Here is a 43617-nt window from a genome sequence, read left to right as displayed (position 1 = left end):
ATCGCTGCACTCCCTGCTACGCAGGGGGGATGGGTTCCTCGTGGCGCCGCCGGATGGGTTTACCGTGGCGCCTGACAGGTCGGTCGAGCGCTTGAAGGTCCGCACGCGGTGGGGCTGGAGATGGTGCGAGCGCCAGATCCGCTGCACCGTCGTCAGCGAGAGCCCGCACAGGGCCGCCATGGCGCGTCCCGTCCAGTGCGTGGCTTCGCCCGGCGGCTCGTCCGTGAGCGTGCGCTCCAGCACGGCCTGCACCTCGTCCTGCGGCGTGGCGGGTTTGCCTGGCGGGCGTGTCTTGTCGCGCAGCAGGCCGTCGAGGCCCTCTTCGGCAAAGCGCTGCTGCCAGCGCCACACTGTCGGACGGCCGACGCCAGCTTGGCGGGCCACCTCCAGCACAGGCAGGCGCTCGTCCGACAGCAGCACGATCCGGGCGCGGAGAATGTGGGCGAGAGGGCGCCGGCGATCATCGACGATCCGGCGCAGGGCCTCTCGGGTCTGCGCCGTCAGCACAAGGGACACGGTCTGGGACATGCCGACCAGACTCGCACATCCCAGGGACGCAGTGAATTATCCGATTGGTTCAGAGCACTAGGACAGCAGTTATTTGTCGCAAATTTTATTTTTTGTAATTTACAAATACCTTATTATTAGCGAGAACTAAACGCCGGCTCGGCAGTTTCTCTGTTAGCGATGGCAAAACGATGGAGTCTCTCTTCAAAATAGCACTTCTAGGATTTGCGGCGGCATCAATGATGATGGCGGGCGTCGTGCCTTTATGGGCTGCAACGGCCGATACGCCCGACTCTGGTCCCATCATTGAGAACAGCAGGGCGATGAACGCGGACGATCAGGCCGACATGTCGCACATGAACATGCGGCAGCAGATCCAGTCCCAAATGACCAAGGCCGGCTTCACCGACGTGATTGTTACGCCGTCATCGTTCTATGTCCGTGGAAAAAACAAGCAGGGCGAACCTGTCGCGATGGTCATCGGCCCTGATTCATTCACTGAGGTGACCGAAATCCCACAGAAAGCCCCGATGTCCTCGCCTGGGACGACGGCACCAAGCACCGCGGCAGCGCCGTCACCTGTCAAACCCTGACCGACGCGTCCTCGCGCGATCGCTGGCAGCGTCTACATATTCGGCCCGTTATGGCGTGTCCTGACGGGCCTGTCCAACGACACTGGGCGCCACGCGTGCTTGATGGGGACCAGAATGGACAGGGGTCGAGAAGAGGATTTTGCGGCACGCGCCTACCGACTCTAGGAACAGGGAGGGGGCACACATGAGCAGCAGTGGCGCCGAACTGATCAGGATGCGTTGTATTTCCGCACGAAGATGTGACGAGCATGATGAGCGCCATGGGAATGGCCCGATCATCTGGTTTCTCACAAAATGGCGACGGACTCGCCGCGGACCAGCTACACTGTCGCCGGTGCATGACCTGATATCTAAGGCTTGGCGTTCGCTGGATATCATTCAGGACAGGACAACGATCGTCTGTATAGCGGCAACAGTTCCCTTCGCATTCTGATGGTGCCGCCCGCTCAGGAACACATGGGAGGCTGCTCCGACGAATTATCGTCGTACATTTCCTCCAGCGGACACGTCGAGCAAAAAATCGTGAAAGCTTTCGATAATCACCTATCGCCGGATCATGCGATCAGAGAGGACAGCGCTATGAAGTCTCAAGACGGTTTGGTCGTACAGACATCGGATCTTAACCCGTTCCTGTTCGCTGGGATCGGCACGGAGCCGAACGGATCGGCCCTGACCGTCCTGTCGTTGCTAGCTCGCCTTGGTTCCGATCCATGGTCCGAGGCGCGGCGATTGGCGAACCTACCGGAAAAGACTGCAGCCGAGTGGCTGGCTGGGTGTATCGCGAGAACCCCGCTCGCGCCGGAAAGCCCGGGCGATGCACACCGAGTGGCTGCGACCCTCGTCGCGCTGCTTCCCGCCAGGGCCGGGCTCGCGAGGGGCGCCGCCGGTTTGCCGCCCGGCCAGCAGGCGACATCGGGCACGCCCGGCGTGCTGTTGGGCAAGATACCCCTCAAGGGTTGGACACTGATCGCTGTGATCTGGACCGTCCTGGCATTCGGGGCCGCCTCCGGCGCATTCTACGGCAACACGTCCGCTCAGAAATCATCGCCGGCCCTGACCGTCCAAAAGTCACAGTGACATGGAGGATGTCGGTCGACACAGGTCGACGTGTCGCGTCTCGTTCAAACGGGGCGAGAATTCTTCTCCAGCATCGATAGGTCATCGCCATGGCGCTTGAGGTTAAGGTCGGCCCACCGCAGCTCGCCGTCCATCAGGGCTACACCATCATGGTGAGCGATCCAGATGGACAAATTCTGCAGGAGGGCGATAGGGGGTTGTACTTCCTGGATACCCGCCTCATCAGCTCATACGCACTCTTTGCCGATGGCGTTCCGTGGACCTTACTCAATGGTGGGGCGCTGTCCGCCTCTGCGGCTCGGATTTATTGTACGAACCCACTCATCAGAACGGCGGCCGGCATGGTTCCGGAGCGAACCCTGGTTCTCGTCTTCGGCCGCCATATCGACGGCGGGATGCACGAAGACATCGACATCACGAATTACAGCCCCGATCCCATCTGTCTCAACCTCGAACTCGCGATCCGCAGCGATTTTGCCGACCTTTTTGAAATCAAGGACAAGGCGGTCACCCGCAAAGGCGAGATCAGGACGAACTGGTCTGCCGAGCGGCAGGAATTGACCACGACGTACAACCACGCCGATTTCCGTCGCGCGATCAGGGTCGTGGCCGGCGACCAGCACTCACCCATGGTCTATGCCAACGGGCGCCTGAGCTTCGTCGTCGGGCTCGAGCCGGGCGATTCTTGGCATACCAGCCTTCTCTATGCCTTCGCTGACGGCGACGAATGGAGCACTCCCCCTCTGTGCAGTGTGGCCGACTACATGGAGTCCGAGGCAGCCCAGGCCCAGAAGCTGTGGCAGGCGAGCGTCCTCAAAGTCGAGACGTCCAATACCGTCTATGCCGACGCTTTCGCGCAGGCCATCGATGACATGTCGGCACTGCGTCTGCCGATCGAGGGCACCGACCACATGGCCTTCGTGCCGGCCGCAGGCCTGCCTTGGTTCGTCGCCCTGTTCGGCCGCGACAGCCTCATCATCTCGCTGCAGAACGCCATTGTGCATCCAGAATTCGCGCTCGGCGCCCTGCTAGTCTTGGCGCGCTGGCAGGCGACCGAGCGGGACGACTACCGGGATGCGGAACCGGGCAAAATTCACCATGAGTTGCGCCGCGGAGAACTGGCGCATTTCAAGCTCATCCCGCACACACCCTATTATGGCACGGCGGATGCGACGCCGCTCTACCTCATCACCCTCCATTCGGCCTGGATGAGCACCGGGGACCGCTCCTTGCTGACCAGGCACCTGGATACGGCTGAGCGCTGCCTCGCCTGGATCGACGATTTCGGCGATCGTGACGGGGATGGCTTCCAGGAATACGAGACCCGTTCGCCCGTCGGCTACGCGAACCAGGGCTGGAAGGACTCGGGCGATGCTGTGATGACCGTCGATGGCGCGCTGGTGAAAGGTCCGAAGGCGCTTTGTGAGCTGCAGGGCTACGTCTACGATGCTTGGCTTCGCATGGCGCAGATCTATGACGCCTTGGGAAAGGGTAAGCGGGCGATCGAGCTTCGGCACAAGGCGGCGGCCCTCTACACCCGCTTCAACGAGGCTTTCTGGAGTGAGTCCGAAGGTTTCTACGCTTACGCGCTGGATGGCGATAAAAAGCCCGTCCTCTCGATCGCCTCGAACCCCGGACAATGCCTCTGGTCGGGGATCGTGCCGCCGGACCGCGCACGGCGGGTGGCCGATCGCCTGATGAAGCCGGACATGTGGAGTGGCTGGGGCATCCGGACGCTGTCGGCCGACCACAAGAACTTCAACCCATACAATTACCAGACGGGCGCCGTCTGGCCGCATGACAACGGTTTCATCGCGCAAGGCTTCAAGCGCTACGGGTTCCACGACGAGACGTGCCGGGTCGCCGAGGCGATCACCGGGGCGGCAGGTTATTTCGCCCTGGACCAGATGCCCGAACTCTACGCCGGCACACAGCGTGACAGCTCGAACTTCCCGATCCAATATCTCGGTGCCAACGTTCCGCAAGGCTGGGCCGCCGGCTCGATATTCTCGCTCCTGCAGGCGATGCTGGGATTCCAGCCCGATGCCCCGAACAACCGGCTATACGTCGATCCGGCCCTCCCCGATTGGATGCCGGACCTCACCGTCCGAGATCTTCGTGTTGGATCACAGGTTTTCGACATCCGCTTCGCACTGGCCGGCGGGACAACGAACTTCGAGGTCACGCGTGGAAACGGGGATCGTGTCGCCCGGCGGTCGATGACAGCCTGGGCCGAGTCTCTCCGAGGCGGCGCTTGATGTCGTCATGGGAGAGCCCGAGCCTCCAGCCGCGTCTGACCTTGCCGTCCGGACGACTTCGATCCGGGGATGCCCATGACGAACCGACCCGCTTTTGGGCTGACGCGACCTCCGGCATCGGGGCTTTCGGCCGGGCCGAGCACCTGTCGTTCCGAGATCCCGCATCGTCTCTCGAGATAGAACAATGTCGGCTGTTGCGATGCCGCAGCAGGTGAAATCTCCAGATTCATCCTCGATCGGGCAAAGCCACATGCACGTCGTCGTCATCGCACTCACGGCCGCCCTCGGCGGGCTTCTATTCGGCTATGACACCGGCGTGATCTCCGGTGCCCTTCTGTTCCTGCGCGAAGCGTTTCACCTGTCTCCCACGATGCTCGGCGTCGTGACGGGCATCGCTCTCGCAGGCGCCGCCGGCGGAGCGTCAGTGGCGGGTCTGCTGGCAGACCGGTTCGGGCGTCGTCCGACGCTGATTGGGACCGCCGCCGTCTTCGTCGCCGGCGCGGTCGTCTCCGCGCTGGCCGGGGATCTCGCGGTGCTGCTCGCCGGTCGCCTCCTCGTCGGTATTGGTATCGGTGGCGCCTCGATGTTGACGCCGCTCTACCTCGCCGAGATCGCCCCGGCGCGGGAACGCGGAGCACTCGTGTCCTTCAACCAGCTCGCCGTCACCTTCGGCATCCTGGGATCCTACCTCATCGGCTACGCTCTCGCGTCGAGCGCGTCGTGGCGCTGGATGCTGGGCCTCGGCGCCGTCCCGGGCGTCGTCCTGGCAGGCGGCATGCTTCTGCTGCCCGAGACCCCGCGCTGGCTTGCCGAGCACGGGCATGTCGACCGGGCGCGCGCCGCGCTGATCCGGCTGCGTGGCCGCGGCGTCGACATCGAACCGGAGATGAAGGCGTTGCGGGCCGACCTCGGCTCAAAGGCTCAAACACGCCCCGAGAGCCGCCTCGGCCACCGGGCAGCACGGCTGCCGCTGATCGTGGGAATCGGCCTCGCGGTCTTCCAGCAGGTCACGGGAATTAACACGGTTATCTATTTCGCCCCGACGATCTTCCAGGCGTCCGGGCTCTCGTCGGCCTCGGCCGCCATCCTGGCGACGGCCGGGGTCGGCGTCGTCAATGTGGTCATGACCGCGGTGGCGATTTGGTTGGTCGACCGGGTCGGCCGCCGTATGCTGCTTCTCACCGGGCTCGCCGGTATGGGTGTCAGCCTCTGCGCCCTCGCGACGGCCTTCATGATGGGCAGCGGCCCGCTTCTGGGCTGGCTGACGGCCGGCAGCCTAGCCGCCTACGTCGGATTCTTCGCCGTCGGGCTGGGGCCGGTGTTCTGGCTGCTGATCTCGGAGATTTTCCCCCTGGCGATCCGCGGGCGCGGCATGTCGGCCGCCACCATCGCCAACTGGCTGTCGAACCTCGTGGTCGCGCTCACCTTCCTCGACCTAGTCGATCTCGTAGGACGTCCGGCGGTGTTCTTCATCTACGCCGCCCTGACGTTCGGAGCGCTGCTGTTCGCCCGCGCTCTGGTACCCGAAACCCGGGGCCTCACGCTCGAAGCCGTCGAGGCACTATGGGTCGCGCGGGCGAAGGATGAAACTCCGCACGACCCGGAGAGCCGAGAAGCCATCCCCACACCGGCAGCCTGACGGTAGGTCACAGCTGAGCGGGAGAGCGCCTCTGATCCTCCCCCTTTGAAGTGGTCCGCCCTGAGGTATGGGTTTCGAGCCCTGGAGGACGGACGATATGGCGAAGCGGCATAAACCCGAGGAGATCATCACCAAGCTGCGTCAGGTCGACGTGCTGGTGTCACAAGGGTCGAACGTGGCGGACGCGATCCGCAGTATCGGAGTGACGGAGGTCACGTATTATCGTTGGCGCCAGGAGTACGGTGGCCTTAAGTCGGACCAGGTCAAGCGGATGAAGGCCCTGGAAACTGAGAACAGCCGGCTGCGCAAGGCGATCACGGACCTCACGCTCGACAAGCTGATCTTGCAGGAGGCGTCCCGGGGAAACTTCTGAGCCCCGCGCGCCGACGCGTCTGTATCGACCATGTTCGTGACGTGCTGAACATTTCCGAGCGCCGCGCCTGCCGGGCGCTCGGTCAGCACCGGTCGACGCAACGCAAGGCGCCGCGGGGCCGCGATGACGAAGAGAACCTGACGGCCGACCTGATCGAGCTTGCACGTCAGTACGGCCGATACGGATATCGTAAGATCAGCGCACTGCTGCGGGACGCCGGCTGGGTGGTCAACGACAAGCGCGTCGAGCGGATCTGGCGCCAGGAAGGGCTGAAGGTGCCGGCCCGGCAGCCGAAACGCGGGCGGCTGTGGCTCGGGGACGGCTCCTGCATACGGCTTCGGCCCGAGCGCCGGGATCACGTGTGGGCCTACGACTTCGTCGAGGAGCGGACCCACGATGGCCGCAAGTTCCGCACCCTCAACGTCGTCGATGAGTTCACCCACGAGTGCCTGGCCATCCGGGTCAGCCGCAAGCTGAAGTCGATCGACGTGATCGACGTCTTGTCCGACCTGTTCGTCCTGCGCGGCGTGCCGGAGCATGTTCGCTCCGATAATGGCCCGGAGTTCATCGCCAAGGCTGTGCAGGAGTGGATCTTAGCCGTCGGAGCTAGAACTGCCTACATCGCGCCCGGTTCACCTTGGGAGAACGGCTATGTCGAAAGCTTCAACGTCCGCTTTCGAGATGAGCTGCTCAACGGAGAGATCTTCTATTCGCTCCGGGAAGCCGAGATCATCATCGAGAGCTGGCGTCGTCATTACAATGCAATCAGGCCCCATGCATCGCTCGGGTACCGCCCGCCAGCCCCGGAGGTCGTGGTGCCAACCTACGCCGCTTGGCCGGCTGCGTCTCCCTGCGATCGACAACGCCTCCGCGCATAGAAAAGATTCACCATGCCCCGGCCATGCTCATACAGCGCCAGCCCGCGCACCCGTTGAGCCTCGTGACCCTGGGTCGAAGCGATGGTGGCCGTGACGAAGCTTCAGTCCTACCAGAGCATGCGGGACTTCTCCCGGACGAGCGAGCCGTCGGGGAAGGACGCCAAGGTGGTTCCGTCCGAGGCGCTCCGCTTCGTGATCCAGAAGCACGCGGCCAGTCACCTGCACTTCGACCTGCGGCTGGAGTTCGAGGGCACCTTCCGGTCGTGGGCCGTCCCCAAGGCGCCCTCGCTCGATCCCAAGGACCGTCGCATGGCCATGGAGGTCGAGGACCACCCCCTCGACTACGGCGACTTCGAGGGCACGATCCCCAAGGGTCAATATGGCGGCGGCACGGTCATGGTGTGGGATCGTGGCTTTTGGGCGCCCGAGCCGGGCTTCGAGGACGTTGGGACGGCACTCGGGAAGGGGGAGCTGAAGTTCGTCATGGAGGGCGAGCGGATGCATGGCTCATGGGTGCTCGTGCGCATGAAGGGCAAGGGCGGCGACAAGCCCGGAAAAGCCTGGCTCCTCATCAAGCACCGCGACGAGGGCGCGGTGGACGGAAACCTCACCGGCCCGTCGGATGATGACCGGTCGGTCGCGTCCGGCCGCACCATGGCCGAGGTCACTGCGGGTGCCGGTGAGGCCCCCAAGCCCTTCATGACCGCCGGGGGCTCGGCCGCCGATACCGAGTGGCGGAGCGACGATGGGCAAGGGATCGCCCTCGTTGCGTCGACGACCGCGGGGGCCGTGACGAAGAAAGCGGCGACCGCGGACGCTCCGAACGTGGAGAGTCTCCCGGACTTCGTCGAGCCGCAGTTGGCCCAGTCGCTGGCGAAGCCGCCGTCGGGGCCGCGTTGGGCGCACGAGATCAAGTTCGACGGCTACCGCATGCAGTTGCGCGTCCAGCGGGGCAAGGCCGTCCTCCTGACCCGGAAGGGCCTGGACTGGTCCGCCAAGTTCCCGGAAATCGTCGCCTCGGGTGCGGACCTTCCGGACGGCATCATCGACGGCGAGGTCGTGGCCTTGGACGGCATGGGCGCACCGAGCTTCTCGGCCCTGCAGGCGGCCATCTCGGACGGCAGGACGGCAGACCTCACCTATTTCGTGTTCGACCTGCTCTTCGCCGGCAAGACCGATCTGCGCTCCCTCCCGCTCTCGGAGCGGAAGGGCAGGCTGCACACGTTGGTCGAGGGTGCGCGGGCCAACGTCCGCTTCGTCGAGCACTTCGCCACGTCAGGAGAGGAGATGCTCGAGTCGGTCAGCCGCATGGGTCTCGAGGGCATCATCTCGAAGCGGCTCGACGCGCCCTATCGATCCGGGCGGAGCGAGAGCTGGGGCAAGTCGAAGACCCGGGAGGGCCAGGAGGTGGTGATCGGCGGCTGGACCACCACGGGCAAGGAGTTCCGCTCGCTGCTCGCCGGGGTCTACCGCGATGGCGACCTGGTCTACGTCGGCCGCATCGGCACCGGGTTCGGACGCGACGTCGTCGAGGTGATCTTGCCGCGACTGAGTGCGGTCGAGGCCGAGCACAGCCCATTCACGGGCCGGGGCGCGCCGAAGAAGGCGGCCGGCGTGCACTGGGTGCGGCCGGATCTGGTTGCCGAAATCCACCACGCCGGCTTCACCGCCGATGGCATGACGCGTCAGGCCTCCTTCAAGGGCCTGCGGGAGGACAAGCCTGCCCAGGAGTTCGAGGCGGAGCGACCGGCGCCGGACGCGGACCCCGGGCCTCGCGAGCCGGCAGCGACCACGGTGCGTGCCAGGGTCGTGATGCCGCGCGGTTCCGTGCCCGTGATGGGCGTCAACGTCACCCATGCCGACAAGCCGCTCTGGCCGGACGCCGACGACGGCGAGCCCGTCACCAAGCTCGATCTCGCCCGCTACTACGAGGCGGTCGGCGGCTGGTTGATGCGCCACGTCGAGGGCCGGCCCTGCTCCATCGTCCGCATGCCGGACGGCATCGACGGGCACCAGAAGTTCTTCCAGCGCCACACCGGCCAGAACCAATCTTCCCTGATCACCGAGGTGATCATCCCAGGCGAACGCGAGCCGTACATCGAACTCGACAGCGTCGAGGCGCTGATCGCGGTAGCCCAGGTCGGTGCCGTCGAACTGCATCCCTGGAATTGCCAGCCGTTCGAACCCGAGCGGCCAGGTCGACTGGTGTTCGACCTCGACCCCGCGCCGGACGTGGACTTCACCGAGGTGGTCACGGCCGCCAAGGAGCTTCGCGACCTCCTGGATCTCCTGGGGCTCGTCAGCTTCTGCAAGACCACGGGCGGCAAGGGCTTGCACGTCGTCACCCCGGTGTTGGCAGAGGGCGTCGACTGGCCGACGGCCAAGACCTTCGCACGGGACGTTTGCAGGGTCATGGCGGCGGACGCCCCGACGCGCTTCCTGACCACCATGGCCAAGAAGGAGCGCACCGGGCGCATCTTCCTCGACTACCTGCGCAACGACCGCACGGCGACCGCCGTCGCGCCGCTCTCGCCACGGGGACGCCCGGGCGCGCCGGTGTCCATGCCGATCACCTGGAACCAGGTCAACAGGGGCCTCGACCCGGCCCGGTACACGGTCCGGACCGTCCCCTCGCTGGTTCGCAAGCTCAGGGCCTGGACGGACTACAGCGACGGCGAACGGCCCCTCGCCGAGGCGATCGAGAGGCTCGGTCCGGTCAGGGGCCGCCTGCGATGAGGATCGCGACGTTCAACGTCAACGGCGTCAACGCGCGGCTGCCGAACCTACTGCGATGGCTGGAAGCCGAGCGGCCCGACGTCGTCTGCCTGCAGGAGCTGAAGGCCGACCAGTGTATCGTCCCGCTCACGGCGCTGGAGGCTGCCGGCTATGGCGCCGTGTGGCAGGGACAGAGGAGCTGGAACGGCGTCGCCATCCTGGCCCGTGGCGCCACCCCGGTCCTGACCCGCCGCGCGCTGCCCGGCGATCCCGACGACGCGCAGGTGCGCTACATCGAAGCCGCCGTCAATGGCGTCATCATCGCCTCGCTCTACCTGCCCAACGGCAATCCCCGACCCGGGCCCAAGTTCGACTACAAGCTCGCTTGGCTAGAGCGTCTGATCGCCCATGCGGCGGAACTGATGGCGGCCGGCGTGCCCGTCGTCCTCGCAGGCGACTACAACGTCGTCCCGACCGAGGCCAACATCTACCCCGGGCACCACGAGAGGGAGAACGCCCTGCTGCACCCGCGGAGCCGGTCTGCGTTCGTGCGGCTCATGGACCAGGGTTGGACGGACGCCCTCCGGCGGCTTCAGCCCGAAGGCCCCCTCTGGACCTTCTGGGCCTACCTCCACCAGCGATGGCCCAACGACAAGGGCATGCGGCTCGACCACCTCCTCCTCAGCCCCGATCTGGCGACGCGCCTAGTCGACGCCGGGGTGAGCCGCGACGTGAGGCGGGAAGCGGGCGCGAGCGACCACGCGCCCGCCTGGGTGTCGCTCGGAAACGAGGCTCGCCGTCGGGGGCGATCGAGGGCATCGAGAGCGTCGACATCGCCAGCGGTCAACGGCGACCTCGGGCGACGGTGGCCTCCGCGAACCTCGCTGTAGAACGGGAGGGCTCTCGGGACCACCCCATAGCGGTGATCCAATGGAAGGTGACGAGGGGTAGTCACCTTCGCCGGATGCCGGGGAGGTCGGTCAACCCGCCTTCATCTCCGACACGGTCTTGTTCAGGTGCACGTGCCGGTCGACGTGGTCCACCCACGTGAGGGGCACGAAGTGGTGCTCACCATCGGGAGAGGTACTCTTGGCGAGCTTGATGCGGTCGGACCCTTCCATGTGATCCACTGTGCCGACCTTGGTGCCGTCGGAGGCGAACACCTCCATGTGCTCCACGATGCGACCGTTGTCGCTCCCCTCCCTGACCCCAAGCACGCCACCGACGTCCGCTGAGACGCGTCCGTCCTCGATCTCCACCTCGGTATGCCGCACGGTGTCGCGGATCGTCTCCGTCCGGTCGTGGACCTCCTTGCGCAAGTAGATTTCCTCGACGACACGCGCCTGCTTGGACACGACCGCCTCCTCGGTGAACTCCTCAAGCTCGATGGAGCGATCTCGAAACGGGTCTTCGGCCACATCCACGGCACGGTCCACCGGGCGGCGGTCGACCTGGACGGTCTCGCTCCGGAGGCTCACCCGCTCGTCGACTGCAGTTTCGACGACATGGCTCTGCACGCGAAGTTTGCCGTGGCTGACCTCGCGCTTTCCGACTTCGAGCCGCTCTTCGCAGACCGATATGACCTCGTCAGGCTGGGAGGGGACGACCGCTGGCGAGCCGAGGATCCCCGTCGTGTCCAGACGTCCTTCACCGCGATCCGCTGCCCTGTTCTGACGTTCGACGAAGTAGGCCTCCAGATCGCCACCTGCGGCGTCCTTCACTTCGGCGACCGAGATGCCGGCCGCCAAGGCCTCCTCCACGCAGGCCTTGGCCTGGTCGTGCATCTCCGCCTTCGAACCGACGTGGGCATGGTCACCCAGATTCGATTCCACCCACTGCTCCAGCCATTGGGCTACGTCGATGTTCGACATCCTGGTGGCTCCATGATCGATGCCCAGGGCTGCGCCGATGCAGCCGTCTCGCACCTGGGCGAAACCCGTTGGAGGATGAAAGGTCCCACGGTCCCTGTTCCGTCGCCCTCGGGCAAACCGGCCCGGCACGCCCCGCCGGAGATGCAGCACCATGCACGAAGAGGCGGATTGAGGTCCTGCCGTCGGTGTGCCACCTCAAGGGGCCCCGGCCGTCGTCGACGTGCCGCGACCCGCAGCGATGAGACGAGAAGGATGACGCCGATGGCCAGATCCCTGTCCGCCGATTTTGAGACCGACAGGATCTGCGGACCGAACGCCCGCCAGTTCGACACTGAGCCGACGAAGCTGAAATCCCGCAAGCGCGGGGAGGATGCTGCTAAGGTCCCTGCCGTCGCCCGCTGACCGGCGACGCAGCAGAGGCAGGGTCCAATGCCCGACGCGGCCAGGGTTCGAGACACAAAGGATGCGGGCTCGTGGGATCGACTGCGGGCGACGTCGTGGCTCGCCGGAGGCGTGCTCATCGCATCGCTCGCAATCGCGGCCTGGGGATACCTGCGCGACCGACAATTCGATGCGTCCACGCGTCATGACAATAGGCTCATCATCGCTACGGAACGCCTCCTGTCCTCGTTGAAGGACGTCGAGACGGGCCAGCGCGGCTTCATCATCACCGGCAAAGACGAGTACCTGGAACCCTACCGTTCCGGTCTCGCCGCCGTGCCGGCGGACCTCGCGACCGTGTCGGCGCTCGACGGCGTCGGCGCACAGCCGTTGTCTGATCTCGTCCGGAATCGATCGTTCGAGGCTGCGCAGGGCATCGACGCCTACCGAATAGATGGACCGGCGGCCGGCGCCGCCCACATCCAGGCGGGCGTGGGCAAGTCGTTGATGGACCGCGTCCGCCTCCAAGTCGCAGCCCTGCAGAAGGCCGCCGACGAGCGCATCGCGTCCGCGCAGCGTGGCCGAGACACGGACGACCTGCTGCGCGTCGCCTCGGCGGTCGGCCTCCTGCTGGCGTTTGCCGGGCTCGGGTCCGTCGCGGTCCAGCGACGCCGCGAGCACCGCGCCGGCCAGGCGCTGCTCGAAGGCGTGCTGGAGAACGCCCCCATCGGCCTCGGCTTTCTCGACCGTTCGCTGCGCATCCGGCACATCAACGGCGCGCTCGCCAAGATGAGCGAACGCGCACTGAGCGCCACCCCGGGCATGAGCATCTGGGAGGTCATCCCGCAGTTGCGTGACACACTGGAAGCCAAACTCGGCCAAGTGGTGGAAGGCGGCCGGTCCTTGGCCAACGTCGAAGTCGAAGCGGCCAGCAACCTGCGTCAGGACCAGACGCGGCACTTCCAGGCCAGCTTCTACCCCCTTGGCCGCACCGATAGAGGGGAGGCGAACGACGGGGTCGGCATGGTGATCGCCGACGTCACGGGGCGCAAACGCGCCGAGCGCTCGACCAAGGAAGGGGAGGAGCGCTTCCGCACCCTGGTGCAGGCCAGCGCCGCCATCATCTGGACCGCGGACGCCACTGGCGCCTTCGCCAGGGCGCAACCGAACTGGAACCGCTTCACCGGCCAGACCGCGGAGGAGGCCATGGGCTGGGGGCGCCTCGCCTGCGTTCATCCCGACGACGTCGAGGACACCCGCGCCGCATGGCGCGCCGCAGTGGCCACGCTTCAACCCATCGCTCTGGAGCACCGCATCCGCCGCCACGACGGAGAGTGGCGCTACATGGCCCTGAGCGCCGCTCCGGTCATCGAGGACGACGGAACCATCCGGGAATGGGTGGCGTCGCACACCGACATTTCCGACCGCCGGGAAGCCGAGCTGATGCTGTCGGCCGCGAAGGATGCCGCTGAGTCGGCCAACCAGGCGAAGAGTTCCTTCCTGGCCAACATGAGCCACGAGCTGCGCACGCCGCTCTCGGCCGTCATCGGCTACAGCGAGATGATGGAAGAGGAGGTCGAGGACCTGGGCGAGACGGGCCTGCTGACCGACCTTGGCAAGATCAAGTCGAATGCCCGCCACCTTCTCAGCCTCATCAACGACGTGCTCGACCTCAGCAAGATCGAGGCGAACCGCATGGACACCTTCGCCGAGGACGTTCAGGTCGCCACGCTGGTCGAGGAGGCCGCCGGTACCGTGGGCGCCCTCGTCGCCCAGAAAGGCAATGTGCTGGTGGTGGACGTGGCCCCCGGCGCCGGCGCCATGCACACCGACGTAGTGAAGCTCCGGCAGTGCCTCTTCAACCTGCTGAGCAACGCCTCGAAGTTCACAGAGAACGGCCGCGTGACGCTGCAGGTGCGCCGCGAGGGCGAGATGGACGCCACGGTGCTGGTGTTCCGAGTCGTCGACACCGGCATCGGAATGACGGAAGAACAGCTCGGCCGCCTGTTCCAGCGCTTCGCCCAGGCCGACGAAACGACGACCCGCAAGTTCGGCGGCACCGGGCTGGGGCTCGCCATCACCAAAGCCTTCAGCCGGCTGCTCGGCGGCGATATCACGGTCGAGAGCACCTACGGCGAGGGCACGACCTTCACCCTCCGCCTGCCGGCTTACATGCCGGAGCAGCAGACTTACGAGGACGGCTCGGCCGTCCCCGGCCGTGAGCACCAGGAGGACCGCCAGACCGTTCTGGTGATCGACGACGACCCGGCCCAACTGGAGCTGATGGTGAAGTTCCTGGAGCGCCAAGACTTCAACGTGCGCACGGCGTCCAACGGCCAAAGCGGGCTTGAGATCGCCCGCATGGTGAAGCCACGCGCCATCACCCTGGACGTGATGATGCCCCACGTCGACGGATGGGCGGTGTTGACGGCGCTGAAGGCCGATCCGGAACTGGCGAAGATCCCCGTCATCATGGTGACCTTCAACAACGACAATGGCCTCAGCGCCACGCTCGGGGCCGCCGATCACGTCGATAAGCCGGTACGCTGGGACAAGTTGAAGAGCGTGATGGAGCGGTTCCGCGATGCCGAGGGCGACGTCCTGGTCGTCGATGACGACCCGAGCGTGCGGGAGCGGTTGCGCACGACGTTGGAACGGCAGGGCTGGAGCGTGGTGGAGGCCGTCAACGGCCAGGACGCGTTGATCAAGGTCCTGCACGGGCCGCCCCGCGCCATTCTGCTCGACCTCAACATGCCGTTGATGGACGGCTTCGCGTTCCTCCACAGCCTGCGCGAGAAGCCCGGCTGCGCCGACATCCCCGTCATCGTCTTCAGCGCCCGCGACATCTCGGCGGCGGACCGCAGGCGCCTGCACGACGCCGACCGGATCATGGGCAAGACCACGAGTCTCAGGGACGTCACGGCCGAACTGCGCGTCCTCGTTCCGACGGGAGAGGACCCCGAAGGTTGAAGGCGTTCCTGGGTAAGGTTTGGCAACCAGGGAATCGCTGCCTGTCGTCTACTGTCCGTGCCAGCCAGGCCGGAGGGAAGGCTCCCTGATGCCTTCCCTACACCTGACGAACCCCGACATGTGATGACGCGTGAAAGGTCGGACTCGACCCAACCCGGGCGTAGCGGGGCATTTCGCACGCGCCCGAAGGCGGCCATGTGTTGCATCCGTCACTGACGAACCCCGTGTGCCCTTTGACCGGAGTGTCGGATGTCGGGGCGTTGCCTTGGTGGCAGACGCTTAAACGGCAATTCGGATACGTCCGTACCAGCTCCTTCGCACTCACCTCGTAACGAACAGTTCAGTTGTTTTCGGCACGATCGACAAGATAGGCGCTGATCGATTCCTAGCGCCGCTGCTTGGAGCATTCGTGAAAGGCGTCGTATTCAACCTTTTGGAGGAAGCCGTCACACGTTCGTTCGGCCCGGAGGTCTGGGACGACTTGGTGGACGAGGCGGACGTGTCTGGCGCTTATACTTCACTCGGCAACTACTCCGACGACGAGATCGTGCAGCTGGTGGCTGTAGCGGCCACTAAGCTGAGTCTGTCACCATCCGAGGTCTTACGTTGGTTCGGCGAGAAGGCTATGCCGATCCTCAAAGAGAGGTACGGCGCGCTCTTCGTGGGCCACCCATCGGCGAAAAATTTTGTCCTCAGTGTCAACAGTATCATTCATCCGGAAGTCCGCAAGCTGTATGCCGGAGCGGCATGTCCATACTTTCACTTCAAGACGGGAGAGGAAGGGGCGACATTGATGTCGTATCAATCATCGCGCAAGATGTGCGATCTAGCCCACGGATTCATCAAAGGCGCCTCCAAGCTATTTTGCGAAGAGGTCGATATCCACCATCTCAGTTGCATGAACCATGGAGCAGATCGGTGCTTGATGGAGGTCAAGTGGCATCAGTGAGCGAAAGCTCGTCGGCTGAAGATCTGACGCTCCAGCTTCAACGGCTCACCAAGCGGCTTGCGCGTGAGCGGCAAGCCCGGCTCAAGGCCGAGGAAATTGCCGAGCATGGTCTGCGGGAGCTTTACGACAAGCAGGAACATCTCCGCCTGCTCGAACGTGTCGCGACCCAGGCCAATCTGTCGAATTCGGTCGAGGAAGCATTTCGATTCACCCTCAAGGCCGTCCGCACTCATTGTGCCGCCGCGCTCGCCAACGTGTTTTGGCTCCGCAGTGACGAGGCTGACCTGCATCCGGCGGGCATTTGGGACACCGACGACACCCAGAATTTTTCGGACTTCCTGGACGCCGGGAAAAGCCTGACCTTCGCCCCCGGAATTGGACTGCCTGGCAGGGTGCTCCAATCTCGATCGGCCTTTTGGATGGATGATGTTGCCACCGATGCGAGCTTTCTGCGTGCTCGGGCCGCTCGAGATTGCGGTCTGCACGCCGGTTTCGCGATCCCGATCGTGGTCGGCAGCGACGTCGTGGCCGTCATGGAGGTTTTCCAGCTCACCATCATGAAGCCGAACCAGGTGCTCCTCGCAGTGCTGACGCAGATCGGGGTTCAACTCGGCCGTGTCTTCGAAAGATCGCGCTCCGAGGCGAAGCTTCGCCACGACGCCACGCACGATGCCTTGACGAAGCTGCCGAACAGGCGTGCCCTCATCGAGAGAATGGAAGAGGGTTTCTGGCCCAAGCGTCGTTTCAAGCTGCTGCTGATCGACCTGGACCGATTCAAAGCCGTGAACGACACATTTGGTCATCCTGTCGGTGACTTGTTGCTCGTGCAGGTCGCTGATCGGCTTCGCGCCGTCGTCGGCCAGAAGGGTTTCGTCGCCAGGCTCGGTGGTGACGAGCTGGCGACGCTGGTGGAAGGCGACTTGGATCGCGCCCTGGACGTGTCTCATCAGATCACCATGTCCTTCAACGAGCCCTTCGACCTCGGTCGGGCCACGGTGCGCATCGGCTGCAGCATCGGCCTCTGCTGCACCGACGATGCGGCCAGCGTCATGGAACTGGTGCAGCTATCCGATATCGCTCTCTACGAGGCCAAGCGGAACGGGGGTGGGCAGACATCCTGCTACCAGGTCGGGATGAAGGAGGCCGTCGCGGAGCGGCACAGTCTCGAGAGCGACATGCGGATCGCCATGGGTCGCAGAGAGTTCCATCTCGCCTATCAGCCCGTCATGACGCTCTGCGATGACCGGATCATCGGCTATGAGGCGCTCATAAGATGGGATCATCCGGTTCGCGGCTTGGTTCCCCCGGCGAGCTTTATTCCGGTGGCCGAGCAATCCGACCAGATCCTCGCCATCGGACGGTGGGTGTTGGAGGAAGCCTGCCGCGAGGCAGCGACATGGATCGATGACCGCCACGTCGCCGTCAACGTGTCTTCTGTCCAGTTGCGGTCACCGCGCCTCTTGGAGCACCTCATTTCTGCGCTGACGACGAGCGGTCTTCCCGCTGACAGGTTGGAGATCGAGGTTACCGAGACCGCTCTGATCGAAAGCGGCGAAAAGGTCAGCGAAATTCTGACGGCCATTCGTACGCTCGGCGTGAAGGTCGCGATGGACGATTTCGGCACGGGCTACTCGTCCCTTTCGCACCTGCGTCAGCTTCCCTTCGACCGCATCAAGATCGATCGCAGCTTCGTCGCGAACGCGATGACCGATCAGTCTTCCATGGCGGTCCTGAAGGGCGTGATCCAGATCGGCCGGGATTTGGGCGTATCGACGCTTGCGGAAGGTGTCGAGACGAAAGGTCAACTCGATCTCCTCCGTTCGCTCGGCTGTGACGTCATCCAGGGTTACCTCATCGGCAAGCCGACTCGCATAGCGCGCCAAGCCATGGCGGCTGCATGATCCTCTCTTGAACGCACTTGCCACGAGCGATGCTGATGGAACCGGCGAGGGCCCCTTTGCGGGATGACACACGACAACATCGGCCCCGGCCCGCTCCAGGCGATCCACTTTCTCGGCGAGGTAGATCCTCGCCTCGTCCCGGAGGTCACGGCGCACGAAGTGCTGGATCTTGGCGAAGTTGACCGAAACCACGACGATCTCGCCGTTGTCCCAGCCGCCCAAGCGTGCGTTCAAGCGCTCGTTGATGAGCCGGTAATACTCGCCGGTGGCCTGATTGCTCATGTCGCCGAGGACGCCGATGGTGGGTTGGCGCAGGGCCGGTTCGGCCCAGAACTCATGCAACCCTCCTTGGCGAGGTCGCGTGATGCGACAAGGTTCGCTTCCGGTTACGTGGCGCCACCGAATCCCGCCTATTTCGCACCTTTCGCGTCTTGAGCTGACCAATAAGCGGTTGGACGTATGGTCCAACTCGTGATCGCCTCGGCTTCGAGGAGCGGGTCTCCCTCGACGATCCGTTCCGCTTCTTCGGCGCTATCGGCGTCTAGCACCCACACGGGTCCGGCATCGTCCGAAAAAGGCCCGGCCGCACGCAGCTGACCGTTTTCGAGGAAGGTGTGGAGGTGAGCCCGATGAGCAGGATGGACGGCCTCCAGGCGATCTTTGTCGGTTCCGTATTCGATCATGGCGGCGTACTTCATATGACCTCCGATCGCTTTCTGCGGAACGTCCGTCTTGCCGGCATCGGAGTCCAAAAGCAGCCGTTCCGCTTCCCACCCAATCTCGCTGTCCGGCCGGAGTCGACCCATCTCGGGCGTACAAGGGAGCTTTCCCCATCCTCCGAAGCAGCCGGTCGTGGCCCGGCCATGTCATGGGGCTGGCGACGGCGCCGGCGTGATAGTGGCTCAGATTAGGCCGTTGCTATTCATCCATGCCTCACGGGGCGGAATCGCTTGCGGGAAGCCCCAGTGCTCGACGAGCTTGCCGGCCGCGACCCGGTAGAGGTCGATGTAGGCGCAGGGTTCGCCATCGTGTGTTCCCCTGGCTGCGATGAAGACGAGATCGCCCTGGCCCGCGAACAATACGATCGCGTCAATCGTCTTCGACCGGACCAGTACGGCCAAATCCAGCGTGAAGGCCGCGACCCCGTCCCGGACGCCAGGCTCGTGGCGGATCTGCTTACCGTCCGCCATGTAACGATAGATCCGGTCGTGTTGCCCGCCGAGGTGCACGGTCTCGTAATAGTCCCGCACGAGGGCCTTCGTCCTGTCCGTGTCCTGATTTCCGTCGGACTCGGTCGGCCCGTCGGTCTGCGAGTGTCCACTCGCGTTCGGGGGAGCGACGGGTGCCGCGAAGCGCCAGTGCTCGACGAGGAGACCATCCGCGAACCGGAACACGGCGAAGAACACCTCGCCCTCGTCGCCGACGCCGGTCCAGCCATGGACCACGACGAAGGGGCCGTCCTCCAGAACTCTGACGATGTCCGGGCGGTCGTCGCCCGTCGCCCGGCTCGCCTGCGCGCACAGGCCGGCGGGCCCGTCCGCGATCAACGGATCGTGCTGGACGAAGCCGTCGGGGCTCACGTGCCTGATCGCCAGATCCGCGTCACCGGATGCGACGGCTCGCAGCAGCGCCGTCGCCTTTTCGATATTGGTCGCAGCCATCCGTCGTCTCCCGCCACCACCGGCGTCGCAGGCCGCTACGCCACGAACCGGACCACGCCGCCGTCGACGCGGAGTGCCGCCCCGCTGGTCGCGGAGGCCTGCTCCGAGCAGGCGTAGACGATCATGTTGGCGACCTCGACGGTCATCGCGAACCGCCCGAGCAGGCTGGTCGGCCGGGCCGTCTTCAAGAACGCCTGCTCGGCCTCGTCCTGCGTGATGCCCTGCGCCTTGGCCTGCTCCGCCATGAAGTCGCCCAGGATCTCGGATCGGGTCGGGCCGGGCAGGACGGCGTTGACGGTGACGCCCGTCCCCGCGACCGCCTCGGCCAAGCCGCGCGAGACGGCGAGCTGCGCCGTTTTGGTCATGCCGTAGTCGAGCATCTCCTTCGGGATGTTGACCGCCGACTCGCTGCTGACGAACACGACGCGGCCCCAGCCCCGCCGCACCATCCCAGGCAGATAACGGCGGCTCGCGCGCACGCCGCTCATCACGTTGAGCTGGAACAGGCCGAGCCAGTCTTCGTCGGAGATCTTCGCGATGTCCTCGATGCCACCGTACGGCCGGAGGTAGGCCATGCCCACGTTGTTGACGAGGATGTCGGCCTCCGGCACCTGCGCGACCAACGCCTCCACGCCCTCCGCCATCGACATGTCCGCGGCGACACCGGACACGTCGCTGCCGGGAACCGCCTGCCGGATCTGCCGCACCGCGTCGTCGACGCGCGCGGTGCCGCGCCCGTTGACGACCACCGCGGCACCGGCCCGTGCCAGCCCCTCCGCAGTCGCGCGGCCGATCCCGGCGGTCGATCCGGTGACGATCGCCTTGCGGCCCTTGAGATCGATGATCATACCAGCCTAGCCTTTCGACGGTTGAGAGCGAACTGCGGAGCCGCGGCTCACGACATCAGAGTTTGTCGATCTTGACGAGGTCCTGGAAGTTCAGCGGAGACCAGCCGTTGCCCCGGGCCTGGGTGAGGACGGCGCCTTCGGCGAGACTGCCGAGCGAGACCGGCGCGTAGCCGAGCCGCTCCATCAGGGTCTTGGCCTGCAACAGCGCGGCCTCATCGTCGCCGGCGATGAAGATCACCCGACGGCCGCCTCCGACGCGCGGGTCCGCCGCCAGCTTAGCGGCGGGGAGATGATTGAAGCCCTTGACGAAGCGGGCGCCCGCGAAGGCCTTCGCCACGACGGCCGAGGAGGTGAGGCCGTCGAAATCCTCGAGGGGCGTGCCGTAGGCGTTGGTCGCGTCGATTACGAGCTTGCCGCCCCAGCTCGCGGCCGCCTTCGCCACCTCTCCATGTTGCGAGAACGGGACGGCCAGGATGACGGTGTCGGCCGCGAGCGCCTCCGCCAAAGGCTTCGGCGTGACCCTTGGTCCGATCGCTGCCGCTTGCTGCGCCAGCGCTTCGGGCGGGCGCCGACCCGCCACGACCACGTCGATGCTTTTTCGGGCGAAGGCCGCGGCGAGCGCCTGGCCGACGGCGCCGAAGCCGATGATGGCGTATGTCATGACGGTCTCCGATGTCGATGGGATTGGGGCTGACGGCGGCGGCGCGCGACGGCCCGATGGGGTCGCCTCAGGCGCGCTCGCGCTCGATCGCGACCCGGGCGAGGTTCTCGAGCAGCGTCTCGTGCGTGCGCCAGAAGATGTCGGGCGCCGGCTTGGCGAGTTCGATCCAGAGCGGGCCCTGCATGGTCTCCTCCGTCCACAGGTGAGTGCCGGTCGCCGTGGGGGTGATGATCCAGGCATGGTAGGCGCGGGAGACCGGCGACGCCTTCGGGCCGCCGCCCCAGGCGATGCGCGTCATGGGCTCGAACTCCTCGACCGACCCGACGACGTCCTGGCCGGCCAGGTTGGTTTCGAACCGTGTGCCGCGCCGGAACGTGTCGTGGCTGTCGAGCAGTCGGACCCGTTCGACCCCCGGGTAGAAGCTCGGCCAAGCCCGGGTGTCGGTGAGCAGCGACCAGACCGTCGCGGGCGACGCCGCGACTTCGCGTTCGTTCGTGAAATGGATGGGGGAGCGGCTGGGGGTCATGTCCTCCGGCCAGTGGATCGCTTCGAACATGTCGCCTCCGGACATCGTGCTGGAAGGTCGGCAGGCGGTTCGACCCGGCGGAACGTGCCGGCCGCCGTCGCTCCGACGGCGGCGGACCCGCTCGCCCCGCGCCTCGACCAGATCTTCGCGGTGCATCCAACGTGGGCCTGACGGAGATCGGACGGGACTGAGGATTTCCTCACATCGGTTGTGCGATCTCGCACCAGTGCCGGAGTGTCCGCGAGGGCGGAGGCGATCAGTCGACGGGGTCGATCCGTCCCGCGAGCAACGGCACGTAGGCGGTCAGCCGTCGCGACACGAAGTCCGTGAAGAGCCGCACCCGCTTGGTCTTGCGCGTCTCGCCCTGCGTGAGTATCCAGAGCGTGCCATGCGGGCGCAACCTCGTGCCGGGCACCCGGGCCAGCAGCGGATCGGCATCACCGACGAAGCAAGGGAGCGTCGTCATGCCCATGGCCTTGCGCACCGCGACGATCTGGGCGTCCGCACTCGTGGTTCGGAACGGGACCTCCGCTGCCGGGATCTCCCCTCCATGCGCCCAGTTGTGCAGGCCGACGTTGTCCTTGACGATCCAGCGGACGCGCTCGCATTCCCCCGTCCGCCAAGCCGCCAGCAGGTCGCGAGACACGTAGACGCCACTGTACAGCTCCGGGCCCTGCAGCCCATGGAGGTTGGGCGGCAGGGTGTTGCGATCGTAGACCACCCGGATCGCGACATCCGCCTCGCGGTTGGTGAGGTTCACCGGCTCGTCGAGCGACAGGACGCTGATCTCCACCTCGGGGTGCAGCTGAGCGAAGGCGGCGAAGTCCGGCATGAGGAGATGCGTTGCGATCGTTGGCGCCATGGTGACCCGCAACAGCCCACGCACGCCCTGGTCGCGGCCGATGATGCGCGCCTCCAGCTGGTTGGAGGATGCCTCTATCTGCTCGGCGAGTCCGAGCACCTCCTGGCCTGCGCCGGTAATGCGGTAGCCGGAGGGAAGCCTGTCGAATAACCGCGCTCCCAGTCGATTTTCCAGTTGAGCAACGCGTCTGAGCACGGTCGCGTGGTTGACGCCGAGGCGCTCGGCGGCCGACCGGACCGAACCGCCGCGAGCGACGGCCAGGAAGTAGCGGACATCGTCCCAGTCGATCATGCGTTGTCCCGCACCGCGCCTCGCGCCCGTCCATGCCACGGGCGGCGAACGTCGCAGCCGGATCGTTTTCGCACAACCCTTGTGCGCCGTCCCGCACTGAGCGTTCCACGGCGGCGTCCTACCTCGCAGGTCGTGAACCGCGGGCGTGATCACGATCGGGTTCGAACGCCCCGGCGCCCCCGCGCCGTCGTCAGCCCACGAGAGCAGGAGAACGGACATGCTCAACCATGTGATCTACCCGCCGCAGTACGATCCGCGCATCTCGCCGATCTACGCGCTGAACGAGATCGACGTGAAGGCGCCGGCGGACGTCGTGTGGAAGCTGCTGGTCGATGCCGAGAACTGGTCGCGCACCTTTCCTCCCGAGGATCAGGTCAGGATCCTGAGCGGCGAGCCCGAACTGGCGCTCGGAACCCGATGGACCCGGGTGACGATCGGCTTTCTCATGCACCTCGTCGTTACGGAGTGCGTGCCGGGCCGCAGGATCTCGTGGTCGACGACCGTCGACGGCGACGAGACAGGGTCGACCGCCTTTCACGGCTGGGTCATTACGCCCACGCCGGATGGGTGCCATGTGCTGAGCGAGGAAACGCAGCAGGGCCCCTGGTTCCTCGAGCAGCTCGGGCACAAGCACCCTGGCGGCCTGTACAGCTACCATCAGGACTGGGTCGTAGCGCTTGCGCGCGCGGCCGAGGCGGCCGGGACCGCTCGATAGCTGACGACGACCGCACGGCCGATCATGCCGTCTACTCCCGTGAGAGGCTGAGGACACAGCGACCTATCGTCATGTCGGCATGGAACCCGCCGGTCCGCCGCCACCCTGCCTTGCAGTTCGGCGGGCAACAGCCGGAGTCGACCCACATCGGTCGCGCCCTGGCCATATAACCCTGCGCGGAAGCAGCCGTATTTGTCGAAGCCGGTCTCTCCGCCGTGAGTGCTCGGTTCCGGACTGCCGCGTCCAGCACATCCTGACGTTAGCCGGCGTTCGCTGATGATGAGTTCGATGTAGGCACACCCGGCGCAGATCGACTCGCATCTGTCGTGATGTGGGCGTAAGCGAAGGTCGACGGCGCGCATTGGGGTCTGGAACGAGGCGAACTCCTTACCATTCTTAGGGACAAGGGTCGGGAAGCGAGATGGCCCACCATGGACCATCCGCCAGCAGGTATTACATTCTCGGGAGTTGGCCGTTCCGGCGCCCCTGGTAATTCACCCGTGACCGCCGCCGACCTTCTCCGATAACCTACGGTGCTATTTCCTTGACGCCCTACAGCGACAGCGGCGCGCCCATGGTCACGTGATGGAGCCAACGACACCTTCGATCAGGAAGTCGGTCTTCCAGAGCGCAGGGTCATAAAGGCCCAAGGTGCCTGCGATGACCTGGTTGCCGCGATTGTCCTTCAACGGTCCGATGAAGATCGGTGCGCCGCCCTTTACGGCCACGATAGCCTTGGTAGCGGCGGCTTTGGCGCCTTCAGTAGCGCCGGCGCCGAAGGGCGAGCTTTGCACCATGTCATTGTCGTAGCCGCCGTCGTTCACGTTCGGCAACGCCTGTCCCTTGGCGATCAGGGCTGCATATTGAGTATAGACCGTCCCCCACTTGAGTTCCGCGCCGGTGATGAAGCCCTTCGGCGCGAGGCTCGAAAGGTCGGCATTGTGGCCGCAGGTCTTGACCCCGCGCACCTCGGCGATTTGCACGCAAATCTTGGGGCTGTCGACGTGACAGGCGATGACGTCGCAGCCCGAGTCGATCAGCGCGTTAGTGGCTTCGGCCTCGCGGACCGGCAACGACCAGTCCCCAGTCATGACGAGATGGACCGACGCCTTCGGGTTCACCTGCTTCACCCCGAGCGTGAAGGCGTTGATGTTGCGCAACACGAGAGCAATCGGTTTCGCCGCCACGAAACCGATCTTGTCGGCCTTGGTCGAAAGCCCGGCAGCGATCCCGTTCACGTAATGCGCCTGGTCGAGGTAGCAGAAGTACCCGCCGAGGTTCATCGGGTGCTTGCTCTTGTCCCAGAGCGAGGTCGGGTGACGAAACTCGACGTCGGGGTTGGCCCTGGCCGCATCAATCATGAAGGGATCGAAATACCCAAAGGACGTCGGGAAAAGGAGCTTGGCGCCGTCGATCTTGATCATGGATGCCATGGTCTTGGTCACGGCATCGGTTTCCGGCACGCGCTCCTCTTCGAGCACCGTGACGCCGGGCAGAGCCTTCAAGGCCCTCGCTCCCACCGCATGCGACTGGTTCCAACCGAAGTCGTCCTTCGAACCGACATAGATCATGCCGATGGTCACCCCCTCAGCAGCCTCGACAAGGCGACCCGACGCCAGCAGAGCCGAACCGGCTGCGGCCCCAAGAAAGCCGCGGCGCGTCAATGCAAGACCCGTCATCCCCGTTCTCCTCTCATTTCGGCCGGTCCTGCAGAGGAGCGGCGATCAAGTAGCGGTGCGCGCCTCGGCTTCGCGCCGCTCCCACTCCGCCACCGACAGGGTGGGCAGATCGAATTGGTCGCGCGTGCGCGCGTAGCCGTGTCCACCCAGCCGGCCGATGGCATCCATACGGTGCTGGTCGACGTGTTTGCGGACCGGGTCCACGGCATCATCGCGGATGAAGCAGCCGACCACCTGGCCGAGGATGATATCGCGGGACTTGCCCAGCGACAGTGTCGTGTGGCGCCGGCATTCGAGCGAAGCAGGCGCTTCTCCGATACGGGGGCATCGCACATGAGTACCGGGGACTGCCGTGAGACCGGCGCGGGTGAGTTCGTCGACGTCGGGCGGAAACGGCACCGCGCAGACGTTCATGCCGTCGAGGAGCGCGTCGTCGACGATGTTGACCGTGAATTCCTCGGTCACCCGGATATTGTAGGCGGTGTCCTTGAACCGCATGTCGGGATGGTTCTCGACCCCGATCGCCACGATGGCGGGATCGGCCGACAGCACGTTGAAGAAGCTGAAGGGCGCCGCGTTCGGCTGGCCGTATTCGTTGACCGTGGTGACGAAGGCGATGGGTCGAGGAATGACGACGCCGATGAGCAGCTTGTAGCGGTCCCGCGCCGACAGACTGTCGAAGTCGAAACGAGCGTGGGTGTGGCTCATGCGGCCCCCCCTCTCGCCTTGCGTCCGCTGGGCGTCATCGCCACCACATTGAGCGCCCCATCGTCTTCGCCGTAGCGGGACAGAATGGTGCCGAGCGCCACCTCGGTGCCCTGCAACTGATTCAGGAGCGCGCGCTGCTCGACGGAGCCGACATGCGTGTCCATCAGCCGAACCGCGGTCTCGATATCCTGGCGCCGCAGGGCGGCGATGATCTCGGAATGCTCGCTGACGGCGCATTCGGATGAATGCGGGCGGCCGTATAGGGCGAGGATCAGCGAGCAGCGGGTGACGAGTTCCCCGAGAGCCCGCTCAAGCACCTTGTTTCCCGACAGGCCGGCCAGCAGCGTGTGGAACTCGCCCGCGAGACGGATCGACACCCGGTCGTCACGCCGCGCCCTTGCGGCTTCCTCCTCGCGCACATGCCCCTCGAGCACCGCCCCGAAGTCCGGACGCCATCGCCGGACAACCAGCGCCACCGCCTCCCGCTCCAGCGCGCGGCGCACCTCGAAGACGTCGCGTGCCTCTTCCAGGCCCGGCCGCGCTACAGTGGCGGTTCGCCTCACCGGCGCGTCGACCAGCCCCTCCGCCGCGAGCCGCGCCAGCGTCGAGCGGGCCAGCGTTCGGCTCATGGCGAAATGCTCTCCGATCTCGTCCTCGGGCAGTTTCGCGCCCGGGAGGAGAGCCTGCTCGATGATAGCTTGGCGGAGCGCCCTGTAGGCGCGATCGGAACGGGGCGATGGCTTGGACATGACCGACTTCAGTTGCGTGATCGACAGCTTCGTATACGCAATCATCGAGCGCAAGTGCACGCGATGCAGTGATTATGAGCATCGATGCCTACCTTTTTGACTTGTCGCTCCGTCGTTTGTCTCCGTACTCTGACAAAGGAACCATCACTCCCGTCGATCGCGTATACACGGATGCTCGCCATGGCCGGTAGGGTCGTCACCCTGAAACTCAACCGTCAGCAGCTCGAACTGCTCGACCGCACCATCGCCGAGGGTGTTGCGCCGGATCGCGTGGCGCTGGTCCGGCTCGCCCTGCGCGAACTGGCGGTCCGGCAGGGTGGCACGGTGGCCCGCCCATGAGCGCGCGCAACATCCTATCCGAGTGGACGATGCAGCCCGGCACCGGAAAGGCGATCGAACTCTTGGCAGGGCAGATCCTGCGCATCGAGCAGGTGGAGGGCCTGCAATGCGTCGACTTCAACTGCTTCAATCTGCACGACTACAAGGAGTTCATGCATTGCGGACGAACCCGCACCGTGCATGGCTTCAACCCGTCCAAGGGAACTTTCATGTGGTCCGCGCCCCCTCGCGAGCGAGCGATGCTGTATATCTTGGAGGACACCGTCGGTCGGAACGATGTCCTGTTCCCGCGTTGCAGCGCCTATGTCTATGAAAGCGCCTATGGTTTCGACGCTCACACCAACTGTCACGACATCCAGGCCGAAGCGCAGCGCGAATACGGCCTGACGCCAGATGATGTCCACGACAGTTTTAATCTGTTCATGTGTACGGAGGTCACCCTCGATGGGCGGGCCACGATCACGCGTCAGGCCTCGAAGCCCGGTGACCACGTCGACCTCCTGGCGCTCGTCGACGTCCTGGCCATCCCCAACGTCTGCGGCGCGGACGTGATGCGCACCAGCAACTTCGGGCTGAAACCTATCAAACTCACGGTGTTCGAGGCGACGGCCGCCGATCTGAACGGGGTGCCGAAGACGCCGATCCTCAGAAGCCAACGCACCCCGAAGGACTTCCGCCAGCCTATGATCAAGGCCGACCGCGCACTGGTGCGCGACCCAAGCTATGTGGCGGCCTTTGTGAACGTGCCACTCGTCGTTGAGGAGGTCAGCGTCGTGCTTGATGACGGCGAGGCCGCGATGCTGGACGCGCTGCGCCTCCCGGTCTACGGCACGGACGACGGATCGGCCCTCCGGGACGTCCTGTTCACCTGGTGGGAGCAGCGCTTTCTCGGCGCCGCCGAGGCCGGCGCGCCGGCCATTTCGGCTCCCGCGCCACATCCCGGAAACGGCTAGAGCTGGAACACCTGAGCGACCTTCAGGATCTGCACGGCATCGCTAACGATATTTATGCACGCCATAGCAGATCGAGTGAGGTCGCACGGCACCATGACGGTGGCTCCGTGCTGGATTTTCCATCGGGTTACGTCTCCCGCGTGTCGATGCGGACCCGGCCGAACCGCGGACGGCAGCGCCAAAGAGACCTTGAATCTCGGGCGAGCGCTCTTCTTAATCGCAACGCCCTCGCCGGGGCGGCGGCCATCGTCACCGCGGTACTGGACAGGAAGCGAGAAGATGGGCCCGATCGGCGCTGTCCCGATCCGGCTGTTCGATTTGGGTCCCGGAATTTGCCGTTGGCGTGTTCAGAATCGCCTCCCCGATACCGGAGCGCTCGAGGCAAACCCATATTGCGCGGATGTGCAAGGTCGGTCCGATGTCGGAACGGTTCGAGCGGCACCCAGCGTCCGATTTCCAGCTCCCGCTGTCTGAAAGCGGCCCGACCGCCTTCCACCCACTTCTGCTGTACGGCTGAAGTCGACATTTAGGACGGTGGAGGCCAGTCAAGGCCAACTCCGAACCAGACATTCGCCGTTCAACTACGCGAGCTGTGATACGTCGATGGAGTGAGCTTCTGCCTTGGCTCGCTCCTCCCATGTGCTCTGCACGAGGTCGACGGCGGTGCTGGAGCCCATCGTCGCCGACCTCGATTCCCTGCACCGCGTTCAAGCTCAATATGGCGTCGTTCGGTGCAAGCCGGCTGGGTACAAGAGACCTGTGAACTCGAGGTCGAGTCCAGCATCGTTCCGTCAGGTCCCGAACAATTCGCTGAAGAACGCCTGCATGCTGGCCCAGGAGCGCGCGTCCGCGCCCGCATCGTAGCGCACCATCTCGGGGCGATTCATGCGTCCGGCCGCTTTGTTGGTGAAACTGTGCACGACGCCACCGTAGACGTGAAGCTGCCAGTCCACCTTGCCGGCCCGCATCTCGTCTTCGAACGCCCGGCGTTCGTCGAAGGGGACGGAAGGGTCGTCGGCGCCGATGCAGGCCAGCACCTTGCCCTTGATGGCCACGGCGTCCTGAGGCCGCGCCGTGAGCAGGCCGGAATGGAACCCGACCACGCCCGCCACGTCGGCGCCGCTACGCGCGAGTTCGAGAGCCATGGTGCCGCCGAAGCAGAAGCCGATGGCGCCGATCCGGGCTGCATCCACTCTGGGCTGCTTGAGCAGGACATCGAGGCCGCCGTGGGCGCGGGCGCGGGTGCCCGTCGGGTCGGCGCGCATCGGTCCGATCAGGCCCATGACGGTCCCAAGATCCTCGATGACTTCACCCCGGCCGTGCAGGTCGCAGGCCAGCGCGACATAGCCGAGCCCCGCCAGGCGCTCCGCCCGCGACTTCGCATGCTCGCCGAGCCCGAAAGCTTCCGGAAACACGAGGACGCCCGGACGCGGTGCCGTCGAGCTGTCGTCGTGATAGAGCTGGCCCACCATCGACAGGCCATCGGCCACGTATTCGACTGTTTCGTTTCTGATCACTTTGGGCTCCTGCGTTAGATCGTCGGCGACGGCCCAAAGGGGGCGGGTCGCTTCTCGAGTTTCGCCAGCGTCGCCATTTCCATGACCCGTGACCGCTCTGGCGAGCGTTTCAGGATGCGGGCTCGGCGAGCGCCCGGTCGAGGGCGGCCAGGAGGCGCGGGTCGTTGGCGGCGATGTCGGGCGAAAACCGGCCCATCACCCGCCCGTCCCGGGCGACAAGGAACTTCTCGAAGTTCCACAGCACTTCCGCGCCGTCGCGGCCCGCCAGGCCATGGCTCGCCAGTCGCTCGCGCAGCGCCTCGGCACCCACCGCCTGCGGCACCGCCTCCGTGAGGGCGCGGTAGAGGGGATGGATCGCGTCGCCCTTGACGCTGATCTTTCCGAAGAGGGGGAAGGTGACGTCATAGGTCAGCGAGCAGAAGGCCGCGATCTCCTCGTCTGATCCTGGTTCCTGCCCGCGGAAGTCATTGGCGGGAAAGCCGAGAACCTCCAGGCCCGCCATCCTTCTGTCTCGATACAGCGCTTCGAGCCCCGCATATTGCACCGTCAGCCCGCAGCGGGATGCGACGTTGACGATCAGCAGGACGTGGCCCCTGTGGCGCGCGAGGCTGTCCTGCAACCCGTCCATGCGGATCAAAGGGATATCGCCGATCGCGGTCGGCCGGTCGGTCGCAGCCCCGCTCACACGAGAGACCCGCCGCCGTCGACGACGATCACCTGGCCGGTGCCGTAGCTCTGCCGCATGAGGTAGAGGTAGCTTTCGGCGACCTCGGCGGCTTCGCCGGTGTGGCCCACCGGCAGGTGGGCGGCGGCACCGGCATAGAGGCCCTCGCGGTCGGCCTCTGCCATCCCGGCCCAGAGCGGCGTCTTGACGAGGCCCGGCGCGACCGCGTTGACCCGGAGCGGCGCGAGCTCGATCGCCAGGGCGCGGGTGAGGCCCTCGACGGCCGAGCAGACGCTGGCGCCGAGCGACCAGCCGGAACGCGGCCGCCGCCCCGCCGTGCCGGTCGTGAAGGTGATGGAGCCGCCAGGACGGAGGTGCGGGCTGCCGAACTTGGCGGCCGTGAAGGCGCCCCAGTAGCGCAGCGCGAAGAAGCGCTGCGCGGCGGCGATGTCCGTGTCGGCGAGGCTGCCGAGCATCAGCGTCTCGCCGGCCGTGAAGACGAGGTGGTCGAAGGCGCCGATGCCGGCGAACAGCGCTTCCACGGCCGCGGCGTCCGTGAGGTCGAGCGCGTGACCCTCGGCGTTCGCCGGCAGCATCGCCAGCGCCTCGTCGACCCGCGCCCGGCGGCTCGACGCGATCACGACCGTGGCCCCCTCGCGCGGCGCCGCCTGAGCGGTCGCCAGGCCCATGCCGGAGCTGCCGCCCAGCACCACGATCCTCTTTCCATCCAGGCTCATGTCGATCTCCCCGTCGGTGTCAGAACCGAATCACGATCTTGCCGAAATGCGTGGCGCCTTCGAGGTGGCGCCACGCGTCGCGCGCCCGCTCGAACGGGAACGTGCTGTCGATGACGGGGCGCATCCCGTGCAGCGCGATGGCGCGGTTCATCGCCTCGAACATCTCGCGCGAGCCGACATAGACGCCCCGCAGCCCGACGCGGCGGAACAGGATCGCCGTGGGGTCGACCTCGCTCCTGCCGGTCAGCACGCCGATGATGCCGATGCTGCCGCCGACGCGCGCCGCCCGGATCGAGCGCGCCAGCGTGCCGGCGCCGCCCACCTCCACCACGTGGTCGACGCCGAGCCCGCCCGTGAGGCGGAGCACCTCGTCCTGCCACTCGGGCATGGTGCGGTAGTTGATCGCCGCGTCGAGGCCCAGGCCCCGCGCGCGCTCCAGCTTCTCGTCCGACGAGGAGGTGCCGATCACCCGCGCGCCCATCATGGCGGCGAACTGCAGCGCGAAGATCGACACGCCGCCGGTGCCCTGCACCAGCACCGTGTCGCCCGCCGTCACGTCGCCGACGTGGCGCAGCGAATGCCACGCCGTCACGGCCGCGCAGGGCAGCGTCGCCGCCTCCTCGAAGGACAGGTGCTCGGGGATCGAGACGAGGCCCGCCTCGTGCAGCACCACGGAGTCGGACAGCACGCCGTCGAGCGTGCCGCCCAGCGCCCCCGCGGTGTTGGCCTCGGTGAGGCCGCCGCCGAGCCAGCTCTGGCAGAAGATCGGGCAGACCCGGTCGCCCGCCTTGAACAGCGTCGTGCCGGGGCCGACCGCCTCCACCTCGCCGGCGCCGTCCGACAGCGGCACGAGGCCGCGGCGCGGCGGGCCGCCGTAGGTGCCCTTCACGGTCATCAGGTCGCGGTAGTTCAGCGAGGCCGCCCGCATGCGGACCAGCACCTGGCCGGGGCCGGGCACGGGCTTCTCGACCTCGACCACGTCGAGGCCGTCGATGCCGGCATCGGGCCGGGCGATCCGGATCTGTCTCATCGTCTGGCTCTCCATGGAGGTCGGTGTCGCGGCGTCAGCGGTGGACGGCCTGCATCTGGGCCGCAGGATAGCGGGGGCCGGCCGCGGCGCCGGGCGGCAGGGCGCGGTCGAGCCGGGCGAGGTCGTCTGGCGTGAGGGCTACGTCGAGCGCCCCGAGGTTCTCCTCGAGGTAGGTCCGCCGCTTGGTGCCGGGGATCGGCACGATGTCGTCGCCCTGGGCCAGCACCCAGGCCAGCGCCACCTGCGAGGTGGCGCAGCCCTTGTCGCGCGCCACCTCGGCGATGGCGTCGACGAGCGCGAGGTTGCGGTCGAAGTTCTCGCCCTGGAAGCGCGGCGCGGTGCGGCGGTAGTCGCCCTCCGCCACGTCCTCCGGCTTGCGGAACTGCCCGGTGAGGAAACCGCGGCCGAGCGGGCTGTAGGGCACGAAGCCGATGCCGAGCTCGCGCAGCATGGCCAGGATCCCGTCCTCGGGGTCGCGGGTCCAGAGCGAATATTCGGTCTGCAGCGCCGTGATGGGGTGCACCGCATGGGCGCGCCGGATCGTGTCGGGCGCGGCCTCGGACAGGCCGAGATACTTGACCTTGCCGGCCTTCACGAGGTCCGCCATGGCGCCGACCGTGTCCTCGATCGGCACCGTGGGGTCGACGCGGTGCTGGTAGTAGAGGTCGATGACGTCGAGGCCCGAGCGCTTCAGGCTCGCGTCGCAGGCCTGGCGCACGTAGTCGGGCCGGCCGTCGACGCCCTTGAAGCTGCCGTCCGGGTTGCGGACGTTGCCGAACTTGGTGGCCACCACCACCCATTCGGAGCGCTCGCGCACGGCGCGGCCGACCAGCTCCTCGTTGCGCCCGATGCCGTAAGCGTCGGCGGTGTCGAGGAAATTCACCCCGAGGTCGAGGGCGCGGTGGATCGTGGCGAGCGATTCCGCGTCGTCCCGCCCGGCGTAGAAATCCGACATGCCCATGCAGCCGAGGCCGAGGGCGGAAACTTCGAGCCCCTGGGTTCCGAGCTTGCGCGTCTTCATGGCCGTCTCCGTTCTGTGGGGGGCGCCGACGCGGTCGGCGCCCCCGGGTGGACCTTCACCTGGATCGGGGCCGCGGGAGGGCGGCCCCCGTCACGCCGCGGCGGCGGCGCCCTTCAGCGACGCCATGTCGATGACGAAGCGGTATTTCACGTCGCCCTTGGCGAGACGCGCATAGGCGCCCTCGATCTCGCCCATGGGGATCGTTTCGCAATCGGCCAGCACGCCCCGCGCGGCGCAGAAGTCGAGCAGCTCCTGGGTTTCGGGGAGGCCGCCGATGATCGAGCCCGCCAGCGTCTTGCGGCGATAAGCCAGCGCGCTGCCGGGGAAGGGCTTCAGGGGATCGAGAGCGCCCACCAGCACCTGCGCGCCGTCGAGCTTCACCAGCGCCATGTAGGGCGCGACGTCGTGGCTGACCGGGATGGTGTTCAGCACGAAGTCGAAATATTCGGCGTGTTTCGCCATGGCGTCGGCGTCGGTGGACAGCAGGAACTTGTGGGCGCCCAGCGCCGCGGCGTCCCGCTCCTTCTCGGGCGACGTGGTGATCATCGTCACCTCGGCGCCCATCGCGGCGGCGAGCTTCACGCCCATGTGGCCGAGGCCGCCGAGTCCCACGATGCCGACCTTCTGGCCGGGGCCGACCTTCCAGTGGCGCAGCGGCGAATAGGTGGTGATGCCGGCGCAGAGCAGCGGGGCGACGCGGGCCAGGTCGAGCCCCTCGGGCACCCGCAGCACGAAGTCCTCGGTGACGACGATCCGGTCCGAATAGCCGCCGAGCGTGGGCTCGCCGGTCTCCCTGTCCTTGCCGTTGTAGGTCGTCACCATGCGGGTATTGCAATATTGCTCCAGCCCGGCCCGGCAGGACGAGCAGTCGCGGCAGCTGTCGACGAGGCAGCCCACGGCGGCGAGGTCGCCGGCCTTGAAGCGCGACACCTCGGCCCCGACGGCGCTCACCCGGCCGACGATCTCGTGGCCCGGCACGCAGGGGTAGACGGTGCGGCCCCAGTCGTTGCGGACGTAATGCAGGTCGGAGTGGCACACGCCGCAGAAGGCGATGTCGATGGCGACGTCGCGCGGGCGCAGGTCGCGGCGCGTGAAGGAGAAGGGCGCCATGGGCGTGGCGGCGTCCGCCGCGGCGAAGCCGATGCATTGGAACATGGAGGAGCTTCCCGGTGGGGGTTTCGCCGCCAGGGTGGCATCCCCTTCGACATCGCACTAGAGGGGGCAATGGCGATGGGTCATGAAGGGGAGCTTCACGATGCAGATCGGGCGCAGCGAACTCGGCGAACTCAGCTTCTTCGCCGTCGTGGCGCGGCATCGCAGCTTCAAGGCGGCCGGGCGCGAGCTCGGCGTCTCGGCCTCGGCACTCAGCCAAACGCTGCGGTCGCTCGAGGAGCGCTTCGGCATCCGCCTCCTCAACCGCACCACGCGGGCCGTGGTGCCGACGGAGGCCGGGCAGGAACTGCTGGAGAAGCTGGAGCCGGCGCTGCGGGGCATCGCCGAAGCCGTGGCGGCGGTGCGCGACCGCGGCGGCGAAGCGAGCGGGACGCTGCGCCTCAACGTCACCGGCACGGCGGCGCGCCTCGTCTGCGCGCCCCTGGTGGGCGCCTTCCTGGCGCGCCACCCCCGCGTGCGCCTGGAGATCGTCACGGAGGACCGCATGGTCGACATCGTGACGGGCGGCTTCGACGCCGGCATCCGCTTCGGCGACACGGTCCCGCGCGACATGGCGGCGCTGCGCATCGGCTTCGCGCACCGCTTCGCGGTGGTGGGCTCGCCGGCCTATTTCGCCGCGACGCCCCGGCCCGCCACACCGGCCGACCTCGCCCGGCACCGCTGCATCCGCTGGGCCTTCACGGATGGCGGCTACATGCGGTGGCGCTTCGAGAAGGGCGACGAGGCGGTCGAGATCGACGTCGACGGCCCGCTGGCGGCGAACGAGACGGAGGTCATCCGGCAGGCGGCGCTCGACGGCGTCGGCCTCGCCTACCAGCTCGAACAGCACCTCGCGGCGCCGATCCTCGATGGACGGCTCGTCCGCGTGCTGGAGGATTGGTGCCCGCCGCGCCCCGGCTTCTCGCTCTACTATCCGCGGCAGCGCCAGGTGCCGGCGGCGCTGCGGGCCTTCATCGACGTCGCGCGCGACGCCGGATGACACGCGACGCGAGCGGGGTCAGACGCGGGGCAGCCCGTCCTCGGTGATGGCCTCGACGATCACCTGCGCGGTTCCGGCCGGGACCGTGCCGGTCAGGCGCATCGTCGTCCAGTCGCCGCGCAGGTACCAGCCGACCGCCGCCAGCGCCGTGAGGACGTTGGTGACGGGGAAGGACCACCACAGCCCCGCGGTGCCGAGCACCTGCGGGCGCGACAGCACGTAGGCCAGCGGGAACTGCAGGACCCACTGAGACACGAGCGCCAGCACCATCGCGGCCACCATGGTGCCGGCCGCCCGGAACGTCGACACGACGGTGAGCTGGAGGGCGATGAAGCCCCAGGCGGGCGCCACGATGCGGATGAAGCGCCCGCCCTCGGCCACGACGGCGGGATCGCCCGACACGAAGAAGCCCACGATGGCGGGAGCGGCGGCCGCCGCCGCGATTCCCACCAGGGTCAGGACCATGAAGCCCAGCGCGCCGGCGAGCCGGGTGGTCCGCGCCGCGCGCTCGACCTGGCCCGCCCCGATGCTCTGCCCGACGAGCGCCGCCGCCGCGGTCGACAGGCCGAGCGCCGGGATGGTGACGACCTGGAGCACGTTCGCGCCGATGCCGTAGGCGGCGAGCGTGACGGTGCCGAAGCTCGTCACAAGGAACGACAGGACGATGAGGCCGACCGCCCGCGCCGACAGCTCGATCGAGGCCGGGAAGCCGAGCCGGAACGCGCGCCGGATATAGGCGAGGTCGGGCTTCAGCCCCGCCGGCGTGACGCGGATGCCGTAGGTGCCCCGCCACAGCAGCACGATGGCCGCCAGCGTGGCCAGGCCCTGCGTCCCGAGCGTCGCCAGCGCGGCCCCCATGACGCCGAAGGCCGGCACGGGGCCCCAGCCGAAGATGAGCAGCGGGTCGAGCGCGAAGTTCAGCACCACCGTACCGGCCACGATGGCGAGCGGCGCCACGGCCCGCCCGACGCCGCGCATCAGCGCCTGGAACATGGCGAAGGCGAAGACGAAGATCAGCCCGACGAAGGACACCCGCAGGAAGCCCAGGGCTTCGGCGTAGACCTCGGGCGCGACGCCGATGGCCTTGAGGATCAGCGGCGCCAGGGCGACGCCGACCGACCCCAGCACCATGGAGGTGCCGACCACCATGATCATGGTCTGGGCCGCCACATGGTCGACCATGGCCTGGTCGCGGGCACCGGCGTATTGCGCCGTCAGGGTGGCGCCCGCGACCGCGAGGCCGCCGCCGAGCGCGATCATCAGGAAGGTCACGGGAAAGCTCACCGATACGGCCGCGACCGCCGCGGCGCCGAGGCGCCCGACCCAGAAGGCGTCGGTGATCTGGTAGCCGGTCTGCAGCAGGTTCGCGAGGACGATGGGGACCGCCAGCCTGAGCAAGGGGCGAAGGACGGAGGGCTCGGAAGGTTCAAGGGCCAAGGTCATGCAGGGCGACGGTTTCCGGACTGAAGGGATGATGCAGCGCGATCTCCGGTGCGGTCGCCGTGCTCCCGCCCCCGACACGACGGTTCCAGGCCGGATCGTCGCCGGCGTCGCTGTCTTGCGGGGACGCGAGCGGCCTCGGTCGGGCGACCGTCGAAATCCCGAACCGCTTCGGCGGCATCGAGAGTGCGATGGGCTCGCGCACCGGCCGGAACGGGCCGTGTCTGCGGGGCGGAGGCCCGGGGCGCGAGCGCCCGCCGTCGGCCTGGGACCGGCATCTAGCCCCGCACGCGATCGGAGGTCGTGGAGGACGCCGACGGCGTTTCCCGCCGGCCCCGGCACAACCCCGATATGCCGTTGAGGAAGAGCGAGACCGCCGCCTCGACACGCCGCTCGATCTCCTCCGCGTCGGTCTCGATCCCCAGCATGGCGAGGCGGCTGAGGCGTCCCAGCACCAGGGCGAGAAACAGGTCGGCCGCCAAGTTGCTGTCGTCGACCGTGATCTGCCCATCGATCACGAATCGGTCGATCACGGCCGCCACGGCTGCGCTCGAACGTTGCCAGCCTTCGCGTTGGACCATGCGGGCCAGATCCGGGAACCGCAGCGCCTGTGCGGTGACGATCCGATTGATCGCGATGGCTTCGGGGGCAAGGGCAGCGTCCACCATGCGGCGCCCCATCGCGACCAGCACGTCTTCGACGCGAGCCCCCGACGGCAGCGAGTCCGGCGCGCTGACCGCGAGCCACCGGTCGATCTGACGCTGGAACACCGCGGCGAAGAGCGCGGCTTTGTCGCGGTAGCGCGCGTAGAGCGTCGCCTTGCCGACGCTGGCCGCTTCCGCCACGGCGTCGATGGTCGTGGCGTCGAAGCCGCGCTCCATGAACATGGCGGCCGCGATCTCCACCAGCCGCGCGTCGCGCCGCACCGCTTCCTCCTGCGACGGGCGGCCGCCCGAGCCGCGTCGGGCCTTCTTCGGGTTGAGGGTGGCCACGGCGGACTGCGGTTCTTCGAGGTCGAGCGTCATGCCGCGATGATATCCCTTGCGTTAACCAGTCGGTGCCATCATAACAGAACGACACTGTTTTGTTAAATTGGGCTATCGACAGATGGACGGTATCTCCTCGGATCGCCAGAGCTTCGATCGGGCGGATCGCGATGCTCCGGACGAGGGTGAGACGGCGGATCGGCGGGACGATGAGGCTTCGGCGCGCAGCGCCTCGCCCGACCCCGTGCCGGCACCGCTCGACAAGCTGCCTGAAACCCCGACCTCGCCCCAGCGGGCAGCCGCACCTCAGCCTGGCTTACCCGCGGCACCCCTGCCTGCGCCGGTCGCGCTGACGACTCAGCCGCCGCGCAAGGGCGGCACCAAGAAACTGGTGCTCGCCGCCGTGCTGCTCGCCGGCATCGGCTACGGCGGCCACACCGGCTGGCACTGGTGGACGGTCGGACGCTTCCAGGAGACGACCGACAACGCCTTCCTGCAGGCCGACAAGGTGACGGTGTCGCCCCGCATCGCGGGCTTCGTCACCGCGGTGGCGGTCGGCGACAACCAGCCGGTCCGCGCCGGCGACGTCGTCGCCACGATCGACGACCGCGACGCCCGCATCCAGATCGAGGGTGCCCGAGCGGAACTGGAGAAGGCGCGCGCGCAGGTCGAAGGCTATCACGCCGCGGTGGTGCAGCAGGCCGCCACCGTGGCCTCCGCCCAGGCCGACATCGTCAACGCCGAAGCCGGCCTCGCCTTCTCGACCCAGGAAGCCAAGCGCTACGCCGACCTCCTCACCGCGGGTGCCGGCACGTCGCAACGTGCCCAGCAGACGGATGCCGACCTGCGCCAGCACCGGGCGACGCTCGACAAGGACAGGGCGGCGCTCGACGCCGCGCAGAAGCAGGTCCACACCTACGAGGCGCTGGCCGCCAGTGCGGTCGCGGGCGTCGCGTCGGCGCAGGCCAAGCTCGATGGCGCGGAACTCAACCTCGGCTACACGACGATCCGCGCCCCGGTCGACGGCGTGGTGGGCGACCGCTCGGTGCGGGTCGGCCAGATGGTGGGGGCGGGCACGGGGCTGCTGACCGTCGTGCCGATGGGCCGCGACATCTACCTCGTCGCCAACTTCAAGGAGACGCAGCTCGGCGACATGAAGGTCGGTCAATCGGTGGAGTTCACCGTGGACGCCTTCGGCGACCACGCGTTCCGCGGCACGGTGGACAGCTTCTCGCCCGGTACGGGCGCGCAGTTCGCCCTGCTGCCGCCCGAGAACGCCACCGGCAACTTCACCAAGGTGGTGCAGCGCGTGCCGGTGAAGATCCGCCTCGCCACGGACGACCCGATGCTCGACCGCCTGCGGCCGGGCCTGTCGGTCGAGGCCACGGTGGAGACGCGTGGCGACGCGCGGCCGAGCCACAGCCTCGTCGGCTTGGCCGCGACACGCTGAGCGGGGCGCCTCACCATGCATCCAGACACCGAGAAGGCCTCGCTGCGCCAATGGCTCGCCGTCGCGGCGGCGATCCTCGGCGCCTTTACGGCCATCCTGGACATCCAGATTACCAATTCGTCGCTGAGCGACATCGAGGGCGCGCTCGGTGCCTCCTCGGACGAGGGGAGCTGGATCTCCACCGCTTACCTGATGGCGGAGATCATCGTGATCCCGCTGACGGGCTGGCTCGGCTCGGTCTTCGGCCTGCGGCGCTACCTCGCGGTCAACACGGGCCTGTTCATCGGCTTCTCGGTCGCCTGCGCGCTGTCGACGAGCCTGCCGGAGATGATCCTGTTCCGCGCCGGCCAGGGCTTCACCGGCGGCGTGCTCATCCCCACCGCCATCACCATCGTGCGGACGCGCCTGCCGAAGTCCCAGCAGGCGGTCGGGATCGCCTTCTTCGGCCTCACCGCCACCTTCGCGCCCGCCATCGGCCCGACGGTCGGCGGCTGGCTGACCGACAACCTGTCCTGGCACTACATCTTCTACCTGAACCTCGTACCCGGCCCCCTCGCCCTGGCGCTGCAGCTCTACGCGCTCGACCCCGCGCCGTTGAAGCTCGGCGAGCTGGCGAAGGGCGACTGGCTCGGCATCAGCCTGATGGCGACGGGCCTGCCGGCGCTGACCTTCGTGCTGGAGGAAGGGCAGCGCAAGGACTGGTTCGGCTCGCCGATCATCGTCGAGGGCGCCGCGCTGGCCGTGCTCGGCATCGGCGGCTTCATCCTGCGCGAGCTGATGGCGGAGCGGCCCTTCATCAACCTGCGCGTCCTCAAGAACCGCTCGGTCGGCGGCGGCTGCCTGTTGATGACGGTGCTGGGCGCCGTGTCGTTCGGCTCGATCTACGTCATCCCGGTCTATTGCGCCCAGATCCAGGGCTACAACGCCGAGCAGATCGGCTACGTCGTGATGTGGAGCGGGTTGCCTCAGCTCGTGCTCTTCCCCGCCATGCCGCTGCTGATGAAGCGCTTCGACCCGCGGCTGCTGGTGGTGGCCGGCACGCTACTCTTCGCGCTGAGCTGCTTCATCAACGTCGGCCTCACCCACGACGTTGGCATGGACCAGCTGATCCTGCCGCAGCTGCTGCGCGCCGCCGGCCAGCCGCTTTTCACCGTGCCACTGTCGCAGATGTCGACGGCGGGCCTCGCGCCGCGCGACACCGCCGACGCCTCCGCCTTATCCAACATGATGCGCAATCTCGGCGGCTCGATCGGCATCGCCATGCTGTCGACGATGATCGATCGGCGCGAGCACATGCATTTCTCGGTGCTGGCCGAGGCCATGACGCGCAACGCCGTGCTCACTCAGTCTCGCCTCGCCGTCATGACACATGCGATGCAGGCCCACGTGGTCGACCCCATCGCAGCACAGGCTCAAGCGCTCGGGTTGATCGCGTCCCAGGCGCGGCGCGAGGCTTACGTCATGGCCTACAGCGACGCCTTCTGGATCATCGCAGTCGGGCTCATCGTCAGCCTCGCCGCCATCCCGCTCCTGAAGAAGCCGCAAAGAGCGACCGGACCGATCGAAGCTCACTGATATGGCTCCGACCTGAACGTCCGCTCTCGCCTGGACCTCTATCGAAACCGGTCGGACCGCAATCCACCCACTTCTGCTGTAGGACCGGAGTCGACCCAAGCAGGACCTTGCAGGCGAAATATGGCTCGCTCCGAAGCGGACGTAGGCAAGCTCATCGGCCGTTCTCCCAGCAGCGGCTCCGTTCGGCCAAGAGCCACGCGACAAAACCTGCTGTAGCACTATCTCATCGCCATCGGTCGGTTCGAGGGCGACGTATCCAGTCCGCCGCACCCGGATCTGAGGGAGCAACGTTATCAGTCGTCCGGACGCGCCGTCGATGCCGAGTATCGGCATGGTTCCGACGCCGATCCCGAGCCCATCTTCGACGGCCTGCCGGATGATGAAGAAGTGGTCGAAGAGCTGCCGACGAGCGATGATGAAATGCGATAGTCCCGCCGTCTCGAGCCAGTCTGCCCAGTCGCCGGGCCGCGTTTCGCTGGCGACCATGAGATGCCCTTCCACGTCCAACAGCGAGCGCATCGGGCACTGGGAGAACAGGGCCAGAGACATGATCACGGTGTCCACCTCGTCGGGAACCGGCGTCGCCCGGCGCGATGGCCATGCGCCCGGACCGGGATTGCCGCGCCGGATGGCGACGTCGTAGCCGTTTCGAAGTTCGTCCTCGACGGTCGTGACGGTCATTACCGCGACCTCGCTTAGCGGGTAGGTGCGATGAAATCCGTCGAGGCGCGGCATGAGCCAGCGCATGGCGAAGCTGGTCGGCGCGCTGACGCGGAGGATGCGCCCGGCGTCCGATCGACCGCAGGCTTCGGCTGCCGCCGTGATCCGGTCAAATGCCAGCTTCACTTCGGCGGCGAAGGCGCGGGCGAGCGGAGTCGGCACCATTCGCCGTCCGGCGCGAACAAAGAGGCGCTGGCCCATCCAAGCCTCCAGCGCGGTGACTTGTTGACTGACGGCGCCGCGGCCGCCCCGCGCCTGCGGCGCCCTGCCATGGGAACCGAGTTGACGCGAGCCCAGGCCCGCCGGACGTCCCCGGGAGGGCGAGCTTCTCGACGTCAACCGCGTGATGCGGCCGGATCGCGATCCCGCCTAACAGCTTTCGGGAGTAAAGACCCGCACCGGTGCGAGCGGCACCGGAGCGGAACCGTCTAGACGCCCGAGGAGCCGTGCCATAACCTCCGCCACGATCTGAACCTCCGCCGACGTGTCTTGATCGACCACGGCGTGGATCTCTCGGACCTGCAGCAGCGCGCGGCGGTCGTCGGTGAGCTCGTGCGTCACGAAGACGACGTTCGGCGCGCCCGCGGCCTTCAGGGCCGCCACGACCCTGTCGGCTCCGGCCGAACTCAAGTAGATCGCTTTCAGACCGGGGTGGGAGCGCAGCGCCGCCGCCGCGACGTCGCCGGCGCCCTGCGCCATCTCGCGGCTTTCCTCCAGCGCGATGAGCCGGCAGGCCGGGAAGTGCTCGCGCAGCACTGCGCGGAAGCCGCTTTCCCTGTCGCGGTGCCCTGCCATGGACCGCAGCCCCGTGATCATCAGCACGTCGCCGCCTGCAGCGGCGAGGAAGCGACCGATCAGCTCGCCAGCCACACGGCCGCCCTTGACGTCGTCCGGCCCCACGTAGGCGTGGCGGCCGCTGCCGGGCACGTCGGTCGCCAGCGTAGCTACGGGGATGGATACTGCGGCTCGGCGCAGCGCCGCCGCGATTCCGTCGTCGGCCGGGCTGGCGACGACCAGCCCGTCATGAGCCCGCGCCAGCCGGTCGATCAGCCCCGGGATGCGATCCGGCCGGTTCGGGTCGAGGTGATGGACCAGGAATTGGATGTTGAGGTCGAGGTACGAACGGTCGAGGTTCGCGAAGGCCCGCCCGAGCGCCGCGTGGAACGGGTTCACGGCCGATTGGATCAGCACGGCGACGCGGAGCCGATGAGCATAGGCACGACCGAGCTGGCGGTCGAGCTTTAGGCGCCGTGCCGCGGCAAGCACGCGCCCTTCCCGATCGGGCCGCACACCGCCGCGCCGGTTCACGACGCGGTCTACCGTGGCGATCGACACGCCCGCCAGGGTGGCCACGTCCTCCAAAGTCGGCTTGTGCGCCACGTCTCACCGCGATCTGATGGGATCTCATCATCTTGCCGCTGTCCGAAACCCGCGCAAGCCCTCTATCTCAAGGCCGCGAAGACTCCGATTGGGGGCCGCTGCGGGAGAGGAACGATGGCCATCACAATCACCACGGCGCCCTGCTGCTGGGGCGTCGATGACGTGCGTAACCCGCACCTGCCGCCCTGGGAGCGGGTATTCGACGAGGCCGCGGCGGCCGGATACGGCGGGCTGGAGCTCGGCCCCTACGGCTATGTGCCGCTCGACGCGGAGCGGGTCGGCCGTGCCCTCGACGCCCGCGGCCTGACCATCGTGGCGGGCACCATCTTCGACGACCTCGCGTCCTCGGCGAACCGCGAGACCCTGCTGCAGCAGGCGGACGAGATCTGCGCCTTGGTCAAACGCATGCCGCCCCCGCCGACCGCCGCCGGGCAGCGCTTTCCCGCGCCATACCTGACCGTGATGGACTGGGGCCACGACGAGCGCGACTTCGCGGCCGGCCATTCCGACCGGGCACCGCGCCTGTCCGATGCGTCCTGGGCCGATCTGATCGCGAACATACGCGACGTCGCCCGGCTCGCGCGCGACCGCCACGGCGTGCGGGCCGTGATCCACCCCCATGCGGGCGGCCACGTCGAGTTCGCCGACGAGGTGGCCCGCATCGCCGCGGAGGTACCGGCGAACGAGGCCGGGCTCTGCATCGACACCGGCCACTGCTTCTATTCCGGCATGGACCCGGTGGAAACGATCGAGCGCTACGCCGACCGGCTCGCGCGCGACCGCCACGGCGTGCGGGCCGTGATCCACCCCCATGCGGGCGGCCACGTCGAGTTCGCCGACG

Annotated in this window: 38 protein-coding genes and 2 pseudogenes; 18 read left to right on the top strand and 22 right to left on the bottom strand. The window is 67.0% G+C overall.

Annotation, left to right across the window (positions count from 1 at the left end; translation table 11 throughout):
- On the bottom strand, window positions 1-528 hold a 528-nt coding region (locus tag D3272_RS24560), incomplete at its 3' end, for a helix-turn-helix domain-containing protein (RefSeq protein ID WP_245496771.1).
- A 170-nt stretch (window positions 529-698) separates the two neighbouring features.
- Between D3272_RS24560 and D3272_RS24555 the strand changes: the two genes are divergently transcribed.
- From D3272_RS24555 to D3272_RS24525, 7 genes are all read left to right on the top strand, one after another.
- A complete protein-coding gene (locus D3272_RS24555) occupies window positions 699-1100 on the top strand; it encodes a hypothetical protein (RefSeq protein WP_129221865.1) in 402 nt (133 codons plus the stop codon).
- A 357-nt stretch (window positions 1101-1457) separates the two neighbouring features.
- Window positions 1458-2177: a hypothetical protein gene (locus D3272_RS24550; protein WP_129221864.1), complete on the top strand. Its 720-nt coding sequence runs from the start codon at window positions 1458-1460 to the stop codon at window positions 2175-2177.
- A gap of 89 nt (window positions 2178-2266) precedes the next feature.
- The gene (locus tag D3272_RS24545; RefSeq protein WP_129221863.1) at window positions 2267-4435 is read left to right on the top strand and encodes an amylo-alpha-1,6-glucosidase; all 2169 of its coding nucleotides are present in this window, start codon (window positions 2267-2269) and stop codon (window positions 4433-4435) included.
- A gap of 184 nt (window positions 4436-4619) precedes the next feature.
- Window positions 4620-6074 carry a sugar porter family MFS transporter gene (locus tag D3272_RS24540; RefSeq protein ID WP_245496769.1) on the top strand — a complete coding sequence of 485 codons (1455 nt, stop codon included), beginning with the start codon at window positions 4620-4622 and terminating at the stop codon, window positions 6072-6074.
- A gap of 97 nt (window positions 6075-6171) precedes the next feature.
- Window positions 6172-7325 (top strand): IS3 family transposase gene (locus D3272_RS24535; RefSeq protein WP_129221862.1). Its coding sequence is split into 2 segments (ribosomal slippage): window positions 6172-6433 and window positions 6433-7325, totalling 1155 coding nucleotides; the frame shifts between segments, so codons are not numbered across the junction.
- Between the two features lie 84 nt (window positions 7326-7409).
- Window positions 7410-10061, top strand: coding sequence for a DNA ligase D (ligD, locus tag D3272_RS24530; RefSeq protein WP_129221872.1), 2652 nt, complete (start codon window positions 7410-7412; stop codon window positions 10059-10061).
- Window positions 10058-10930, top strand: a complete 873-nt coding sequence (locus tag D3272_RS24525; RefSeq protein WP_129221861.1) for an exodeoxyribonuclease III — start codon at window positions 10058-10060, stop codon at window positions 10928-10930. Before ligD ends, D3272_RS24525 begins: the two co-directional genes overlap by 4 nt.
- A gap of 90 nt (window positions 10931-11020) precedes the next feature.
- Here the strand turns inward: D3272_RS24525 and D3272_RS24520 are convergent, their stop codons facing one another.
- Complete coding sequence (locus D3272_RS24520; protein ID WP_129221871.1) at window positions 11021-11209, bottom strand: DUF2171 domain-containing protein; 189 nt, start codon at window positions 11207-11209, stop codon at window positions 11021-11023.
- Between the two features lie 93 nt (window positions 11210-11302).
- Window positions 11303-11824: pseudogene (locus D3272_RS28145) on the bottom strand (YsnF/AvaK domain-containing protein); the annotation flags it as partial.
- Window positions 11825-12172: 348 nt separating this feature from the next.
- Here D3272_RS28145 and D3272_RS27545 point away from each other — a divergent pair.
- From D3272_RS27545 to D3272_RS24500, 4 genes are all read left to right on the top strand, one after another.
- Entirely contained in the window at window positions 12173-12313 is a 141-nt protein-coding gene (locus D3272_RS27545; RefSeq protein ID WP_165361515.1) for a hypothetical protein, read from the top strand.
- A 27-nt stretch (window positions 12314-12340) separates the two neighbouring features.
- Window positions 12341-15262 carry a response regulator gene (locus D3272_RS24510; protein ID WP_129221860.1) on the top strand — a complete coding sequence of 974 codons (2922 nt, stop codon included), beginning with the start codon at window positions 12341-12343 and terminating at the stop codon, window positions 15260-15262.
- A 409-nt stretch (window positions 15263-15671) separates the two neighbouring features.
- The gene (locus tag D3272_RS24505) at window positions 15672-16211 is read left to right on the top strand and encodes a heme NO-binding domain-containing protein (RefSeq protein WP_129221859.1); all 540 of its coding nucleotides are present in this window, start codon (window positions 15672-15674) and stop codon (window positions 16209-16211) included.
- Window positions 16199-18112, top strand: a complete 1914-nt coding sequence (locus tag D3272_RS24500; RefSeq protein WP_245496768.1) for a putative bifunctional diguanylate cyclase/phosphodiesterase — start codon at window positions 16199-16201, stop codon at window positions 18110-18112. The genes D3272_RS24505 and D3272_RS24500 overlap by 13 nt, the downstream gene beginning before the upstream one ends.
- A 410-nt stretch (window positions 18113-18522) precedes the next feature.
- Here the strand turns inward: D3272_RS24500 and D3272_RS24490 are convergent, their stop codons facing one another.
- The 6 genes from D3272_RS24490 to D3272_RS24465 form a co-directional block, all read right to left on the bottom strand.
- Complete coding sequence (locus D3272_RS24490) at window positions 18523-18810, bottom strand: YciI family protein (RefSeq protein WP_165361514.1); 288 nt, start codon at window positions 18808-18810, stop codon at window positions 18523-18525.
- A 204-nt stretch (window positions 18811-19014) separates the two neighbouring features.
- A complete protein-coding gene (locus tag D3272_RS24485) occupies window positions 19015-19773 on the bottom strand; it encodes a nuclear transport factor 2 family protein (protein WP_129221857.1) in 759 nt (252 codons plus the stop codon).
- Window positions 19774-19808: 35 nt separating this feature from the next.
- Window positions 19809-20621, bottom strand: coding sequence for an SDR family NAD(P)-dependent oxidoreductase (locus D3272_RS24480; RefSeq protein WP_129221856.1), 813 nt, complete (start codon window positions 20619-20621; stop codon window positions 19809-19811).
- Window positions 20622-20676: 55 nt separating this feature from the next.
- Window positions 20677-21282, bottom strand: a complete 606-nt coding sequence (locus D3272_RS24475; protein WP_129221855.1) for an NADPH-dependent F420 reductase — start codon at window positions 21280-21282, stop codon at window positions 20677-20679.
- 67 nt (window positions 21283-21349) lie between these two features.
- Window positions 21350-21838 (bottom strand): SRPBCC domain-containing protein, encoded by a 489-nt coding sequence (locus tag D3272_RS24470; RefSeq protein WP_129221854.1) that lies wholly within the window; start codon window positions 21836-21838, stop codon window positions 21350-21352.
- A gap of 226 nt (window positions 21839-22064) precedes the next feature.
- The gene (locus D3272_RS24465) at window positions 22065-22961 is read right to left on the bottom strand and encodes a LysR family transcriptional regulator (RefSeq protein ID WP_129221853.1); all 897 of its coding nucleotides are present in this window, start codon (window positions 22959-22961) and stop codon (window positions 22065-22067) included.
- A 217-nt stretch (window positions 22962-23178) separates the two neighbouring features.
- On the opposite strand from D3272_RS24465, the gene D3272_RS24460 reads away from it, so the two are divergent.
- The gene (locus D3272_RS24460) at window positions 23179-23676 is read left to right on the top strand and encodes an SRPBCC family protein (RefSeq protein WP_129221852.1); all 498 of its coding nucleotides are present in this window, start codon (window positions 23179-23181) and stop codon (window positions 23674-23676) included.
- A gap of 578 nt (window positions 23677-24254) precedes the next feature.
- On the opposite strand, the gene D3272_RS24455 is transcribed toward D3272_RS24460, so the two are convergent.
- The 3 genes from D3272_RS24455 to D3272_RS24445 are packed head-to-tail and all read right to left on the bottom strand — an operon-like array spanning window position 24255 to window position 26857.
- Entirely contained in the window at window positions 24255-25355 is a 1101-nt protein-coding gene (locus D3272_RS24455; protein WP_129221851.1) for a BMP family ABC transporter substrate-binding protein, read from the bottom strand.
- A 45-nt stretch (window positions 25356-25400) separates the two neighbouring features.
- The gene (locus tag D3272_RS24450) at window positions 25401-26063 is read right to left on the bottom strand and encodes a flavin reductase family protein (protein ID WP_129221850.1); all 663 of its coding nucleotides are present in this window, start codon (window positions 26061-26063) and stop codon (window positions 25401-25403) included.
- Window positions 26060-26857, bottom strand: coding sequence for a GntR family transcriptional regulator (locus D3272_RS24445; RefSeq protein ID WP_245496767.1), 798 nt, complete (start codon window positions 26855-26857; stop codon window positions 26060-26062). The genes D3272_RS24450 and D3272_RS24445 overlap by 4 nt, the downstream gene beginning before the upstream one ends.
- Before the next feature lie 135 nt (window positions 26858-26992).
- Between D3272_RS24445 and D3272_RS27540 the strand changes: the two genes are divergently transcribed.
- Both D3272_RS27540 and D3272_RS24440 read left to right on the top strand, forming a co-directional pair.
- A complete protein-coding gene (locus D3272_RS27540; RefSeq protein WP_165361513.1) occupies window positions 26993-27151 on the top strand; it encodes a hypothetical protein in 159 nt (52 codons plus the stop codon).
- Window positions 27148-28104 carry a DUF1989 domain-containing protein gene (locus D3272_RS24440; protein ID WP_129221849.1) on the top strand — a complete coding sequence of 319 codons (957 nt, stop codon included), beginning with the start codon at window positions 27148-27150 and terminating at the stop codon, window positions 28102-28104. Before D3272_RS27540 ends, D3272_RS24440 begins: the two co-directional genes overlap by 4 nt.
- A 791-nt stretch (window positions 28105-28895) precedes the next feature.
- On the opposite strand, the gene D3272_RS24435 is transcribed toward D3272_RS24440, so the two are convergent.
- The 6 genes from D3272_RS24435 to D3272_RS24410 form a co-directional block, all read right to left on the bottom strand.
- The gene (locus D3272_RS24435) at window positions 28896-29594 is read right to left on the bottom strand and encodes a dienelactone hydrolase family protein (RefSeq protein ID WP_207210306.1); all 699 of its coding nucleotides are present in this window, start codon (window positions 29592-29594) and stop codon (window positions 28896-28898) included.
- A 136-nt stretch (window positions 29595-29730) separates the two neighbouring features.
- Window positions 29731-30249, bottom strand: a complete 519-nt coding sequence (locus D3272_RS24430; protein WP_129221867.1) for a glutathione peroxidase — start codon at window positions 30247-30249, stop codon at window positions 29731-29733.
- Between the two features lie 53 nt (window positions 30250-30302).
- Window positions 30303-31022, bottom strand: a complete 720-nt coding sequence (locus tag D3272_RS24425) for an SDR family oxidoreductase (protein WP_129221848.1) — start codon at window positions 31020-31022, stop codon at window positions 30303-30305.
- Window positions 31023-31041: 19 nt separating this feature from the next.
- The gene (locus D3272_RS24420) at window positions 31042-32052 is read right to left on the bottom strand and encodes a zinc-dependent alcohol dehydrogenase family protein (protein WP_129221847.1); all 1011 of its coding nucleotides are present in this window, start codon (window positions 32050-32052) and stop codon (window positions 31042-31044) included.
- Between the two features lie 34 nt (window positions 32053-32086).
- Window positions 32087-33073, bottom strand: coding sequence for an aldo/keto reductase (locus tag D3272_RS24415; RefSeq protein WP_129221846.1), 987 nt, complete (start codon window positions 33071-33073; stop codon window positions 32087-32089).
- 90 nt (window positions 33074-33163) lie between these two features.
- Entirely contained in the window at window positions 33164-34228 is a 1065-nt protein-coding gene (locus D3272_RS24410) for an NAD(P)-dependent alcohol dehydrogenase (RefSeq protein ID WP_129221845.1), read from the bottom strand.
- Window positions 34229-34310: 82 nt separating this feature from the next.
- On the opposite strand from D3272_RS24410, the gene D3272_RS24405 reads away from it, so the two are divergent.
- Window positions 34311-35225 (top strand): LysR family transcriptional regulator, encoded by a 915-nt coding sequence (locus D3272_RS24405; RefSeq protein ID WP_342634200.1) that lies wholly within the window; start codon window positions 34311-34313, stop codon window positions 35223-35225.
- 18 nt (window positions 35226-35243) lie between these two features.
- On the opposite strand, the gene D3272_RS24400 is transcribed toward D3272_RS24405, so the two are convergent.
- Complete coding sequence (locus tag D3272_RS24400) at window positions 35244-36668, bottom strand: MATE family efflux transporter (protein WP_129221844.1); 1425 nt, start codon at window positions 36666-36668, stop codon at window positions 35244-35246.
- Between the two features lie 275 nt (window positions 36669-36943).
- Window positions 36944-37690, bottom strand: coding sequence for a TetR/AcrR family transcriptional regulator (locus D3272_RS24395; protein ID WP_129221843.1), 747 nt, complete (start codon window positions 37688-37690; stop codon window positions 36944-36946).
- An 82-nt stretch (window positions 37691-37772) separates the two neighbouring features.
- On the opposite strand from D3272_RS24395, the gene D3272_RS24390 reads away from it, so the two are divergent.
- The gene (locus tag D3272_RS24390; RefSeq protein WP_129221842.1) at window positions 37773-39101 is read left to right on the top strand and encodes an HlyD family secretion protein; all 1329 of its coding nucleotides are present in this window, start codon (window positions 37773-37775) and stop codon (window positions 39099-39101) included.
- 15 nt (window positions 39102-39116) lie between these two features.
- Window positions 39117-40676 (top strand): MDR family MFS transporter, encoded by a 1560-nt coding sequence (locus tag D3272_RS28140; RefSeq protein ID WP_129221841.1) that lies wholly within the window; start codon window positions 39117-39119, stop codon window positions 40674-40676.
- Window positions 40677-40985: 309 nt separating this feature from the next.
- On the opposite strand, the pseudogene D3272_RS28470 reads toward D3272_RS28140, so the two are convergent.
- Window positions 40986-41597, bottom strand: a pseudogene (locus tag D3272_RS28470) (LysR substrate-binding domain-containing protein); the annotation flags it as partial.
- 168 nt (window positions 41598-41765) lie between these two features.
- Window positions 41766-42749 carry a LacI family DNA-binding transcriptional regulator gene (locus D3272_RS24375; RefSeq protein ID WP_245496766.1) on the bottom strand — a complete coding sequence of 328 codons (984 nt, stop codon included), beginning with the start codon at window positions 42747-42749 and terminating at the stop codon, window positions 41766-41768.
- A gap of 141 nt (window positions 42750-42890) precedes the next feature.
- Here D3272_RS24375 and D3272_RS24370 point away from each other — a divergent pair.
- A partial coding sequence (locus D3272_RS24370; protein WP_165361512.1) for a sugar phosphate isomerase/epimerase family protein occupies window positions 42891-43617 on the top strand: 727 nt, incomplete at its 3' end.

It is taken from the genome of Lichenibacterium ramalinae, from assembly GCF_004137085.1.
Taxonomy (GTDB): Bacteria; Pseudomonadota; Alphaproteobacteria; order Rhizobiales; family Beijerinckiaceae; genus Lichenihabitans; species Lichenihabitans ramalinae.
The sequence above is the reverse complement of the archived record's forward strand: the minus strand, read 5'-3'. Positions and strand labels throughout refer to the sequence as shown.

Excerpts from the sequence above, each read along its gene's own strand:
- D3272_RS24475 (WP_129221855.1), bottom strand. The coding sequence starts at position 21,282 with ATGACATACGCCATCATCGGCTTCGGCGCCGTCGGCCAGGCGCTCGCC.
- D3272_RS24455 (WP_129221851.1), bottom strand. The coding sequence starts at position 25,355 with ATGACGGGTCTTGCATTGACGCGCCGCGGCTTTCTTGGGGCCGCAGCC.
- D3272_RS24450 (WP_129221850.1), bottom strand. The coding sequence starts at position 26,063 with ATGAGCCACACCCACGCTCGTTTCGACTTCGACAGTCTGTCGGCGCGG.
- D3272_RS27540 (WP_165361513.1), top strand. The coding sequence starts at position 26,993 with ATGGCCGGTAGGGTCGTCACCCTGAAACTCAACCGTCAGCAGCTCGAA.
- D3272_RS24470 (WP_129221854.1), bottom strand. The coding sequence starts at position 21,838 with ATGTTCGAAGCGATCCACTGGCCGGAGGACATGACCCCCAGCCGCTCC.
- D3272_RS24525 (WP_129221861.1), top strand. The coding sequence starts at position 10,058 with ATGAGGATCGCGACGTTCAACGTCAACGGCGTCAACGCGCGGCTGCCG.
- D3272_RS24400 (WP_129221844.1), bottom strand. The coding sequence starts at position 36,668 with ATGACCTTGGCCCTTGAACCTTCCGAGCCCTCCGTCCTTCGCCCCTTG.
- D3272_RS24395 (WP_129221843.1), bottom strand. The coding sequence starts at position 37,690 with ATGACGCTCGACCTCGAAGAACCGCAGTCCGCCGTGGCCACCCTCAAC.
- D3272_RS24545 (WP_129221863.1), top strand. The coding sequence starts at position 2,267 with ATGGCGCTTGAGGTTAAGGTCGGCCCACCGCAGCTCGCCGTCCATCAG.
- D3272_RS24520 (WP_129221871.1), bottom strand. The coding sequence starts at position 11,209 with ATGGAGGTGTTCGCCTCCGACGGCACCAAGGTCGGCACAGTGGATCAC.
- D3272_RS24440 (WP_129221849.1), top strand. The coding sequence starts at position 27,148 with ATGAGCGCGCGCAACATCCTATCCGAGTGGACGATGCAGCCCGGCACC.
- D3272_RS24445 (WP_245496767.1), bottom strand. The coding sequence starts at position 26,857 with ATGATTGCGTATACGAAGCTGTCGATCACGCAACTGAAGTCGGTCATG.
- D3272_RS24425 (WP_129221848.1), bottom strand. The coding sequence starts at position 31,022 with ATGAGCCTGGATGGAAAGAGGATCGTGGTGCTGGGCGGCAGCTCCGGC.
- D3272_RS28140 (WP_129221841.1), top strand. The coding sequence starts at position 39,117 with ATGCATCCAGACACCGAGAAGGCCTCGCTGCGCCAATGGCTCGCCGTC.
- D3272_RS24490 (WP_165361514.1), bottom strand. The coding sequence starts at position 18,810 with ATGAAGTACGCCGCCATGATCGAATACGGAACCGACAAAGATCGCCTG.
- D3272_RS24390 (WP_129221842.1), top strand. The coding sequence starts at position 37,773 with ATGGACGGTATCTCCTCGGATCGCCAGAGCTTCGATCGGGCGGATCGC.
- D3272_RS24485 (WP_129221857.1), bottom strand. The coding sequence starts at position 19,773 with ATGGCTGCGACCAATATCGAAAAGGCGACGGCGCTGCTGCGAGCCGTC.
- D3272_RS24480 (WP_129221856.1), bottom strand. The coding sequence starts at position 20,621 with ATGATCATCGATCTCAAGGGCCGCAAGGCGATCGTCACCGGATCGACC.
- D3272_RS24540 (WP_245496769.1), top strand. The coding sequence starts at position 4,620 with ATGTCGGCTGTTGCGATGCCGCAGCAGGTGAAATCTCCAGATTCATCC.
- D3272_RS24430 (WP_129221867.1), bottom strand. The coding sequence starts at position 30,249 with ATGGACGGGTTGCAGGACAGCCTCGCGCGCCACAGGGGCCACGTCCTG.
- D3272_RS24410 (WP_129221845.1), bottom strand. The coding sequence starts at position 34,228 with ATGTTCCAATGCATCGGCTTCGCCGCGGCGGACGCCGCCACGCCCATG.
- D3272_RS24555 (WP_129221865.1), top strand. The coding sequence starts at position 699 with ATGGAGTCTCTCTTCAAAATAGCACTTCTAGGATTTGCGGCGGCATCA.
- D3272_RS24510 (WP_129221860.1), top strand. The coding sequence starts at position 12,341 with ATGCCCGACGCGGCCAGGGTTCGAGACACAAAGGATGCGGGCTCGTGG.
- D3272_RS24420 (WP_129221847.1), bottom strand. The coding sequence starts at position 32,052 with ATGAGACAGATCCGGATCGCCCGGCCCGATGCCGGCATCGACGGCCTC.
- D3272_RS24415 (WP_129221846.1), bottom strand. The coding sequence starts at position 33,073 with ATGAAGACGCGCAAGCTCGGAACCCAGGGGCTCGAAGTTTCCGCCCTC.
- D3272_RS24405 (WP_342634200.1), top strand. The coding sequence starts at position 34,311 with ATGAAGGGGAGCTTCACGATGCAGATCGGGCGCAGCGAACTCGGCGAA.
- D3272_RS24465 (WP_129221853.1), bottom strand. The coding sequence starts at position 22,961 with ATGATCGACTGGGACGATGTCCGCTACTTCCTGGCCGTCGCTCGCGGC.
- D3272_RS24460 (WP_129221852.1), top strand. The coding sequence starts at position 23,179 with ATGCTCAACCATGTGATCTACCCGCCGCAGTACGATCCGCGCATCTCG.
- D3272_RS27545 (WP_165361515.1), top strand. The coding sequence starts at position 12,173 with ATGGCCAGATCCCTGTCCGCCGATTTTGAGACCGACAGGATCTGCGGA.